Genomic DNA, 56387 nt, shown 5'->3' with positions numbered 1-56387 from the left:
CCCGAACAGAGCAGGACCGCCCTCATGTTTGAAAATTTTCAGCTTGCGGCAGAAATAGTTAATCGTCCTTTCGGGAAAAATAGCAATCGTTAAATATCATCTAAGCAGACTGCTCTTAAAAAATAACGGTGTCTGAGATGATAGAAGTTGAGATTATTTCTGGCAGAACCATTGATCAGGGCAAAACGGTCGAGGAAAAGCTTTCCGACGCGTATTTCAAGGCCGTCAGCTACTGCGAGATCAACGAGGAGGACTTCAGAAAGCTCGGTCTCAAGGATGGAGACAGGGTGAAGGTGAAGACCGAGTTCGGAGAGGTTGTGGTCTTCGCGAGAGTTGGAGAAGTGCCGAAGGGGGTTGTTTTCATCCCGATGGGTCCGTATGCGAATCAGGTCATCGCAGACGACACTGACGGCACTGGAATGCCGAGGTTCAAGGGAGTAAGGGGGACTGTAGAGAAAACGGACGAGAGTGTAAAGTCGGTAAAGGAGCTTTTAGGGGTGGAGTGAATGGCGTACGCAATCTGCACGTTTTGTGGAAACGTTTGCGATGACGTGGAGTTTGACGTGAACACGCAGAAGGGGAAGAAGCTCTGCGCCCTCGGGCTTGCTAAGTTCAGGGAGAAGGAGAGGATCAAGAGCCCGATGGTAGATGGAAAGGAAGTGAGCTACGAGGAGGCGATCGAAAAGGCCGTGGAAATTCTCGTTTCTGCGAAAAAGCCTCTGCTCTACGGGTGGGCCTCGACTGTGAACGAGGCGATAAGGTACGGGGTGCTGCTGACCGAGAAGGTCAGGGGCGTTTACGACCAGTGCGCGAGCGTCTGCCACGCTCCGGGAACGCTCGCGGTGATAGAGGAGGGAATCCCCGGCGGATCTCTCGGAGCCGTCAAGAACAGGGCGGACATGGTGATATTCTGGGGCAGCAACCCGCTTGAAGCTCACCCAAGACATCCGACGAGGTACAGCGTGATGGCCAAGGGATTCCTGATAAAGAACAGGAAGGACAGGAAAGTGGTTGTTGTTGATGTCAGGAAGACCAAGTCGGCGAGCATGGCGGACAAGTTCATCCAGATAAGGCCCGGCTACGACTACGCGATAATCTCAGCCCTTAGAGCGCTTGCCAAGGGAGAGGACATCGAGGCTGACGAGGTCGGAGGTGTTCCGAAGGAGGAGCTTGCGGAGCTTGCCGAGGAGATGAAGAGTGCGAAGTACGGAGTGATATTCTACGGTCTCGGAGTCACCCAGTCGAGGGGGAGGGACAGGAACGTTGAGAACGCTGTCAAGCTCATCCAGCTCCTGAACAGGTACACGAGGTGGATAATCTGGCCGATGAGAGGACACTACAACGTCGTCGGGGCAGGAGAGGTGCCGGCGTGGGAGGTTGGATACCAGTACGGGATCGACTTCAGCCGCGGGTATCCGAGGTTCTCCCCTGCAGAGTTCTCAGCGGTCGAGATGCTCCTCAGAAGGGACTGTGATGCGATGCTGGTGGTTTCAAGCGATCCCGCAGCCCACTTCCCGAGAAAGGCTGTTGAGCACATGAAGAAGATCCCCGTGATACAGATCGACCCGTTCCCCAACATGACAACCTTACTGTCCAACGTTGTGATTCCTTCGGCAGTTGCAGGCATAGAGGCCGAGGGCAACGTCTACAGGATGGACGGGATTGTGCTGAGAGTTAAGAAGCTTGTTGACTCGCAATACTGGAGCGACGAGAAGATCCTGCACGAGATGCTGAAAATTGTAGAAGAGAAGCTCGAAGGGTGATGAAAATGCTCTGGATTAAGAACGGAATTGTTATCGATCCCAAGAACGGGATTGACGGAGAGAAGATGGACATCTTCGTCAAAGATGGAAAGATCGTTGAGGAGAGCGAGGTTAACAAGAACGAGTGTCAGGTAATTGACGCTAACAACAAGCTCGTTCTTGCCGGCGGAGTTGACATGCACGCTCACATAGCTGGAAGCAAGATCAACACTGGCAGAACCATGAGGCCCGAGGAGATGAGGATTGTCAGACAGACTGCAGGCAAGCTCAGGGCCTCGATGGGCAGGGTTCTGCTCACATCCCCAGCAATCGGTTATGAGTACGCGAAGATCGGTTACACGACAGCCGTTGAGGCTGCAAGCCCGCCGATAGGCAGCCCCCACACCCACGAGGAGCTTGACGCCATCCCGGTTGTTGACAAGGCGGCCCTTCCTGTCTTCGGGAACTGGCACCCGGTCTTCAAGTTCACCGCCGAGAAGGACAGGGAGAAGCTGAAGGCGTTCATAGCATGGGCCCTCGAGAGGACGAAGGGATTCGGAGTCAAGGTCGTGAACCCGGGTGGGGTTGAGGCCTGGATGTACGGCGGAAACGTGAGGAGCTTGGATGACGAGGTGCCCAACTTTGGCGTTACGCCGAGGGAGATCATCACCGAGCTTGTGAAGGCGAACGAGGAGCTGAACCTCCCCCACTCGGTCCACCTCCACTGCAACAACCTGGGAGTTCCGGGCAACTACCAGACGACCATAGAGACTATGAAACTCGTCTCCGGGATGAAGAACGACGACAGGCAGGTTCTTCACGTAACGCACGTCCAGTTCAACGCATATGCGGGAAGCTCGTGGAGGGATGTGGCGAGCGGAGCTGAAGAAATTGCTAAGGTCGTGAACTCGATGGACAACGTCACCATAGACATGGGACAGCCGATCTTCGGCCACGCAACGGCAATGACAGGAGACGCTCCGTTCCAGTTCACGCTTCACAAGCTCACGGGAGCGAGGTGGAGCAACAAGGACAGCGAGATTGAGGGTGGAGCTGGCATAGTGCCGATAGTTTACCTGCCAAAGAACCCTGTGCACGCTTTACAGTGGGCAATCGGCCTCGAGCTTGGCCTGCTCGTAGACAGCGACAAGGTCGTGCTCTCCACAGATTATCCAAACGGAGGGCCCTACACCGAATATCCCTACATAATGGCGATGCTGATGAGCAAGAGGATGAGGGAGAAGGAGCTTGAGAGGGTCAGCCCGTACGTGCAGAAGGCGACGAGCCTCGCAGCAATTGACGTGGAGAAGACATTGTACGAGGTCGTGCAGATGACCAGAAGTCTGCCCGCGAGAGTCCTCGGGCTCGAGAACAAGGGCCACCTCGGTGTTGGGGCTGATGCCGACATAGCGATCTACAACATCAACCCGGCAGAGGTTGACCCGTCTGCCCAGTACGATGTGATAAACGCGGAGTTCAGAAGGCCCGTTTACACAATCAAGGGCGGAGAGGTAGTTGTCAGAGACGGTGCGATTGTGGCAGAGACGTGGGGCAGGACATACTGGGTTGACGCAAGGAAGAAGGTGGACATGCAGGCAATAGACGAGGATCTGAACAGCTTCTTCGAGTATTACAGCGTAGAGAGGAGGAACTACGGTGTTGATGACTACTGGATGAGGAGTCCCGAGAGGCTGGAGGTGAACTGAAATGCTCATCCTGAAGCCGAAGTTCGAGTTTGAGGTTAGCGTCGAGGCAGAGCTTACGCCAGATCTTGCCGAGAAGGGCCTCGAGGAGATCAGGAGCTTTAAGGTCTGGTACGGGAAGCTCGAGAAGAGCCTCGAGGAGCTTTTCGAGATAGAGATGCAGGGAGACGAGAAGAAGCTCGTGCTCGACGGAGACTTCTCAAAGGTCAAGTGGATAGGTGCAGGAATGAGCGAGGGAGAGATAGTCGTGAAGGGCAACGTCGGAGCAAACTGCGGTGCGTACATGAAGGGCGGAAGGATCGTGATCGAGGGGAACGCTGACGACTGGCTCGGAGCTGAGATGAAGGATGGAGAGATAGTGGTGAAGGGGAACGCGAAGAACCTGATAGGCTGCGCGTACTACGGAGACGTCACGGGAATGCAGGGTGGAGGGATAACAATTGAAGGAAATGCGGGCAACTACATTGGAGAGAAGATGGCCGGAGGAGTGATAGAGATAAAGGGCTCCGCAGGAGACTTCATCGGTACAGAGATGAAGGGCGGAGAGATCGTGATCCACGGAGACTGCGGATTCGTTGGCGGAGATATGAAAGGAGGCATAATAAAGATAGGGGGCAACTTCGACCTTCTGCCGACCTTCAGAAAGGCCGAGGACGGCTGGGTTGGAGACGTTCTCGTCAACGGAGAGGGGAAGATAGTCAAAATCTGATTTCCTCCACTATTTTTCTTGCCGCAACTACAGACAGGTGGCTTGTGAAGTTGGGCAGGTAGTTCTTCAGCTTTTCCGCGTCCACCTCGATTTCTGGCAGTGTGGCCTGATTCTCGCCCACCTCCACAACTCTTACGTTTCTGCCCTCAGCCCATGCTTTTATGCCCATCTGAATCCCCTTGGACTCTCCCTTGCCATAGAAAACCACGGCATTCCCATTCCTCTCTGGAGGCGTGTACTTCTCGAGGATCCTGAACAGCACACCATCATCCTTCTCCCTCACCCTGCAGGAGTTCAGCCTGAGCATGAACACAGGCTCGGGAGGGAGCTTGGCTGACAGAGGTGGGGAGATCGCATACACAAAGTCAGCGGAGCTGCTGAGACTGAGCAATGCTCCGAGGGAGTGTCCGACCGCATAAACCTTCCCGTACTCTTCCCTAAGCACCTCAATAGCTCCTTCAACGTCGGCGAGGACGTTCTCGTCCAGAGGGTTCGGGTTGTCGCCGTGGCCTCTAAGGTCGATGGCGAAGACATCAGCCCCCTTTTCCGCAAGTTCGTAAGAAAAGCCGAGCCACTCGGATTTTGAGGAAGAATATCCGTGGACAACGAGCACAGCCCTTTCTTTCCCAGCAGAAACGTGGAAGGCCGGAACCTCCAGACCGTCTTTACTCTCAAAAACCCTTCTGATAACCTCCATGAAAGAAAGTGGAAAACGAAAAAGAAAAAGGTTGTGTTTCACTCCGTTACAATCTGATAGCTCTTCAGCAACACCTCAGCGTTCAGCTTTCCGTGAACGTAGGTCTTTCCGGTCGACTTGTCGTTTATGACTATCTGGGCGGGAGCGAAGAGGTGCGGGTCTATCTTGTAGAAGTCGTAGTTGGCTGCCTTGAATATCTCGTAGAACGGCTTTCCGTAGTCCCTGCTGGTGTTGCTCGGCACGTTCTTCAGGATCTCGTCGTACTCTGTGACCGTGAGGTAAACGCTTCCGTAGTACATCATGCTGTCGTTCGTCGCACCCATCGCCTTCAGGTCGTCCTCAAGGATCGGAGCGATGGGGCACTTGCCCGCGCCATACAGAATCTTCTTGGGGTCGTAGCCAATCTCGGCCATCTTGTAAATGCCCGTCTCGACTATTCTGCCCGAGATCTGCACGCTTCCAACTATGCTGGCAGTTGGAGCGACGACGGCGTAAACGTTGGACGGCTCAACGTCACACTCCTTGGCGATGTACTCGATCACCTTCTCGTCGGGCAGCTTGCTCGCCTCGAGGGCTATGACAGCATAGTCGGCATCGTCCTCGTACTCGATCTGCTCGTACGTCTTCTTGGGCTTCAGCGCGAGTGCCCTCGCTGGCCCGCTGCCCATTGCGAAGTACTTGTCCACGCTTATTGCCCACCCAGCCTTCTGGCTGCCGAGGCAGGCTATTGCCGGGTGATCCGTGTACTCGGTTATGAACGCGAACGGAATGTCGTTGACGTGGTCCACGACGATGTCGACGCTCGCGAGACCACCCATGCAGATCTCGGTATACATTATTCCCGCGTTGTAGCTTCCGGGAACGTTTACACCGCAGTCAATTACCGTAGCTCCGTTCTCAAGCTTCTTGGACTCAATTCTCAGCTCCTCCTCAAAATCGAGCATGTCCTCAACAATGTCCAAGGCCATCTCGTTTATGCTTACCAAATTAACCACCTCCGAGAATTTTTGGAAAGTGAAGGGTTTAAAGGTTGTGTTTTTGTTCGACCTCCCTTATGAAGTTGTCCACCATGATCTCGCACAGCCTGTTGTGCTCCTCTATCTTGTCAGCGCTCTCGTCGATTATGCTCTCCGGAACGCCTTCAGTGGTCTTTACCCACTTCTCTATGAGCTCGAGGGTCATCTCGAGGTGGAACTGAATGCCAACCGCCTCTCCAGCCCTGAACCCCTGATTTCTCACCTCATCTCCGGTGAATATCAGCCTGGCACCGTCCGGCAGGTCGAAGGTGTCACCGTGCCACTGGAACACCTCTATCCTCTCCGGAAATCCATCGAAAAGCGGGTCATCATCGACCCTGTTTACGTAAAACCAGCCGATCTCCTTCTTGAACGGGTAGACCCTTTTCCCGAAAGCTCCTGCTATTAGCTGGGCCCCGAGGCATATTCCGAGAATCGGCTTTCTCTCGGCCTCCCTCCTGATGAGCTCCATCTCCCACTTCAGAAACGGATACTTCTCCGCCTCGTAAACACCCATTGGGCCGCCGAGGATAATGTACGCGTCTCCATCCTCCTTTCTCTCACCGTTCCACGCCTCAACGTACTCGTACTCAACGCCCTTCTGAGCGAAGAGTTCCTCGATGTACCCGAGCCCCTCAGCCCTGTGGTTCTTTATCGCGAGAATTTTCATGGTCTGATTTACCGGTGGCACAAATATAAAGATAGCCCCGAAAAACTTTACAGGTTCAGCTTATAGGGTTTGTTCAGTAATAGAGCTGCCAAAGTCCCATCTCCTCCATAAACGGGATCTAAAAGGAGTTAAGCTCCTACATTAGCGTAAAATCTTAAGATAACCATTATTCAGGCACCAACAAAAGTAATTTAATAACCAGTCCAAAAACAGAAATCCTGTGAAATTCTCCATCACGGCCGAGGATGGCATGGCGAGAAGAGGAGTCCTGAAGGTAAACGGGAAGAGGCTCGATACTCCCGCTTTCATACCTGTGGCAACGCTGGCAAGTGTGAGGGGACTGGACGGAAGGGATCTTAAGGAGATGGGAGTTCAGGCCGTGATCGCCAACACCTACCACCTCCACATGAAGCCGGGAGACGAGCTGATAAGGGAGTACGGGGGAATACACAGGTTCATGAGCTTTGACGGAATAGTGATGAGCGATTCAGGAGGATTTCAGGCCTTCTCTCTCGGCTTCGGAAAGGAGCATGGCGTGGGAAAGATCGCCAACAACATATTCCTCGAGGGGCTCAGAGAGGTGGAGTTCAGGGGGGAGAGATGGGCCTACGTTGATGATGATGGCGTTACGTTCAGAGACCCGCTCTACAGCCGGAAGGTTCGGCTCACGCCGGAAAGGAGCATGGAGATTCAGTCAAACCTCGGAAGCGACATAATCTTCGCCTTCGACGAGTGTACCTCTCCGCTCTCAGACTATGAATACACGAAGAAGGCAATGGAGAGAACCCACAGGTGGGCGCTGAGGTGCCTGGAGAGCTACGACAGAAGGCAGAAGATCTTCGGAATAGTACAGGGCGGGGAGTACAAGGATCTCAGAGTGGCATCGGCCAGATTCATCTCCTCCCTGCCATTTGATGGCTTCGGGATAGGAGGATCGCTGGGGAAGAGCAAGAGGGACATGCTGAACATCCTCGAGTGGGTCATTCCCGAGCTCGACCCTGAAAGGCCGAGGCACCTCCTCGGAATAGGCGGGATAGACGACATATTCGAGTCGGTTGAGAGGGGAATGGACACATTCGACTGCGTGACTCCAACGAGGTGGGCGAGGAGAGGTGTTGTGTTCATATCCCCCGAGAGCGGTGGGAGCAGGAGAAACAAGTTCAGGATCCACATCAAGAGGAGCGAGTTCAGGCTGGATCACGGGCCGATAGACCAGAGCTGCGACTGCTTCGTCTGCCAGACGTACTCAAAGGCCTACCTGAGGCACCTATTCAAGGCCAACGAGCTGACGTTCTTCAGACTCGCATCCTACCACAACGTCCCCTTCATGATGCGGCTGATGGAGCGGATAAGAGAGAGCATTGAGAGCGGAGCCTTTCAGGAGCTGAAGAGGAAGTGGTTAGGCCAGTAGTCTGCACAGCCTTCTGACCCTCTCAACATCCACCTCCCCTCGCTTCTTGAAGTAGCTGCCCACTATGAAGGCGTCGGCATATTTGGAGAACTCGAGGATGTTTCTGTCGTTAACACCGCTCCCAATGAGCACAGGCATGGAAAAGAGCTCTCTGAAAAGCCTCACGTCGTCAAGGCTCGGCGGGCTTCCGGTCGATGCACCTGTCACGATCACGGCATCTGCGAAGCTTCGCTCAATGTTCTCCGCATAGTCCTCCAAGCTCGCCAGATGGACAGCGTGCTTAACACCCACGTCCACGAAGACCATGGCCCTGAGGTCTATGGCCCGCATGAATCTCGCCAGTTCTCCAGCAACCGGCCTCGATACGCCCTCTGGCATGAGGGACGGGAATATGGCCTGATTCACCCTGATGAAGTCCGCCCTTACGGCCTTGGCTATAGCTGCGGCGGCAATGGCGTCGTTTCTGAGAACATTCACGCCGATTGGTAACGAGACTTCCCTCATTACCTCCTTAATCACGGCGGTCATGCACGCGACCGTCTCCTTGCCTGCCTCCATCAGAAAAGGCGCATCCCCAAAGTTCTCGACCAGTATGGCGGAAACTCCTCCCTCCTCAAGCCTGACCGCATTCCTGACTGCGTGCTCGATAACCTCGTCAAAGCTCGAATACAGCGGGCTTCCGGGAAGGGGTTTGAGGTGCAGAACGCCGATTATCATTCAACCAGCTTCTTGCCCTCCTCAGTTATCACGTACATCCCTTTCTCCGGAGAGTCGATCAGCCCCTTCTTCCTGAGCGGCGCGAGCCTGCAGGACACCTTCGACGTGGGAACTCCAATCTTCTCGGCAATCTCCTTCGACTTCGCGGGCCTTCCAAGCTCCGCAAGCGCCTTGAGAATTGCCCTGTTCATGTCCTCCGCCATATGGAACAGTATTCTTCAGAAGAATATAAAGGTTGTTTTGGTTTTCCAGACTTTAGAACCATTTCATAGAATCAACGGTGATGTCAATTTGTCAATAGAATATTTCTTAGCCCTTTTTGTTAACCATAATCAGAAACTGTACCACCTGCTATAATGTAAAGGTATTTATTATTCAGAATTATATTTTTGTGACTTTTACTCAAAATAATATATTAGCTAAATGATACCTGTTCTGTTCCGCTACATTTATAAAGTAGCAAACTAGATTTTTACCATGTCTTTAAAGAAATATCTTTCAATTAGTTTACCTACAACAATCATCTTGTTAATTATAGCAATTTTTGGAGGGTGGCCGACTGAAATTGGAGCTGTCTTGTTGCTACTGGCTCTTGTTCAGGGTTTGTTCTGGAACTTTATCAAATACACATAAAATTTTTCTTGGAAATTCTCCTGAGCCAAAATAAGAAGGAAGACTGCAAGAGGTTTTTGGATGAAAATACTGGAGATCTCAACATAACGGACTTTTCCCTGCACTCCATTGGTGTAATCCTTTTCAGATATGGTAAAGAAGTTCGTTGAGGACATTATGCTCAACACCAAGCTTATTTCACTGCCACTCGAGTTGTACGAGGATGTCATCAATGCAAGAAAAAGTCTGAATCTGGATTTTGATGATGCCTACCAGTACAGCGTGGCAAAACATTACGGATTGAAAATAGTAACAATGGACAGAGACTTCGAAAAGGTGAGAGATGTGGAGGTTCAATTCTTGTAGTGCTTCTCTCAACCGCACACATATCCCCGAGCGTTTCCAAAAACCCTTTATATACTTCTATCGTTCCTTCAGCTCATGAGCAAGGTTGTCCTCTGCTACTCCGGAGGTCTCGACACGACCGTCTGTATTCCCCTGCTCAAGGAGAGGTACGGATTCGAGGAGGTCATCACTGTCACGGTGGATATAGGCCAGCCCGAGGAGGAAGTGAGGAAGGCCGAGGAGAGGGGTAAGAAGTACGCGGACAAGCACTACACAGTCGATGCGAGAGATGAGTTCGTTCAGGCTCTTTTCCAGCTCATAAAGGCAAATGGAGATTATGAAGGATATGTGCTCGGAACCGCGCTGGCAAGGCCGATAATCGCGAGGAAGGTTGCCGAGATAGCGATAAAGGAGAATGCCGAGGCCGTGGCTCATGGAGCGACTGGAAAGGGTAACGACCAGCTAAGGTTCGACAACGTCTTTTACGAATACGACCTCAAGGTCATCGCCCCGATGAGGGAGCTCAACCTCACGAGAGAGTGGGAGATAGAGTACGCGCTCAAGAACGGGATAGACATCCCTGTGACCAAGGACAAGCCGTGGAGCATTGACGAGAACATATGGAGCAGGAGCGTGGAGGGAGGGAAGCTCGAGGATCCGTCCTACATCCCTCCGGAGGATATATACGAGTGGACGAAGGGTGGGGCTGAGGGAGAGGAGATAATAAAGATTGACTTCGAAAGGGGGATTCCCGTTGCGATAAATGACGAGAGGATGGACGGCTTCGAGCTCATAAGGGAGCTGAACAGGATAGGCGGTTTGCACAAGATAGGCAGGACGGACATGATGGAGGACAGGGTTCTCGGCCTGAAGGCGAGGGAGAACTACGAGCATCCTGCCGCCACGATACTCCTGACCGCTCACAGAGACCTTGAGAAGCTCGTCCTCAGCAGGAGGGAGCTGAAGTTCAAGAGGTTTGTGGAGGAGGAGTGGGCCGAGCTCGTCTACTACGGCCTGACGAACGACCCCCTATTCGACGCGCTCAACGCGTTCATCGACAAGACTCAGGAGAGGGTCACGGGCTGGGTGAAGCTGAAGCTCGGCGACGGCCATGTCATGCCAGTCGCGAGGTATTCAGAGTACGCACTCTACAGCGAGGAGCTCACATCTTTCGACTCCCTCGCAATAGACCAGTCAATGGCTGAGGGATTCTCGCTGTTCCACGGGCTTCAGGGAAGAATATACAGGAGAATCGTCAGGAAAAGGGATTAGATGTCTACAACGACGAACGCGTACCACTCCCCATCTCTTTTCTCAACCCGGAAGTTGTGAAGGGTTATCGCCTTGGGCTCGAGCTTCACCTTTTCTGGAGAGAGTCTGTCTCCCAGAATCCTGCCCCTTGCCACCAGCCTCTCTCCCTCCTCAACCTCCACCTCCACAGACCTGCCTGCAAAGTGCTCTGTGTCGAACAGGTAGAGCAGCTCGTTGAGCCACGCGAAGAGCAGGTAGTCAGGGCTGTCCTCCTCAACCACAAGCTCCCTTTCAACCTCCTCAGAGAGAAGCTCCTGAAACGTGAACGCCTCGTAGAATGCGAGAGATGCATCCCTCAAAAGCTCGGACAGGCTGCTGGCCTTAACCTCGAAGGCTATGTCTGCGGTGTGATCGAGAAACCTGTACATGTCAATGGGTGGACGGCAGGAAATTAAAAATGTTGGGAGGTTCACTGATCTTCGGTGGTGAAATGATATCCAGGCTCAGCTTCAGGGGCTGCAACTGCTACCTGATCGAGAGTGAGGGGAAGAGGTACCTCGTCGACACGGGCACTCCCGGAAACCTGAAGAGGGCGAGGGAGCAGATAGACAGCATAGACGGAATAATCATAACCCACGGTCACTACGACCACTGCGGGAGCGCTGTGGAGATAGCCGACCATTTCTCCTGTAAAATATACGCCCACAGGGACGAGCACCCGTACCTTGAGGGGAAAGCGGATTTCAAATTCGAGGGGTTCGTGGGGAACTTCATAAAGAGGCTTGAGAGGCTGAGGCCGATGGAGCACTTCAGGGCACATGACGTGGAGTCCCTCAACCTGAACATCGTGCACCTCCCCGGCCACACCCCGGGGAGCATAGGGATCGTCGTTGGCAAGGAGATGCTGTGCGGCGATCTGCTGAGGGTTGGCAGGAAGTACATTATGGCAGGCGAGACCGTTGTTAAGCCGTCGTCCCGAAACTTCAACTGGAATCAGGAGAAGTACATCGAGAGTTTGAAGAGGTTTGCCCAGCTCGATGTCGAGGTCATACACCCCGGCCACGGAGAGAGCGTGAGGATCGACAGGAGTCTCATCAACGAGATCATCAAGAGACTCGAGAGATGAGGTGGGAGGAGTTCAGGAGGAGGAGACTTCAGGAGTACGCGAGCGCGGAGATTGACCAGTGGATCAGGCAGATAACCGACACCATAAACTCCAGCGAGGACTTCGTCACGCTATCAAGCTGCGCTGGGAGGATTGCAGTTATGGACATGCCAGAGTTTGGAGACAAAAAGGGCTCAGTTTTCCTCGGAAAGTGGCACAGCCCTCCGCCATTTCAGGAGGTTGTGAGGGCAATCAGCGCCGGGAGGGGGGAGGTGTGGTTCATGATGAACCCTCCCATAATCCATGTGGCCTGCAGAGATCCCGAGATTGCCTTCAGGCTTCTTGACGTCTGCAAACGAGCAGGATTCAGGAGGGCAGGAGTGATCTCTGGCAAGAAAAACGTTGTGGAGATAGCGGGTCAGGAGAGGGTGGAGTTTCTGGTCGCGAGAAACGGGGAGATCATCGCCGATGAGAGGGTTCTGGTGGAGAATTTCAGGGAGAGCGTGGACAAGCTGAAGAAGAGCAGGGAAAGGTTTAGGAGGTTCGAAGATGAGTTCAGATCAGCCTTTCTATCTCGCTGATGTTCGCGTCAACCTCCACCGGCGTTCCTGAAACCCTCATGACCTCCTCGGGATCCTTCAGCAGGTTTCCTGTTGCTATGCAGACGACCGTATCGAAGTCGGAGTCCTCCTTGAGAAGGCCCGCGAGGCTCGACGCGCTTGCAGGCTCCACGCCTATGCCCTGCTTTGCGAGCATCTTCTGAGCACTGACGATCTCCTCATCGCTCACCTGAAGCACCTTCCCCTTTGAGGAGTAAACGGCTCTGAGAGCTTTTCTCGCGTTTACGGGTGCACCAATCCTTATGGCCGTGGCGATTGTCTCGGGGTTCTCGACCGGCTCGATGCTGTCCTTTCCCTCAACAAATGCCCTGTATATGGGGTTAGCACCCTCCGCCTGCACCCCGATCATTTTCGGGATCTCATCAATGTATCCCGCCTCCCTCAGCTCCAAGAACCCCTTGTAGATCGCGGAGATGTTCCCTGCATTCCCAACGGGCACGAAGACCGCATCAGGGGCATGACCGAGCTGATCGACTATCTCGAACGCAATCGTCTTCTGCCCCTCGAGCCTGAAAGGGTTGACTGAGTTCAGCAGATAAAGACCCTTCCTCTCACTGATCTCTCTCACGAGCTTCAGAGCCACATCAAAATTTCCCCTGATCGCTATAACCCTTGCCCCGTGCATCATCGCCTGCGCGAGCTTTCCGAGAGCAACCTTGCCGGAGGGGAGCAGGACATACGCCCTTAGCCCGGCTCTCGCAGAGTACATTGCCATGGACGCGGAGGTGTTCCCTGTCGACGCGCAGGCAACGCTCTTCATCCCAAGCTCCAGCGCCTTAGTCACGCCAACGGTCATCCCCCTGTCCTTGAACGACCCCGAGGGATTCAGACCCTCGTGCTTGACAAAAACTCTTGCATCGACATCAACATCAACGGGATACAGAGGTGTTCCACCCTCAAACAGGGTTACGGGTTCTATCCTGACGGGCAGCAGGCTTCGATACTTCCAGAGCGTGACGTTGTTTCCGTCGAGCCTGAAGTCCGCGTTGCTGACATCAAAAACGACCTCAAGGAGCCCACCACATTTGGGACAGGTGTAGATCAGCTCGTTCTCAAAATTCTCCCCACACTCGATGCACCGAAGAAGATACATAAAAAGTGGAAAAAAGAGAACTTTATAAAGCTACTCCTTTGACTTGGGCGGCCACTGCTTCTCCAGCCAGCCCTTGATCCTTCCGGAGTCCATCGGGCCAACCAGCACGGTCCAGCCCGTCTCGTCCTCTATCGCACCCTGAAGCCTCGCAGCAAGTCCGGGGATTATCAGGTACCTGTGGTTGACCTTCTCCTCCACGCCAGTCTCCTTGATCAGGTCCTTGACCTTCGCTGCGGTGAACTGTCCACCAGCAACGCTGACCTCAACTCCCAGACCCTCTGTGTCGAGGACGAGCAGCCATCCCTTGATGTTGTTGCTCGTCAGATCGCTCTCAACTGTATAGTAGGTGAGGGCGAAGTTTGTGGTGATGAACACCGGATCGTCCGGGCCGGGGTTGTTGATCTCCCTGAGGCCGGGCTCGACCTGAACCGGGGTTCTGGGGTCGGTGTAGATGTTGTACCTCAGGATAACGGAGGGCATGACAGTGTACTGCTCGAGGTTCCTGAAGATCATAACGTCGGCATACTTGACTATGAACGTTGCTGCTATGACCGTCTCCCAGTATCCCTTCGTCACCTCATCTCCGTCAATCAGCCACGCGGCTATGGGCGTGATCATTATCGGATAGGCCACATCCTTATCTTCGCCGAGGATTGCAGTCCTCCTGAGCTGCACGACCCTCTCAAACGTCGCTTTCAGCCCTTCACCAACAGGCTCTGTGACAGGGTCGAGGACTATGTCGCTCACCCCGCTCTCCTTGAATGTCTTGGCCATGCTCTTCAGCGTGTTGAGATCCTTGCTCCTCAGTGTTACGGGAACCTTGAACTCGAGCGCAAGTTCAAGGAACTCCCTCCAGTTGTCCTTTGTTGCAGCGTATATCAGCGGCCTCTGATCGGCAACCTCCTCGAGCGCAGCCCTCATGCACTCGGGATTGAGGGCCACGAGGATCATGGGCTTTCCATACTCTGCAACCTTCTTCACGGCCTTCCTGAACTTCTCCGGGTCGTTGGATGTGCATCTTACCGCAATTCCCTCGAGGGTTATGAAGTCACCGACGTAGAACTTCCTGTACTCGACGACCCTGCTGCACCTCTCGTCAATCTGGGCCTCATCCATCGTGTCCCAGACGTCGAAGAAGAAGGCGGTCGGGTTGAAGTAAGTGAGCTCGTGCCTGTGGAGGACGTCCTCTCCACCGATCTTGACCGCGTTGTCGCCAACACCTATGATTACCTCGGCGATCTCCGGTGAGGTGAGGGCGATCAGCTCTTTGAGCTTCTTCTCGAACTTCTTGTCCTTCTTGGCGTTCTCGACGAGCGGCGGGCAATCCGTTGGCTTCACGTTCCTGTCAATGATCTGGGCTGCAAAGCTCATGCACGTGTCGTAGCCACACTCACCGCAGTTCGTCTGCGGAAGGAACTTGTAAACCTCAAGCGGGCTCTTTACCTTCATCTCATCACACCTCCATCGTTATCCAGTCATCAACGTTGTCTATGCTGTCCTTTATCGTGCCGTAGAGCATGCCCATCCACTCCTTGAGCACGGCAACAGCTCCGGGGTGCATCATCATGAAGAGGTCCACTCCGGCAAGAGCAAGGGTCATTCCTGTCACAATCTCCCAGATCGGACCTCTCAGCTCCCTCGGACCCCACGGTGTGTCTCCCTCTATCGGCGAGTCGATCATCCATGCCTCTCTCGCACCCCAGGCATTGGTCGTACCGCTCGATATCGGGAAGTTGAGGTCCTGATCGCCCCTCAAGCCAGAGATCCTGATTCTCTCCATGTTGGTGAACGCGTAGTCAAGGCCGTAGCCAAGAGCTGCGGTTGTCGGATCCATGACGAGGCTGTTCCTGTCTATCCCAACCCTCTTGAGCAGATACCTGTTGAGGGTCTTCTGGTTGTTGATGTCCATCTGGGTCCAGCTCAGAATGACGTGGCCATACTTCTTCGCAGCGTTGCCGATCCTCTCCCAGTCCATGTCGAGGGTTGCGCTGGCGAGCATGACCCTCTCGCCCTCAGCAACCTCGGCAGCCTTCTCAAGAACCTCCGGATCCTTCTCCTTGTTTCCTGAACCTCCGATGATGAGCGGAACCTTGACAGCCTGCAGAACCTCCTCAACAACCTTCACCGCCTCACTCGCGGGAGTGTCTTCGAGCAGCGGGTCGGTGCTGATGAGGTGCAGCGTCACGAGATCTGCGCCAAAGTCCTTCACCGCCTTCCTCGCCCACTCTGCCGGGTCGTCAAGCACGTCCTCGTAGTGCTCTCTGACCGCTTTCGCGAGCATTGGCCTCCTGTCGAAGATGTCAATGGCGACCACGGGCATGTTCGGATTCTCGGCGTCGAAGAGGTAGAACGCAAGGCTCCTCTCTCCGCCGATGGTCACGGTCGTCTCTCTCGTGCCCCCGTCAGCCTTCGTGGCACCGAGGGTGACCTCCTCTATGACGCCCGGGTACTCGGCCTTGTACGGCTCGAACTTCGCCTCTATCAGCTTCTCGGGGATCTTGAACTTGGGCACTTCAAGCGGCTTTGCCTCAGGAACCGCTGGCTGAACTGCAGCGGGCTGCTGAATCGCTGGTGCTCCAAGCGGCATCTGGATTCCGAGAGCGGCAGATAGTCTCTGCAGATACGTCAGAGCCATGTTCGTGTGGTATATGAAGTTTCCAAACTCCTGAATGAGCTGCGTGTATCCTGCCAGAGCCGCAAGGGCCTGAATCAGGTTCGCGTCAACACCGCTACCGGGTTCAACCTCAATTTCGAGGTCTCCTTCGATTCTTACCCCTTCAAGCTCCTCCACATTGTACTTCTTCAGCGTCTCAAAAAATTCCTCAAGCGTGAACTTCTTTGCCATCTCCACACCTCCAAAAATTATTTAGTAACGGACTCAGCATGAAGCTCAACAATCATATCGGCAATTTTCTTGGCCTTCTGGTAGTACTCAGAGGTCTCGGGTAGGTTTATCACCGGCTCACCCCTGAGGTCGAGCTCAGCAATCGTTTCGTCGTAGGGCAGGAAGTCGAGGACCTTCATCCCTATCTCGTCTGCAAACCTCCGTATCACGTCTTCAGCCTCCTTGTTGGCTATCCTGTTCCCCACGAGGAAAATGTCCTTGAAGCCAAGATCCAGCTCCTCACTCAGCTCCTTTATCCTCTTTGCAGTTGCAAGCCCCTTCTTGGACATGTCAGTAACCACGATTATGTAGTCCGCGCTGTCTATGGTCTTCCTGCTGAAGTGCTCCAGTCCGGCCTCGCTGTCGATGATTATGTAGTCGTAGTGCCTCATCAACCTCCTGAGCACGCCCCTCAGAAGGTTGTTAGCATAACAGTAGCAACCCTCGCCCTCAGGCCTTCCCATGACTATCAGGTCGAAGGTGTCGCACTCGCATATCGCCTCTCCGTAGATCTTCCCCTCGAGCCACTGCTCCTTGTTGGTTGACCCCATCTCGTCCCTGCTTACCTGAAAAACCTCTCTGATGTCGCCGAGCGTCTTCTCCACCAGCTCGGCAACTCCAAGCGCATCTGGAAGATTGCTGTCAGGGTCTGCATCAACGGCAAGCACGCTGGTAGTTCTCTGAGAAATAAAATGGATTAAAAGGGCGGAAAGTATGGTCTTGCCCGTTCCTCCCTTGCCAGTCACTGCAACTACTGTCATGGCTACTCCTCAATTATCATCTCGCTTATTCTGATTTCCGCGCCCTTAAGGGTGATTTTAATAAATTTTGGCTCCTCCTGCTTCTTCTTCTCCTTCTCCGCCATTACTTTCCACCCTTCTTCTCCTCGCTCTTCACTATGACCTTGTCGATGTAGATCTTGGCGTCCTTGATTATCAGCTTTATTCCAGCAGTGGCTGGCTGGGCCGGAACCTGAATCTGCGGCATCTGGAACGCTGGAAGCTGTGGCATCTGCATCGGCATTGCCATCTGGGCTGGCTGCACCTGCTGGACTGCTGGCTGCTCTGCAGCAGCTGGTGCCTCCTCGACCGCAGCCTCCTCAGCGACGGCCTCTTCCTCGGCCTCCTCCTCTTCCTCAACCCATCCCTCGGTGATCTTCTTGCCGTCAACCGGCCTCACAACACCAGTAACGACGGGGTGGTTGACCTTCTTCAGGAACTCCTTGAGTTCTTCGATCGTCCTCGCCTCCTCCTCGGTTGCGATCTTGTCCCTGACGTCCTCGGGTATGTACTTCTCGACCCTCTGCTTGAGATCCTTTGGCATCCAGACGGTCCTGTACCAGCCACCGTCGGCCTGTATGAACTTCTTGCTCCTGAAGTAGCTTATACCGATGCCCAAGAAACCGATGACCTGCTTTCCTCCACCGGTCTGCCCGGCCATCGTCGAGAAGGTGAGCCCGTTAGGTGCCGGCTCGGGATATCCTCTGTGGACCCAGCCAATTCCGTCAACCTCTGGCATGTAGAAGCCGATGACCTCGAAGCATCCGCACGAGGTGTGCGGGTACTCGAAGAAGCTGTGGAGCTTTATCCTGTCGTACTCTCCACCGCTCTCCTCCTTGGCGAACTCGTTAACTCCGGAGTACTCTCCGCCAATCGGATCAATGACGTCGCCCTTCGGAATGGCCTTGTTCGGTCCCTCCGGGTCAACCCTCGCCGCAGCCCTGCCGTCGAACCAGCTTATGGCACCGCAGAGAGATGGCCTGTCAGGGCTGACGACGCAGACGTTCGTTGGAGCGAAGCTTTGGCAGAGCGTGCATGAGTAGAACTCGTCCACATCCTCGTCGTGCAGGCTCTCAACCCTCGCGTCTCTCTCATCGTAGATCGGCATCGCGACCTCGTTGAGCACCTTTTCGACGAGATCCTTGTCGGTTATGTAAACGGCCTCGATCTTCTCGATGAACGGAAGCTCGTTCTTGAAGAGCATCATCGTGGCCTTGGCGATCTGAATGAGACTCTTGAGGCCCTTCTTCACGGCACCCTTGCTGATCCTGATCCAGATGTCGTATCTCTGGTTCAGGTGCATGTAGCCCTCGATGTAGTTCTGGAAGTCGTGGTTCCTCCTCTCAATCACAGGCTCGAGGTCCTGCTCCACCTGGCTGCCGGCGATGTAGTAGATCATCGCGTACGGATAGGCCTTGCCCTCCTCCATCTCGTCGAGGTCCGGGCCGACGAGCGTGACCTTCATGTCCTCTACCTGATCCTCCGGCAGGGCAAGAACGAGCTCGAAGCCCGGCTGGGACGTGCCGCCAAGCTCTACGTACATGTCGCCCTTCCTGACCCTCTCTCCCTCGTACATCGGGGAGATGTCAAACGGAAACTCTGCCTCCTCACCAACGCTCTCCTTAATCTTAGCACCTTCCGGAATCTCAATCCTCTTCCTCTCAACCATCATAATCACCTCCTCTAAAGACCGTTCAAAACCTCCTCAAGCATCTGATAGTGCATCTCCTTATTTGCGGTAAGGTTCGTGAAGCTGAACTTCGCATGAGGCTGATAGAACTCGTCGAGGCTTATCGTCGTTATCTTCGAGAAGTGCTTCAGGGCAGAGAGCATTCTGGAGAGGTAGTAGGGCAGGAAGCCGAGGTAGAGCACGACGTCGTAGTTGCCCTTGCCATCAAAGCCCTGCCACTCCTCGTCGAGCATGAACTGGGTCACGTAGTGCAGCGGGAACACTATGGACTGGGGCTTCACACCCCTCTCAATGAGGGGCTTGCTCGATCCGCCAGTGGCGATTATTGGAATGCCCTTCTCGTAGAACTTCACCGCGTACTCTACAAGCTTCTCCTCCTTGAGCAGCTTTCCACCCGTGACGAGCACGGGGTGCTTGGCCTTCTTGACCAGATTTACAACCACGCTCGGCTTTACGGGCGTGGCGTCCCTGCTTACCTGAATGTCTGCAACCTGATACCTTCTTGCCACGGGATACTTCTCCTCCTTCTTAACCGCCATCAGTTACACCTCCGAAAAAATTTACTGTGGGGGCTTTTCGCCCGCATACTTCTCGTAAACCTCCTCAACGAGCGTCGGGTTGAATCCAGCATCAAAGCCCCTGATCGGTCCCTCAAGGATCTTCTTCTTGCTCCAGTCGATCTTCCAGCCGTACTCGCTCTCGAGTATGTGGAGCAGCTCGTCCTTCATCTTCAGCGGCAGATCGGCCTCGCTCCTGACGTAGAGGTACCAGTCGTCAGGCAGCGCACCAAGGTACTTCTGGCTGAGCTCCAGATAGTGGGTCAGCTTGATCTGCCTTCCGAGGCTCGTGTCGTTCGGCCTTATGGCGAGCCTCGCCAGCTGGACTATGGCCTCCTCCTTGGTCTCGACGGCAACCAGCAGTGAGTCCGGAGCGGGCTCGATGTTCACTTTGCTCTTGGTCTTGATGTCGTACACCCACCACTCCTCCGGCTTGTAGTACCTGCCGATGTACGCCCTCCTGTACTTGGTGCCGTGCGGTCCAACAACCACAGGCACTCCGAGCCTGTTGAACCCCGTTGCGATGCTCGCAGCCTTGTGGCTGTACGGTCCCCAGCTGAATCCGACCGCACCAACTCTGTTGAAGACGTAGTCGGCGATCTCGGCGTAGTTGCCCCTCAGCGGCCTCATGGCGAATATGCTGGCGATCTTTATCGCCGCACCGCTTATGTGGCTGTTGGAGACACAGCTACCCACGTTGACGAGGCCGCCTGCATCGAAGCTTCCCGAGTACTTCTCGTAGAGGGTCTGACCGTCCTCGTCCTTGGTCATGCCGATTTCCATCGCGTGACATCCGGAGGTGACGACGATGTACTTCCTCCTGAGGAACTCCTCGAGGATTACCTTCAGGTCGCTCGCGTAGTCCGGGTAGTTGGGGCATCCAACTGCCGCAATCACACCCGGAATCTGACCCATGACGATCGGCTGACCGACGTTCCTGATTTCGGTGTCCTGCACTGGGCCCCTTCCGACCCTCGTCTTGCCGGTCCTGTTGTAGAGCTGATCGAATCCGGCGGACATTATCACGTTTATGATCTTGATGTTCTTCGGACACGCCTGCTCACACTTGCCGCACGAGATGCACCTCTCCTGGAGGTCGGCGAGCTTGCTGAGGTCCTTGGTCTTCTGGGCGTGCGCCATTCCCTGGTCGATCCTCAGGTTGTGCGGGCAGGTGAACACACAGTTCATGCACTGCGTACACTTGTTGATCTCGTTCCACATGTCCTCCTCGGTGGCGAAGAACCTGTACTTCCTGTCTCCACCGTGCTTCTTGAACATCGCCTCTGCAACAAGCGGCGCGACCTGTCCGACCTTCTCAGGATCGGGCAGGAACACACCCGGAAGCTTCCCGCTGACAAGGGCATCAACAATCTTGTCAACCGGCCAGTCGCTGACGTCCGGCAGTCCCCTTACCGCAGCATCGCTCGTGGCTATGAGTGGAATGCCGACAGCCTTGCACGCCTCGAGCAGGTCCGCCCTGATGCACTGCTCATCGCTGACCATCACATCAGGCAGACCTGATCTTATAACCCTGAGCTCGTAGCTGAGCGGTCCGAAGATCTTGGTTTTAGCGTTCACCCTCGTCATGTCATGCGCGGTGCAGCAGAGGCCGGCGATCTCAAAGTCGTCAATCCTGCCCTGCTCCTCCAGATACTCCATTATCGGCCTGGAGTACATCACGTTGTGGCCAACAACAACGATGACGGGCTTGTTCTTGTCTATTATTCCAAAGCCCGTGTCCACAAGAGGCGTGTCCGGCTCAGCCTTGGGCAGGTTGAACGCGACAATCTGGGCGATGTCCGCGACCTCCATTCCGATGTGGTCCGCCATGCTGACGTGCAGGGCCTTGCTCTCGTAGTCGATGTAGCTCTCCTCGTTTCCGATGTGCACGGAGTGGAGAACCTTTACGATCTCCTTCTCAGCCCAGTCGAGGGCCTCTCTGAGGTCTCCGAGGGTTCTGGGCCTTATTCCAATTACCGTCCTTATGTTGGGCGCCTCAACATTCACGTCCGGGCCAAGATCAATCGGGGTATCCTCACCGTACTCCTCAATCAGGTGATCGAGGAGGTGCCTCGCATGAGCCGTGTGCGCGGAAGCACCAATACAGCACGCAATTGTGACGAGTCTGGCCTTCGCGGTCTTCAGGTCAATACCACACGCGCCCCTCTTGTTCATTGAAAGATCGCACGGCCCCATCGTACAGAGGTTGCAGTAGTCAGACATCGGGGCGTAGAACGGCTCAAACCTGTCGAGCAGCTTGTGGTCCCACTTCCTCAGCTCAAGTATTCCGGGCTTTGGCGTTGGCCCCATCGGCTCGTCCCATTCCTCTGCCTCGTCAATTACCTTCCCTATTTTTATGCTAACGTTCCGCATCTCGTCGATTGCGAACAAACCTTTTTTCAGTTCGAATGCCATACCATACCACCTCTTAAACCGAAAACCATATTTCCGTTATTTTTAACTCCAAAGTATATATTCGTTTCGGGCGTTTCTCGACCCTCCATTTGAATTAAACTCCGCTCTATACAACTATAAAACATTACCTATTTTTCGCAGCATTAATAATAAATTAAGAATCGTTTAACACTATCTGCATAATTTCTTCCGGTTTGGTAACACTACCTCCACTGACGGGCTCGATCGATGCCTCGAACCGCTTGAAGCTGTCGAAGTCTGTCAGGTAGGAGGTGTAGATGCTGTTGGGCATAAACGCTCCGCTGCTGGGGGCGACATCTGAGATCGCCACCTTCACGTTCACGCTCCTCCCGGCCCTCGTCACCCTCACAACATCGCCCTCTTTCAGCCCGTTGCTCTTGGCGAACTCCTCGGTGAAGTAGATGACCGCAGACTTCTCCACGTACTCGTCCGTGAACTTGCCCTTGTCCATCGCCTCAACCTGAAAGCTCGACCTCGCAACGACGACTTCGACGGTGATCTTCTTCAGAAACTTGGAAAACTGCAACGGCATTCACACCACCTCCAGAAGCTTCCTGAGGATCGTCTCGTCATTGACCTCGCTTTCAAACACAGGCTTCAGCTCCACCCTGACCCCGTCGCTTCTAACCATTGTACCACCAGCCTCAACGCCGGCTATCGCCGATGGAATCACGACCTTGGCCACCTCTCCCGTGAAGGTGACGCGCGGGTCGATGACGATGGTGTTGATCTTAGCGAGCTTCTTCGCATACTCAAACGGCAGCGAGTTCAGGGGGTCTGTGCCGATCACTATGGCAGTGTCTATCGACTCGCTCTCAAGGAGCCTGTAGAACGCATAGTCCTCGGAGGACTTCTGCTCCCTGAAGCTGTACTTGTTTATGCTCCCCGTCTTCTCGAACATTAGCTCGTTGAAGCCCCTCATGTTCGGGTGGCAGCCGGCCGGAATGAAGTACACGCTCGTCTTCTCGTTCATCTTCCTCACAAGCTCCTTGAACGGCTCGTAGTTTCCCTTCAGCCCGTACTTCAGCCCGAGCCCCCCGAATATTACGTTGAAGTCGGCCTTCTCCATCTCCTTCAGGACTCTCGGGATGTCGTTTGCGTAGATCTTCGGAGCCTTCCCCTCGAGCGCCTGACTGAAAGCTTCGATTATCTCAAGGTCGTCCTTGACCTCGAAGAACCTGGCGTTCTTCTTGGCGAGCTTCGCTGTGTGGGTCTTCCTGACGTCTATCACCACCAGGAACCTGTCCTCCTCGTATCCGCGCTGCCTCTTCCCCCCCCTCGGGTAGTAGGTGTAGCGGGACATGTGCCTCGAGAGGCTGTGGTAGGGATCAACGCCCCAGTAGACGATCACGTAGGCGTTGTTCTTCACCTCCTCAAGGGTCGTGCTGGGCAGCTCACCCCTGAGAACCATCTCCACGAAGTCTCCGAGGCAGAACGTCGAGTTGTCGTCAATGTAAGCTCCCTTCTTCTCAGCGAGCTCTATGGCGAGCTTCTGGGCCTCGAGGGTTGTCGTGTCGAGGCCGTAGATCGCGAGGTTCTCCGACTCCTTTATCAGCTCCTGAGCCCTCTCGATTGCCGAGTCAAAGTCCACCTCCCTGCCATCGACCTTGGGCTTGGCCCTCGAGGACTGGTGGTTCAGGAATATCCCGGCCCCCCTCCTGCATGCATGCAGTACGTGGGTTATCCTGTCCCCCTCAACCTTAACCTCTATGTCGTCACAAAGACACGAACATCCAGCACAGGTCACCGGCATGATCATCCCTCCAGAAAGCTTATAGCATCGCTTGGACAGTTCTCCCTGCAGGCGACGCAGAGAACCCTGTTCTTCCCGTACCTTCTGCACTTCTGCATGTTAATTACCTTCAGCACTCCATTCTCAAGCCTGTAAATCGGATCCTCAATTTTCGGCCCGTAGCCGCTCCCAGAACCATAGGGATCCTCCGCAGCGTGCACCGGACAGACGACGATGCAGTTCGCACAGCCGGAGCACTTCGACTCGTCCACTATCAGCCCCGTTTCGGTTGCCTCCTTCAGGGGCTCGAGGAGCTTGAGCAGCTCCTCCTTCTGCTTCTCGTACTTCGCCTCCTCAAAAAGCGGCGTGCACTCCTCGATCTGCCTCTCCCTGTTGACGACCTTGAAGGCAAAGGCCATGCACGTCTGCTCTCCGCACTTCTTGCAGTTGGTTTTCGGCAATAGCTTGTAAATCTCCATTGGCGTGATTGGCATTGTTAAAGATTGAACTAATTTATAGTTTAAGATTTCGCAATTGTGAGTTCGAGTCCAAAAGCTGTTTTTCCGGGAAAAGATTTTAATGGTTGAAACGCCATAAAATACCCCATGAAACCGCTCGTCAATTTTGAAGAGCTCACGCCAGCCATCAGATTTGCCGAAGATTTGAAGCCCGTGCTCTACCAGCCTGACCAGCTAAGGGAGAACTTTCCGGCCTACTACATGTACAGGGACTGCTCGCTCAGCGAGGAAGATGCAAGGAGAATCGCCGAGCTCGGACTGAGGTACGACTACACCGTCATACCTCCCGCGAGAATTGGAGAGGAGTTCATCAAGACATACGGTCACTATCACCCCATCCACAGGGAGATCAGCTACCCCGAGCTCTATCAGGTGATAGAGGGCAGGGCGGTCTTCCTCCTTCAGAAGAGGGGCGAGAGGGAGGATGAGCTTCTGGACTTCATAGCCGTCGAGGTCAAGGAGGGGGAGATGCTGCTCGTCCCCCCGGACTACGGCCACGTGATGGTGAACCCAAGCGATGAAAGGCTCGTGACGTCCAACTGGGTGTGCAGGAGCTTCCAGTCACTGTACGAGCCATACGCAAGGCTGAGGGGTGCTGGATACTACCTCACGGCAGGTGGATGGGTTGAGAACAGGAACTACAGGAAGCTGCCGGAGGTTAGAGAGGGGGGGAGCGCGGCCAGCGAGCTGTTCGATGTCGATGGGGAGATGTACCACCTGCTCGAAAAACCCGAACTCCTCGGGGTGCTAACAAACCCGGAAAAGCATAGGGAGGTGTTTGAGAAAGCCTTAGACGTCGATTAAACCCCTGACGGGAGCTATGGGCGGTAGCTCCCTCTTGTGCCTGCTTTTTTCCACCATTGAGATTACCTTCTCCACCTCTTCAGCGCTAACTCCCAGCCTCTCAACCATCTCCTCCTTCTCCATGCCGGCCTCGATGCCCTTCAGTATGGCGTCCAGCTTCTGGTAGCTGATTCCCATCTCGTCCTCGTCGGTCTGTCCCTTCCAGAGCCTCGCCGAGGGCTTCTTCGAGATTATCCTCTCCGGCACTCCGAGGTACTTGGCGAGCTCGAAGACCTCGGTCTTGTAGAGGTCGCCTATGGGCAGGAAGTCCACGCCCCCATCCCCGTACTTTGTGAAGTAGCCCACCTTGAGCTCGCTCTTGTTCCCTGTCCCTGCCACAAGCCTGTTGAGCCTGTTGGCGTAGTAGTAGTTGATTATCATCCTGACCCTCGGCTTCACGTTGGCGAACGCGAGGGAATCGCTTTCACCGAATGTTCTGGAGAAGCTCTCCAGAAGGGGGTTTATCTCCACGTACCTGTACTCGATGCCGAGAGTCTCGCAGACGAGCTTTGCATCCTCAACATCCTCCTCGGTCGTCACCCCGATCTCTGGCATGATTGTCGCGAAAACCCTGTCGCTGCCGAGGGCTCTCACGCTGAGGAAAGCTACGGTGGCGCTGTCAACACCTCCGCTCACACCAACAACCACACCGTCCGCGTTCGCAAGCTCGACCTTCTTCCTTATGAAGTCGCAAATCCTGTCGGCAACCCTCTCCCACATCATGATATCAGCCTCAGCAGCACGGCTTTCTGGGCGTGGAGCCTGTTCTCTGCCTGATCGAACACCACGGAGTGGCTGCCGTCTATGACGTCGTCCGTTATCTCCTCGCCCCTGTGCGCTGGAAGGCAGTGCATGACTATCACATCGTCCTTCGCACCCTCAACCAGCCTCGCGTTAACCTGAAACGGCCTGAAGGCCTTGAGCCTCTCCTCCCTTTCGGCCTCCTGACCCATGGACGTCCAGACGTCCGTGTATATCACGTCCGCCCCGCTCACGGCAGCCAGAGGGTCGTTCGTCAGCTCAACCCTAGCACCCCTTTCCAGCGCCCACTTCAGTATACTCTCACTCGGTTCAAAACCTTTTGGTGTCGCCACCAACATCTCAAACCCGAGGATTGCCGAGGCGAGAATCATCGAGTTGCAGACGTTGTTGCCATCCCCAACCCACGCGAGCTTTATGTCGAATCCTCCCTTTTTCTCCTTTATCGTCAGCAGGTCTGCAAGGGTCTGGCATGGGTGCTCCAGATTGCTGAGGCCGTTTATAACCGGAACGTCGCTGTGCCTGGCAAGCTCGGCAACAGTTTCATGGCTCCTGACCCTCGCCATTATTGCAGAAACGTATCTGGAAAGGACTCTGGCCGTGTCCGCTATTGTCTCCCCCCTCCCGAGCGGGAGGTCGTTCCAGCCGAGGTAAAGAGCGTGCCCCCCCATCTCGGTCATTGCCACCTCGAAGCTGACCCTCGTCCTCGTGGATGGAAGCTCGAAGACCATGGCGAGGCTCCTGTTCTTGAGGTAGTCCCTGAACACCCCCCTGCTCCTCTCATCCTTCAGCCTCTCGGCCAGCTCAATGATATCGAGAATCTCGTCCCTCGTGAGGTCAGATATCGAGATCAGGTGCTTTACCATGCCCAGTAACATGATAAAAAATTTAATAAAGTTTGCTTTTCCTCAGCGGTTCTCCCAGTCCTCAATCCATGCCGAGATGTTCTCGAGCGCGTAAACGAGCCTGTAGGATGGCCTCGAGATTATGTCGGAGTCGATCATGTACACGCTCCCGTTTTTGACCGCGCTCAGATCTGGGAACTCGCTCGTTATCCACTTGTAGAGCATGTCGCCCTCCCCACCCATTCCGGTTCCGCTGTTGACTATGATTATGTCCGGGTTCCTCGCGACCAGATCCTCGTAGCTGACTATTCCCCAGCCATCGATGTCGTCGAACGCGTTTACGCCTCCCGCAATCTCGATGAGGTTGTCGGTAAACGTGGAATTGCCGCTGACGTATATGGGGTCGTTCCACAGGATGTGTGCCACCGTCGGTCGCTCCTCATACCCCTCAGCTTTTTTCTTCACCTCGCCGATCTTCTCCTCCATCCACTCCACGAGCTTTGTAGCGTTCTGCTCCTCACCAACGGCCCTGCCTATCATCAGTATGTCCTTCATAACATCATCCAGATCCTTGGGATTCGTGGCAATCACGGGTATGCCGTAGCTCCTGAGAACCTCGATGACCTCCTCCCCGTTTCCAAAGCTTGCCACAACTAAGTCCGGATCGAGGGAGATGACCTTCTCCACGTCAACGGTCGAGAACCCTCCGACGCTCGTGAGCTTGCCCTGATTCTTCAGCTCAACAACCTCCGGAGGGTAGTTGCAGTAGTCGGTGACGCCAACAACCCTGTCCCCGGCACCTATCGCGAACAGGATCTCCGTGTTGCTCGGAGCCAGCGAGACTATCCTCTCAGGGGTTCCGTTTATGACCACCTCATGCCCGAAGTCGTCGGTCACCACCACCCTCTCCACGGCTGGCGTGGGCGTTGGTGTGGGTGTTGCGGTCGGGGTTTTTTCTGGAGTTGGGGTGAGCGTGGGCGTTGGCGCTGCTGCCTGCTCCTTCTCTGTAGCACATCCCGAGAGCGCGATCGCTGCAAGAAGAACCAGCATGATGATCAGCTTCTTCATCGCAACCACCCACCAACATCAGCACGGCACGGCTATATTAAGTTATTCATTTTATCTTATAACAAATCAAAAGAACTTTAAGTTGCGGAAGAGAGGGATGGCCATGAAGGACTGCAGGGAGTGCAAGAACTACTCGTGGTGCGTTGAGTGGGGATGCCTGAAGGAGGGAGGGTGCGAGTACTTCGAGCACGTCTACGAGCAGTACGTCTGATCACTGCACCTTGGGAACAACCACCACACTTCCATTGTACCTCACGACCTCCACGTCTATTCCGTAGACCTCCATGATGTTCTCCGGAGTTATAACCTCCCTAACACCACCCTGCACCACAATCCTCCCGTTTTTGACCATCACGACTCTATCCGCGAACATGGCAGCTAAGTTAACATCATGCATCGCAACAAGCGCCCCCTTACCGGAGTCCACGAGCTTCCTCACCACCCTCATGACCTCAACCTGACTCCTTATGTCCAGATGGGACGTGGGCTCGTCGAGGAGGAGGTAGTCGGTCTCCTGACAGAATATCCTTGCAAGAAGCACCTTCTGCTTCTCCCCGCCGCTCAGCTCGGAGAAGTTTCTCTGGGCGTAGCCCTCCATCCCAACCATCCTGAGGGCATGGATGGCCTTCTCGTAGTCTTTGCTTGAAGGAGAGAACTGGACGTGGGGAATCCTGCCGAAAAGGACAACATCTATGACCCTGAGGCTTGCGGACTCGCTCTCCTGAGGAAGGTATCCGAGGTGCCTCGCAACCTCCTTCCTGTCCATCGAGTGCACGGCCCTTCCGTCAACGTATATTGCGCCCCTGACAGGCCTGAGTATTCCGTAAATCGCCTTCATCAGCGTGCTCTTCCCGCTCCCGTTGGGGCCGAGCAGAACCACGAGCTCCCTCTTTCTGAGCGATAGAGCCACGCTCTCGAGCACCCTCCTGCTGCCGAGCACAACCCCGACATCCCTGACCTCAAGCGCCAAAGCCCGTCCCCCTCCTGAGCAGGTATATGAAGAACGGTGCTCCGAGCATCGAGGTTATTATCCCCACCGGCAGCTCACCCGGAACAGCTACTCTCGCCACGAGATCCACGAGAGGCATGAACCCCATGGCGAAGAGGACTGAGAACGGTATCAGAACCCTGTTGTCGAAGCCGAGAAGCATCCTCATGGTGTGGGGGATTATCAGACCCACGAAGCCTATGACTCCGCTGACGGAGACTGCAGAGGCTGTCAGAAGTGCGGAGATTGCAACTATCACCGCCCGGAACTTCGAGACATCAATTCCAACGCTCTCCGCATGCTCCTCTCCGAGGAGCAGGGCGTTGAGCCTCCATGCGAAGACGTAGAGCAGGGCTATGCCCAGAAATGCCGTGAAGAGCATGAGCCCCACCTTGACCCAGTTGGCCGTCCAGAAGCCACCCATTATCCAGAATATGACCTTGTGCATGCTCTCTCCAGCCATGTAGATGAGCAGAGAGGTCAGCCCGGTCAGGAACGTGGCGACCGCAATTCCGGCAAGCAGGAGAGAGCTCGTCGTGCTCCCACCAATCCTGTAAACCACGTAGACCGTCAGGATCGAGCTGGCGAACGCGAAAAGCATCAGGCTGAGTGACGAGGAGGCGAGACCCAGCACTATTGCGATGCTCGCCCCGGCACTTGCACCGCTCGAGACGCCTATGATGTAGGGGTCTGCGAGAGGATTCCTGAAGAGGGACTGCATCGCACATCCAGCTGATGAGAGTGAGGCACCGACGAGTGCTGCAAGGATCGTTCTCCTGAGCCTGTAGTCGAGAATCTTGCTCTGTATGTCGTGAAACGAGAGCAGAAACCCGGAAGATCCATAGCCGATGCTCAGGAGAAAAGAGAGGGCCAGCAGGATCACCAGTACCAGCAGCACCTTCGCCATCCTTCCCTGCGAGGTATGAACCATTTGATGTTCAGTAAAGTTCCCTGAATTTTTAAGGTTTCGGAAGAAATGGACACGCTTTTATAATGTTAAATAATTGATTTATCTGATGTTACCGCCGGTCGAGTACATAGCCAGAATAAAGCCGTTCAGCCTCCTCACAGACGAGGAGGTGGAGGAGCTCGTCAGCAAGATGCACGTCTCCCTCTACAAGACGGGGAAGACGGTGTTCAAGAGGAACAAGGTTCTCGACAGGATCTATCTGGTCAGGGACGGGGAGATAGGCCTGTTCGACGGAGACGATCTGGTCGAGGTGGTGGGGAAGAATGAGTTCACAGGGCTGATCTCCGCGATCAAAAAGGAGAAGACAGAGTTCGAGGCGAGGGCCATCACAGACACAATATGCTTCGAGTTCAAGGCAAAGGACGTTCAGGACTTCATGGAGAGGAACGAGGAGTTTGCGGAGTTTGTCAACAAGCTGCTCACAATGAGGTTCAGCGAGCTGTTCAGGGGTGAGGAGGACGAGCTCATAAACGTGTTCTCCAAGAAGGTTTCAGAGATTCTCAGCAAGAGGCCAGTCACATGCTCCCCGGACTCCACCATGGAGGAGGTCGTCAGGCTGATGTCTGACGAGAACGTCGGAAGTGTTGTTGTAACCAATCCAAGAGGAAACCCGATCGGGATAATAACCCACACAGACGTTGTCAGATCCCTCGCTAGGGGGCTTGACCTCTCCACGAAGGCGGAGAGTATCATGAGCCACCCGGTCAAGGCCGTTGACGTCTCCGCATCCCTGCTGGATGCGTACATAAAGTTCATTGAAAATGCCGTGAACCACCTCGCGGTTGCAGAAGACGGGAAACTGGTGGGCGTTGTCACGATCAAGGACCTCATAAGGAAGTTCGAGCCCCAGACGTCCCTCCTGAACTACCCCAAGCTCGTCAAGAAGGCCGAAAACCCGGAGAGAGTTAGAGAGCTGCTGCAGGAGGTCGTGAGCTCAATGAAGAACATGGCGCGCTCGGGGCTGAGCTACGAGGTGATATCCTCCATATACGTCCCCATTCTCGACCAGATCCTCAGGAAGCTCGTTGAGGGCGCAGATCTCGATGCAACGGTCGCGATCATAGGAAGCTTTGGAAGGAGAGAGGTGAGGGTGCCGATAAGGTACGACCTCGCTGTCATCGAGGGTGATGCCTCCGGGCTCGCTTACGACTTCGTATCGATCAGGAGGTACACTGACCTCGCGGAAAGCGTTGAGGGTCTCACCGCCCTTGCGGACTCAAGGTACATACACGGAGACGGGGCGAGGTATGTGAGCTTCAGGGAGGAACTCGAGGAGAGACTTGAGAGGCTAAAGGGGGATGTCGCAAAGCTGCTGAAGAGCCTGCTCTCGCAGCGCATCACAATCGAGAACTGCGACGAGGTTGTGTGCAGGGCGGCGAGGCTCTACGCCATCCTGCAGGGCGACTTCACGTCCAAGAGCACCGTGGAGAGGATAGGTGAGATGGATCTGAGCGAGGATGTTATCGAGAGCGCGGTTGAGGCGTACTCGGCCGTGAGGATGATAAGGCTGAGGAGGGAGCTGTTCGAGAAAAGCGATAAAGTGGATGAAGTCATCCTCAAGAAGTCGGTGGGCATATTCAGGCAGTTTCAGGAAGAGCTGTCGAGAAGGATGAAATCATGGTAGAGGGGCTCAGGGACGTTGAGTTCTGCGTCATAGACCTCGAAACCACGGGGCTGAACACCAAGAAGGACGAAATCATATCCTTTGCCTCGATTCCGGTAAGGGACATGACAATACACCTCGACGAGGCGTTCTACACCCTGATAAGGCCCGAGAAGTTCAGAGTGGACTCGATAAAGTACCACGGGATTACCGAGAGCGACCTGCGTGACGCACCCACATTCGCGGAGGTGGCGGACAGGATAGAGGAGGTGATCGATGATAGAGTCATAGTCGGCTATGCCGTGTGGGTGGACGTGGAGTTCCTCAAGAACGCGTTCAAGAAGAAGCTGAAGAAGAAGCTCAGGGTGGAGAGGTACGTGGATGTGGCAGAGGTCGAGGCGTGGCTGATAAAGAAGAGGGGCTCGGCTGTGACCTTCAGGCTCGATTTCGAGAGCCTGATGAAAATTTACCGCGTGGAGGGCTTTCAGAGGCACACGGCCCTTGGTGATGCGTTCTCAACAGCCTACGTGTTCCTCAAGCAGCTTTCGCAGCTTGAAGACTATAGCGTGAACGTCATCGACCTCGTGAGGATCGGGAGGAGGATGCTGTTCTGAGTCATATGAAGTTCCTCTCCACGTACCCCTGAAACCTCTTGACGGTCTTCAGCGCGTCCCTTATCAGCGTCCTCTCCATCGGGTTGACCTCGGAAGACTGGAACTCCTTCCTGTTCTGGGCCTGAAGCCATATTTTCCTCCTCATCAGGATGGTGTAGGCATGCTCCAGATCGTCTCCCATGTCCTCGGGAATGATTCTCTCCTCCACGAGAGTCCTTATCCTCTCGAGCGTGTTTGTCACGTGCATGATTCCGTTGGTTATCGCGAGCGCTCTGACCGGATACTCCACCGGTGCTATGGCGCCGGCCTTGTAGTTGAAGATCTCCTTCAGACTGCCGAAAATCGTCAGTGCTGGCTTGTATCTTAGCGACGCGATGATGACAAACCTGTTCTTCTCAAGCTTTGAGGCGAGGCACTCCTTCATCTCCTCGAGCAGGGATCTCTCCCCAAGGAGAAACCGCGAGTCGGAGATGAGCGAGAGGTTAACTATGTTCTTCTCCACGTTTGTTGACCACTCCCTGCAGGTCTCGCCCACCTGACTGACGTGGAAGTTGTACTTGTCAGACGTGTATCCGTGGTCGCATCCCGGGAACCCGAGGCTGTCGAGCGTTCTTTCAAGCCTTGAAAACCACGCGAGAACGTCATCGTCGCTGTAGACTGCGAGTGTGTCCCTGTCAGTCAGAAGGAACTGTTCGCTCCTCCCTCCACTTCCTGTGATGGCGTAGGCGTACCCATCTGCTGGCATGCCGATGAGCTTCGCTGCGGTTACAATCATCGCGTCAACAACGTGGGAGATCTCGGAGAAGAAGACGTATGGATCAACAATCTCCGGGTGATCCACGTAGCTCATAGCCTCTCTCTCAAGGTCGAGCTTGAAGCTGTCCATCGCGAGTGCTATGTCCTCGAGCCTCTTCGCCCCGTGAATTCTGGCCGTGTACTTTATGTACTTGGGCCCCAGCTCGAACGCCACATCCCTGAGGGTGATCACGCCTATGAGCTCCCCGTCCTCGAACACACCGAGGTGCTTTATCCCGTGCTGAACCATGAGGGAGAGGGCGTCGAAGATCGACGACTCTGAGCTCACGGCTATCAGCCTTGTTCCTGCAAACTCCCCAACGGGCTTCCCGAGGTCAATCTCCTCTCCAACAACCCTTCTCAGGTCGGATTCTGTGAAGAAAGCATAGGGGGCTCCGTTCCTCATTACAACGACGCTTGAGATCTTCTCCTCATCCATTATCTTCGCGGTCTCCCTTATGCTGAGAGAAGAGTCCACGGTCACGGGAGATCTCTTCACAAAGTCGCCAACTCGCTTGAAATTTGACATTGTTGTAAAATTCTGCAAGACAAAAATAAAAAAGTTTGGTCAAAAAATTTGGGGTTACTCTGGGATCTTCATCCTGTCCACGAACTCGATCGTCTCTGGCGGGTTGGCCTTCTCAGCTCCAGTCGCAAGGGAGACCACGACAGCGACGATCAGGTGCACGAGGAATCCAACGACTCCCCATGCGATCGTTCCGATCTTGCTGCCGGCTATGACGATCGGCGACATGCCCATGAGTCCGACTCCGGCGATGTACGGGAACGAGACCAGCAGTCCCGCGACCATTCCTGCCACAATTCCGTACCTGTTCAGCCCTTTCCAGAAGATACCGAGTATGATCGATGGTGTGAAGAGGCTCGATGCGAAGACGAACGCCCATCCGACGAGCAGTGCGACGTACTTGCTGAAGGTCGGATCCTGAATTGCCCTCGCTCCAGCAAGAGCCGAGATCACTGCGAGTATGACGAGCATCGCTCTTCCGATCCAGACCTCCCTCTCCTCAGAGACGTTGGGGTTTATGAACCTCTTGTAGATGTCCCTCGTTGCTCCGACGGTCATGACCATCATCAGACCGTTTGCTGTACTGAGAGCGGCTGCGAGACCTCCGACAGCAACGACGACAGCGACCCACCATGCCAGGCCCCACATGTCGGGCATTCCGATAACGACGATGTCCTTGTGGAACGCCAGCTCCTTGGGATCAAGGATGCCGTTGCCGTTGAGGTCGTTCACCTTCACGAGGCCGGTGGGCAGCCACTTCTGGATCCACCCTATCTGCTTGGCCTGCTCAATCGGCATGCCCCATGCCTGCGAGAACGCGTATCTTGCGAGGATAGCATACACAGGAGCGGTGAGGTAGAGCAGACCGATGAAGGTCAGTCCCCAGCCAACTCCGTATCTTGCCGTCCTAACGTCCTTGACGAGGTAGAACTGGGACAGCACGTGCGGAAGTCCGACAGTTCCGAGCATCAACGCTAAAGCACCTAAGAGCCAGTTGAGCAGGTTCGTACCTCCGGCAAACGCCGTCTTGAACGGCATCGTGAAGTGCGGAAGGCCGAACGCTGTCTCTCTCGCCTCAAGGCTCGCAAGGAGTCCACCATAGCCGATGTGTGGCCACGGCTTGAATATCCCCGCCTTGGCCGCTGCGAGCAGGAAGCCAATCCAGTAGGCCGTGATCAGCACCCAGTACTGGGTGACCTGAACCCAGACGACGCTTCTCCATCCGCCGGTTCCCGCGAACAGTATGACCAGCAGCGAACCGAGCATCGCTCCAACGACCGCGTGTATTCCAAGGAACCTTCCGATGATGACTCCTGTAGCGACGAGCTGTGCGACGAGGTACGTGAACGAAACGACGAAAAGCATCAGCACGGCTATGAGTCTCGCGACCGGCCAGTTTGCGGCTCTTGTCTCAATGAACTCTGGAACTGTGAACGTTCCCGACCTCCTGACGAACGGCGCTATGAGAACGGCTGCGATAACATAACCAAGAGTCCAACCGATGATATATGGCAGACCATCATATCCCAATATAGCAATAGCACCTGCCATCGAAACGAAAGACGCACCACTCATCCAGTTCGATGCAATCGAAGAACCTATTGGCAGCGCTCCTATATCTCTGCCGGCAACGTAGAACGCCTCAGTTGTCGCTGCCCTCATCACAAGGGCGACGACCACGTAGATTATGACCGATCCAAAGACAGCAACTGCCGAAGCTGCCCCGGTGTTGCCCGCTGCTGCCAGAGCGCCAACCACTATGAAGTATATCAGGAATATGGCCGGAATCGCTATTTTTGGCTCATCAAAAACTCCCATCCTCTACCACCTCACTTCCCGAGAATCTCCCTATCCCACTTGTCCATTATTATGGCGTAGATGAAGATCAGTGCAATTCCGAAAACCACTGCAACGAAGCCTGCCAAGAACCAGTGGAGTGGTATTCCTCCGAGTATTCTTATGTGCTGTGTGGTCGAAACCGGCACGTGCATCCAGAACGCTGGTATTGTCCATAGCAGCAGCATCACTATGGTCAGTCCCTTCATTTTGCTCCAGTACTCCTGGAACTTCTCTTCACTAACTCCGCTTCCCTCTACCATGTATCTCACCTGCCAAAACCTTCTCGATTGATAATCAAAAATCATGTATTATTTAAATATTTCGCAATCTGTCACCATTAATCATAAAAAAATTTAACGTTAATTAGAATTTGGTTTGTTGCGCAACTGTGCAACATGGAAACGGCAATTGACGAAAAACGCCATAAACTTGAAAAGAAAATTTGCCAACAAGAAAAGAAAAAATTTGGGGTTACTTGTTCTCCTCCTTCAGGAACCTCCTCAGGAGCTTTCCTGTGGCGGTTCTCGGCAGAGGCTCATCCCTGAACTCGATGATCCTCGGAAGCTTGTACTTGGCGATGTGCTGCTCCAGGAACTTCAGCATGTCCTTCTTGAGCTCCTCACTCGGCTCATAACCTTCTTTGAGCACAACGACCGCCTTGACGATCTGTCCCCTGATTCCCTCTGGATCGGGCACTCCGATGACCGCGCACTCCTTAACAGCCGGGTGCTGGCTGAGCGGCTGCTCGATCTCATCAGGACCGATTCTGTAGCCGGAGGACTTGATCAGGTCGTCGTCTCTCGAGACGAAGTAGATGTAGCCCTCCTCGTCCTTTCTGACGAAGTCGCCGAGCACGTTCCAGCCGTTCTTCACGCTCTCCTTCTGCTTCTCGGCCAGCGGTCTGGTGGGGTGGTTCCAGTACCTTATGCCGGTCGGCCCCTTTATGTAGAGGTTTCCGACCTCTCCCGGCTTGCACTCCTCTCCGGTCTCGGGGTCGATTATTCTCGCCACGTAGCCCGGCACAGGCCAGCCGATGCTTCCCGCCCTCGGCTCTGGTGCTACGGTGTTGCTTATGCAGATGTGAACCATCTCCGTAGCCCCAAGAGACTCGTAGATCGGCATGCCGAACTTCTCGAGCCACCTCTTCGCGGTCTCAGCACCGAGTGCCTCACCACCGCCTGTGCAGAGCCTGAGGCTCGAGAGGTCGTAGTTCTTCATGTACTCGTCAAGCTGCGGGTTGGCGAGGATCATTCTGTACGCCGTTGGCAGGGAGCTGAACACGGTTATGCCGTGCTCCTCGACATACTTGAAGAAGTTCTCCACGCTGAAGCCGGGCCAGATGCTCGTCGCGGCTCCGTGGAAGTACGGGATGAGACAGCCGTTTCCGTAACCCATGGCGAAGCTTACCGGCGCCGGGCCGCCGACAACATCATCCTCGGTGAGCTTCCACACATACTTCCCTACAAGGTAGACGGCAGAGAGGATGTTCTCGACGAAGTGCACACAGCCCTTGGGCAGGCCGGTCGTTCCGGAGGTGAAGAGTATGGCTGCCGGGGTTCCGATCTCGAGAGGCACGGGGTCGAACTTGGCGCTCTCCTTGTATACCTCGTTGAAGGACACGAACGGATCCTCAAGGCCTTCCCTCTCAGTCACAATCACTTTCTGCACGGTGTTGAACTCCGGAACGGACTCCTCAACCGCCTTGAAAGTCTTGTCATCTCCTGTTACGAAGATGGCCTTTATCTCGGCGTTGTTGGCCACGTGCACGATCTCCTTCTTGGCCCACATTGGGTTAAGGGGCACGGGAATGGCTCCGGCCTTCATTATACCGAAGTTCACCGCAACAGCTTCAGGCATGTTCCTCATCCTGAAGCCAACCCTGTCGTACTTCTCTATGCCGATGCTCTTCAGGAAGTTGGCGATCTTGTTGCTCAGTCTGTACAGGTCTCTGTACGTCACCCTCCTGTCTTCAAAGTAGATTGCGACCTTCCTTCCCCTTCCCTCCTTTATGTTCCTGTCCAGAATCTCCTCGGCAAGGTTTATCTCCTTCCTGTCTCCGATGTAGGCCTTCACCTCATCGGGGATAACTATGTCAGGCCAGCTCTCCTTCGGTACAACATAGTCCAGAATTCCCATTTCACATCTACCTCCGTAACGCTTTTTAACCTCAATTTGCAACTTCCTAATTTATCGTTATAAATAGATTACGAAATGATTCGAAGGGAAATGCCAAAGCATCAGGAACTGTAGAACCTGAGCCTGTAGACGTTCCCACCGGGCTGATAAACCGCGACGTTGCCCGGCATCGGGTTCAGGTTCACCTTCTTCTGGAACTCTGTCTGGCTCTGCCACGTGGAGGAGTTCACCACGAAAACCCCTCTGTAAAAGGCCGTGCCGTAGGTGTGAACGTGGCCCGAGTGGATTATGTCGGGTATGTCGTCTATGACGAGGTAGTCCTCCTTCTCCGGCGCAATCGGGCTTCTCTCACCGTAAAGGGGGGCGAGGTGCCTTCGCTTGAGCAGCTCGAGCATCGCATTCTGCGGAGCTTCGTAGCTCAGCCTCGGAATTCTCGAGATTATGTCGTCTAGGCTCCTGCCGTGGTACATTAGAACCTTCACACCCTCAACGTCCACCCACACCGGGTTGCCAACGTGGATGACGTTGCTGGAGAACAGGCTCGAGAACTCCTTTGGAAGTGCTGGCTGCGGCTCGGCCTGCCTGACAGCGTCGTGGTTTCCGGGGGATAGTATGATCTTCACGTCCTTCCTTATCTTGTCGAACTGCTCCGCAGCGAACTCATACTGCCCGTATATGTCCAGAATCTCCAGCTCTTTGTCCTGATCTGGGTAAATTCCGACCCCGTCCACAACATCTCCTGCGACGAAGATGTACTTGACGGTCTCCGCAAGGGAATCCATCCTCTCGTTCCCGCTCTCGCAGTTTATCCACCTCACAAACCGCTCCCACTCCTCCTTGAGGAAGGTGTCGCTCCCGAAGTGGATGTCGGAGATGAAGACCATGCTGAAGTCCCTCTTCGCCTTCGACTTCCCGTTCATGGGAACCTCGGGGAAGACTATCCTGTCGGCGATTATGCTCCTCCCCCTCAGCCTGCCCACAACTCCAACAACCTCATCGCCGAAGAGCTCCATTGCCTGCTCCTTCACCTTCCCCTCGGCATACACCCTGACCCTGCCTGTCTTGTCCTCAACCTCAAAAACGGCCTTCTCCTCGCTGAGCTCCCTCACGTTGTCGGCAAAGCCAATAACCTCGACGGTCTCAGCCCTTATTTTCGTAAGAGAGGAGATGGGTATGGCCTTGACCCTGTTCCTCAGTATGCCGGCGATCTTCTCAAAGCGGGAGTTGAAGTACGCGACGAAGTCCTCGACCGTCCCCCTGCATGTTGACTTCCCCGTAACATCCTTCAGAACCCTTATCTCCGCTCTCCCACCAGTTTCCACCCTTGGCTCAACCTTCGACGGCTTTTCAGCCTCTTCGCTTCTTATCCTCCTCTCGAGCTCCTTCAGGACCTGAGAGACCTCGTCGGGAGTTATTATGAACGAGCCGTTGCACCGCCTGCACACCTCCTCAACGACCCTGTCCACGTTCAGGTTGCTTGAGAGGATGAGCCTGACGGCATCGGGATGAACGTTGTACCCGTTCAGGGCGAACTTGGCCACAACAGTCTTCTGGTCGATATTTTTAATAACCATGAAATTCCCCCCGTGTCATGCAATCTAAGCTGATGGGATTAATTAAGGATGTGGTCACCACTCTTATAATTGTCGGGATTATTGCTGGTGGGGGTTATGCGCTAACTGGAACATGGCCGTTTATGGTCGCGGTGCAGAGCGGGAGCATGGAGCCAAATCTCCACGTTGGAGACGTGGTTTTCCTCGTGAGCCCTGAAAAGAAGGAGATCATAACGTACGTGGAGGGAAAGCTGAAGGACTACAAGATGTTCGGCGACTACGGGGACGTGATAGTCTACAGGCCAAACGGAGACAGCTCAAAAACGCCGATAATACACCGGGCGATTATGTATGTCAAAAAAGGGGATAAGATAGGCAACTACGTCGCGGAGAACGACGGCTACATAACCAAGGGCGACCACAACCTGATGATAGACCAGCCGTTCCTGTCTAAGCCTGTCAAGAAGGATTGGATAATAGGGGTGGCGGTCTTCAGGATACCCTACATAGGATACTTCAGGCTGTTATTTGGATAGCCTCTTAATCCTCGCATCCACAACCACGTGCAGGACGTTGGGTGCGTAGTTCTTGACCTTCCTCATTCCAATCTCGATAACTCTCGCACCCATCCTTTCCGCCGCTCTTCTCACCCTCTCCACAGGCCTCTCCAGCACCCTAACCGGAACCGCCTCGTGGTAGTGCACCCATCCCTCATCCCTTAATGCGGAGATCGCGTTCTGCAGGAACTGCTCAGCATAAATGTGGCCCATGATGACCCTGTCGGCAAAGCTCTCCGGGATCACGTGCATAGAGTCTCCAAGAATCGGAACAACATTCCTCACCCCATTCAGCCTCACGTTCTCGAGCAGGAAAAAGTAGGAGTCAGGGTTTATTTCAACCGCATACACCCTCCTCGCTCGCGAATGCTTGGCCACCGGGATCGTGAAGTATCCGATTCCCGCGAACATGTCGAGCACGACCTCTCCGTCCCCGACGAGCCTCGCAACCCTCATCTTCTCGTACTGGTTCCCCTGGCTGTACATCACCTTCGTCAGGTCGAACCTGAAAACGCAGCCGTTCTCCCTGTGCTCAACCATGCTCTCGTCCCCAAAAAGCGGTTCCATTTCGGGCTTCCTGAGCATCCCGTGCCTCCCGCGGTCGAGCCACAGGGCTTTCAGCCCGTAATGCCTGACGACCTCCTCGGCAATCCTGTCTCTGTACCCCATGAGCTCCCCGGGCAGCTTCATCACTCCAACCCTTCCAAAGAGCTTCAGGTCGGCGTACCTCGGATAATGGCCGGCAATGCTCTCCACAATCTCCCTAAAGTTCCTCCTCTCCCTGAAAACCGGGTTTGCGTCTTCAACAACCTCTGCACCCTCAATCTCGAGGTCGAAGCCGTCAACAACAGGGATTATCACGTAGCCGTCCTCGAACCTTATCCTCCTCGACCTGTCCTTCAGCCCGAGCCTCTCCACCTTCCTACGCACTTCCTCGGCGATCTCCTTCCTGACCCTGAGGGCCTTCATCTCCTCACCAGACTCTCGTGGACGACTATGTACCTCTCTCCAGCCTTAGCAACAAACACCCTGTCCCCTGCCCTGAACCTGAAGTCTGGCTTAGCAACAGTCACAGGCTCGTAGCTGTACGGGTCGAGAATCTCCACCGTGCTCTCGTCCATGCTCAGCACGTAGCTCTCAAGGAGGTCGCTGCCCCTCGCAACAACCCGCGGGTTCCTGAGGTTCACGGGCTTTCCGGTCATGACGTCGTAACCCTTCCTCTTCTCAACGCTTGTCACTATTACGTCCGCACCCCCATCCTCGACTATGTCCCCCACAAAGTACTCGGGCAGCCTGACGAGGTACGTGAACCTGTAAAAGTCCCTCCCGTCCTCCCTTCCGGCTATCTTGCTGCTCTCCTTCATCTCGGCCCCAAACGCTCTCGCGATGTTTCTCGCTATCTTCTGTGCGAGCCTCTTGTCGCCTATGTAAACGTCCACTCCCTCTCTCCTCTCCTCGATCTTGGAGATGAACGCTCTTGGATTAGAATGCTCCCTCTCAACACTGCCGGCAATCATCTCCGAGATTGTCTCGAGCTCCTCGTCCTTAAGGCTGCGGTTGCTGGCCCTTATCTGAATTATCGCCTCGTAGTACCCACCAGCCTGCCTGCTGCACCTCTCACACGCTATCTTCCTCACCCTCACCTCGAAGAACGTCTCGTAGCTGTACGGATGGTCCCTCAGCATCCCGCTGAGCCTGAAAACGTACCTGCCAATCTCCTCACCAACAGGCTCGAAATCGATCTCGTCAACATGCAGCTCCTCATGAACCCTCACGCCTTTGGAGAGGTGGTACTCCACAGCCTCCTCCAAGCTTGTGGCCCTCCACCTGTCGAGCCTGTACTCCCCGCACCTCGAGCACCTCGTAACCTCGACAACCGGAGGGACGTCTACCGGAATTATGCGTGCAGACAGACACCTTCCGCACACCGGGTACTCGCTTTCCCTGCCGCACGAGGCACACTTCATTGCAACCCAGAAGATTCACGGGCGGATATTTATCTCTTTTCTCCCCCGGTTGAAATGACTAAAGTTTTAATTACTCCCTCAAAGACTTCCGGATATGAAGATCATCGCTTTCGTTGGGCTCCCGCTCAGCGGCAAGACCACCGCCTCTAAGATAGCGGAGGAGATGGGGATCCCTGTTGTAGTGATGGGAGATGTCGTCAGGGAGGAGGTCAGGAGGAGAGGGCTCGAGCTCACAGACGAAAATGCTGGCAGAGTTGCGAGTGAGCTGAGAGAAAAGGAGGGAATGGACGCGATTGCGAAGAGATGCGTTCCACTGATAAGGGAGAAGCTCGGGGAGAAAGGGATAGTGGTCGTTGACGGTATCAGGGGGATAGCAGAGGTTGAGAGGTTCAGGGAGGAGTTCGGCGACGACTTCGTGCTCATAAACGTTGAGGCGCCAATTGAGGTGAGGTTCGAGAGGGCGCTCAGGAGAAAGAGGGATGATGACGTCAAAACACTCGAGGACCTCAGGAGAAGGGATGAGAGGGAGCTGTCGTGGAACATGGGGGAGGCGATACGGCTGGCCGACATCACCATAGAGAACGTGGGCGACATCGAGGAGTTCAGGGAGAAGGTGAGGGAGATAATAAGGCACTTCGTGCCGAGGGTCGAGGTTGAAGTCGAGACGGATGTGCATCCAACCGAAGACGTCGAGAAGGTAAAAAAAACGGTTCTGAACCTCTTTCCTGATGCATCAATAGAGGTCGAGGAGAGCAAGCTGTTAGCGAGAACCACGAACCTCTCAAGGTTCAGGGAGCTTCTGAGGATGCAGAGGATACTCGACACGGCGAGGAGCGAGATGATCTCCGGGAGAAGGGGAAAGTCGGTGGTTGTGTACCTGAACAAGCAGACCGCTTACGTCTCAAGGATAAACTTCGCCGATGAGGATGCGATCCTCTCCCCGCTCAAGGTCACGTTCAGGCTGTACGACGTTGACTTCGAGAGGTTTCTCGACTACCTCACACCGGAGACGAGGGACGGCAGGCCCGTGAAAGAGGTAGATAGGCTTTGAACCCGATACTCAGGATACTCGAAAAGACGGACGGGAGTGTGACCACGATAATAGAGGCGCTCACGGGTGAGAGGGCCGAGATCAGAACCATAGAGCAGAGGGTGATTGAGGCAGATAGGCATCAAGCGAGCGTCCTCGGGATTTCCGAGGGTGAGGAGGTCAACTACCGGGTTGTGGAGATCGTGTCCGGCGGAAAGCTTTTCGCGATCGCCACGTCGGTGACGCCGCTCAAAAGGCTTGACGAGAGGTTCAGAGAGGATCTTATGAGAGCGGACATGCCCATAGGCAAGATAATCAGAAAGCACAGGCTCGAGGTGAGGAGGGAGATACTCTGGAGCAGGATCGAGAATCGCGAAAGGCTCGGAAAATGTCTGGTGAGGAACTACAACATAATTCACAGGGGGGAGGTTTTAATAAACATAACCGAGGTCTTCCCGGTTGAGGTTTACGAGCAGTTCAGGTGGTGATGTCCGTGAATTTTAAAGAAATGGTCAGGAACTGGCTGATGGATGAGGGGTTCTTCAAGAAGGAGGTGGAGGACGAGAACGCTGACTTCCACTTCATAATAGAGGTTTCTCCCGGGTCAGGTCAGGTTATAGACGTCATAGCTCCGAAGGGGAGGGATCTGCTTCTTGTTGCGAGCGGGATAAAGCTGAGTGATGAACACTACGCCAAGGTCATGGGGCTCTCGGAGAAGGAGAGGGAGAAGCTGATGTGGGAGATCCGCTTCGACCTCCTCTTTCTGGCAACAGAGTTCCAGATCGTGCCGGATGCCATGAACCCGCAGCTGTTCCAGTTCACGAGGAAGCTGTACCCGGAGGATCTGACCAGACAGGTGCTCATGGACGCGATTTCTGAAGTTCACAAGTGCAAGCTCTACGTGGTCTGGAAGATGAGGCAGAAATTCGACAGGATGAGTGGCGGAGAGGAGGTAATGTACAGGTAGGCCGGAAAACTTTTTATTGACGCTCTCCAAGCTTTTCTCCGATGAAGGTTCTCATGCTGATAGTGGATGGGATGGCAGACAGGAGTGTGGGCGGAAGAACGCCCCTCGATTCTGCCAGAACCCCAAACCTCGATTTTCTGGCGAGGAAGGGCATAAACGGAATAATGGACACAATTGCTCCCGGAATCAGACCGGGAAGCGACACAGCCCACCTCTCGATCCTCGGTTACGATCCGTTCAGGTACTACACAGGCAGAGGGCCGATAGAGGCGTGCGGGGCTGGAATAGAGGTCAGGCCGGGAGACATAGCGTTCAGGGTCAACTTCGGAACGGTTGAGGGGACGGGAAGTGTGTTCGACAAGGTCGTGGTCGACAGGAGGGCAGGGAGGATTCAGGACAAGCAGGTTCTGGTGGATGCGGTGAACAGGGAGGTCAAGATAGAGGGGGTGGAGTTCGTTCTCGGAAACGCAAGCGGTCACAGGGCTGCGCTCGTGTTCAGGGGAGAGAACCTCTCGGACAGGATAACCGACAGCGATCCGAAGAAGATTGGGGAGAAGGTGAAAAGAGTCAAGGCGCTGGACAGCGAGGCAGAGTTCACTGCGAGGGTGGTGAACGAGTTCATAGAGAAGAGTCACGAGGTTCTCGATTCACATCCCTTCAACGAGGAGAGGGCCAAGAAAGGTCTCCTGAAGGCCAACGTCCTCCTGCTCAGGGGTGTCGGGAAAGCCGTGCACGTTCCGAGCTTCGAGGAGAGGTACGGCATGAGAATGGCTGTCATCGCTGGCACAACGCTGATAAAGGGAATCGGGAGGCTTCTGAAGGCAGACGTAATAGAGAACGAGAGGTTCACGGGCAGTAAGGACACCGATCTGGAGCTGAAGGTCAAGACGGCCATCAGCAGCCTCGAAACCCACGACTTCGTGCTGCTCCACATAAAGGCCCCGGACGAGTTCGGGCACGACGGAGATTTTGAGAGAAAGAGGGAGTTCATCGAGAAGATAGACTCGGCCATAAAGCCCTTGACCGAGCTTGACTTTTCAGAGGTGTGCCTCGCACTTCTTGCGGACCACACCACCCCCGTCACGGTGAAGGATCACACCGCAGACCCTGTTCCGGTGACGATCGTGTGCGAGGGCGTGAGGAGCGATGATGTGGAGCGTTACAGCGAGTTTCAGGCGTACAAGGGCGGCCTGTGCAGGATAAGGGGGCAGGATCTGATGAACATAATCCTCGACCTGATAGGTAAATCTAAAAAGTATGGGGCGTAGCATAAGATGATGCTCGAGAGCCTCGTAATACCAGAGGGCACGAAGTTCGACGAGACGATGATCGTCCACGAAGGGGACGTGATCGTGGGAAACAACTCCACCGTCGGATTCGGAATCAGGGCGAGGAAGGTCATCATCGGCGACAGGGCAACGGTTGAGGGAGACGTTATAGGCCAGGAGGTGAGGATAGACTCCTGGGCCAAGATAAAGGGGAACGTCACCTGCTTCGGAGACACATACATAGGCGAGTTCGCGTCCATAAGCGGGAAGCTTACAGTCCATGGAGACCTCGAGATTGGGAGAAATGTCAGGATAGATAAGGGGTTTGAGGCCACGGGCCTGATAACAATCCAGAACCCCCTGCCCGTGATAATGTTCCTGTTCATCTACATCATGGAGCTCCTCAGGCTTGGCAGGCTCGACGAGCTTGAGGAGTTGTTCAGTGAGGAGTTCGAGAACCCTCTCGTGATTCCGGACGACTCCAAGGTGTCCATAGAGAGAATTCAGACGTCCAAGAACGCGGTGATAAAGAACAGCAGAGTGCTGGGCAACCTGAGGGCGAGGGACGTGCTTGTTGAGGGCACCGAGCTCTACGGGAGCGTGAGGGGAAGGGATGTGGTCATAAACTCCAGCAAGATTCACGGTGCAGTTGAGGGCAGGAGGGTGTACATCGTCAGCGGTAGCAGCGTTTTCGGGAGCATAAACGCTGAAGAGGTGCACATGGAGAACGGGTGCGTGGTGGAGGGCAGCATAGTCGGAAGGAAGGGTGTTTGGATAAGGGACAGGGTCGAGTTCGAGCTCGAGGGTGAGCAGGAAGATGATGGAGTGGGAGAAGAAGAGATTCAGAAAGATGTTCCCGAACATATACCGGGAGATTGAGGGAGACATACTCCCCTCAGTCCTCGACCACCTTGAGAGGTGCAGGAGCGTAGAGGAAGCTCACGAGATCATAGACTACTTCCTCAAGAAGGGTGAGATCACTGAGGAGCATGCCGAGTTTCTCAAGAGCAGCAAAATCGTGCTCGAGAGCGTTATCGGCTCGAGGGGGCATGGGGAGTACACCAAGAGGGGGTTGAGATGATAGAGATAGGTCTGGCCGGGAAGCCCAACGCCGGAAAGTCGACGTTTTTCAAGGCCGCCACAATGGCTGATGCGGAGATTGCCAATTACCCCTTCACGACCATCGAGCCAAACGTCGGAGTGGCGCACGTGAGGGTTGACTGCGTCTGCAAGGAGCTGAACGTCTATCCATGCGGCAACTGCGTTGACGGTGTGAGGTTCATTCCCGTCAAGCTGATAGACATAGCTGGGCTCGTTCCGGATGCTCATAAAGGCAGAGGCCTCGGAAACGAGTTCCTCGATGATTTGAGGCAGGCAGATGCGATAATCCACGTTGTTGATGCCTCGGGCTCCACAGACGAGGAGGGGAACGAGATCGGAGTGGGACAGCGTGATCCACTCGATGACGTCAGGTTCCTCGAGAACGAGCTTGTGATGTGGCTGTTCGGCATCCTGAAGAAGAACTGGGACAAGATTGTCAGAAGGATACAGATGGAGAAGAGGGATCCGGCCAGATACATAGCCGAGCAGCTCGCGGGCCTCGGGTTTGACGAAGTGATGGTGAGGGAGTCTCTGAGAGACGCTGGAAAGCAGTACAGCGAGTTTGATGATGATGCGCTGAAGGAGTTCGCTGAAAGGCTCATGGAGAGGAGGTTCAGGATCCTGATAGCCGGAAACAAGGCGGACAAGGCGCCTGAAGAGAACCTGAAGAAGCTCAAGGAGATCGGAGCGATTACATGCTCGGCAATCTTCGAGCTAACGCTCAGAACCGCGAGCAAGAACGGGTTCATAAAATATTTGCCAGGAGACGAGGACTTCGAGATAGTGAAGGAGCTGAACGAGAAGCAGAGAAAGGCGCTGGAGATGATCAAGGAGTTCATGAAGAAGAACGGCGGAACGGGGATTCAGGAGGCCATAAACAGGATAGTGTTCGAGAAGCTCGGGTACATCGTCGTCTATCCTGTCGAGGACGAGAACAAGTTCACCGACAGCAAAGGGAACGTCCTGCCTGACGCGATGCTCGTAAAGAAGGGAACGACGGCGAGGGAGCTCGCATACAAAATACACACGGAGATCGGTGAGAAGTACATCTACGCGATTGACGCGAGGAAGAAGATAAGGATCTCTGAAGATTACGAGCTGAAAAACAACGACGTGATAAAGATAGTTTCGAGCGCTTAGCACACGACATTTTTATTCCGCGCTCGACCACATCCATCCATGTGGAGCCTCAGATTCGACTACCTGAACAGGGTCTACGATGTCGCCATATTCCTGATGAGCATCGTCGTCATCGTGCTCATTGGGATAAAGATGTTCACAATCGTTATCCAGCTGCCGGAGGCGATATTCAACTACACGGCCTACAGCTTTGACACCCTCATCACCGAGATCCTGACGTTTTTCGTGCTGATAGAGCTTGCCAAGGCGTTTACAGAGTACCTCGAGTTCAAGAGGGTCAGGCTACACATAATGGCGGAGCTCGCGTCAATATTCGTTCTAAGAGAGCTGCTAATAACGCTCTACAAGCAGAACTTCACGTGGGAAACCCTGTTCGGCTTCGCGGCCCTCATACTGGCCCTCGGAATCGTCAGAACAGTGGCGGTGAGGTACAACCCGAGGAGAGAGCACAGATAGAAAAGCTTTTAAAGGATTGCCCAATCCAGCAAAAAAATCATGATATTTTTATAGATTAATCATGGAAAAATTTTTAACCGTCATGCTAAAGTATGGATATGCTTGGAGTTGAGGGTAAGCTTATCACGGAAATAAAGCCAGAGGAGATCAACAGGTTCTGGACGAAGCACTACGACGACGGCGTACCAGAGAACGTGGAGATCCCAGAGATCCCGCTCTACGAGCTTCTCGACAGGACTGCAAAAAGGCTGCCGGACAAGATAGCCATAGACTTTCTCGGCAAGAGGTTGAAGTATGGGAAGCTGAAGGAGCTCTCTGACAGGGTGGCGGGATTCCTGAAGAGCCTCGGAGTCGGAAAGGGGTCGAGGGTAGTCATAGACATGCCAAACACGCCCCACTACGTCATAGCCTACTACGGAATACTCAAGACTGGCGCAACAGTGGTTCAGGCCAACCCGCTCTACACTGAAAGAGAATTGAGGCACATAGCGGAGAACAGCGAGGCGAGGATATTCTTTGCAGTAGAGAACGCGTTTCCGAAGGTGTACCAGCTCAAGAAGGAGGGGCTTGTAGACAGGATCATCGTATGCAGGATTGAGGACTACCTCCCGTTCCCCCTGAACTTCCTGTACAAGTTCAAGAAGGAGAAGGTCGAGATTCCCGAGGAGGACGGGATACTGTTCTGGAACGACTTTTTGAAGGCCGAGCCGATATCAAGCCCCGAGAAGGTCAACCCGAAGGAGGATGTGGCGGTGTTCCAGTACACCGGCGGAACCACAGGACTGCCAAAGGCCGCGATGCTCACCCACTACAACCTCGTTGCCAACACCTACCAGATAATCCCGTGGCTTCCCGGATTCAGCGAGAAGGACGTTGTGAGCGGAATTCTGCCATACTTCCACGTTTACGGCATGACGACGAGCATGAACATGCCAATCGCTGTGGGAGCAAAGATGGTCATGCTTCCAGACCCGAGAGACATCAAGAGGATCCTGAACGCTATCGAGAAGCACCGCATAACCCTATTCTTCGGCGTCCCAACACTCTTTAATGCAATAAACACGCACCCCGACACGCCTAAGAAGGATCTGACGAGCATAAGGGCATGCATCTCAGGCTCAGCCCCTCTCCCGCTCGAGGTGAAGAGGGAGTTCGAGAGGATAACGGGCGGAAAGCTCGTCGAGGGCTACGGTTTGAGCGAGTCCTCTCCCGTCACCCACGTCAATCCGATATACGGGGAGAACAGGGAGGGAAGCATCGGACTGCCGATACCGAACACGTATGCTGTGGTCATAGACGAGGAGGGCAAGATCCTCCCGGTTGGAGAAGTGGGAGAGCTTGCAATTTACGGCCCGCAGGTGATGAAGGGGTACTACAAGATGGAGGAGGAGACGAAGAAGACACTCGTGAACGGGTGGCTTCTCACAGGAGACATGGCGAAGATGGATGAGGATGGGTACTTCTACATAGTGGACAGGAAGAAGGATGTGATAATTGCGGGTGGGTACAACATCTATCCGAGGGAGGTTGAGGAGGTTCTGTATGAGCATCCTGCTGTGCTGGAGTGCGCGGTGATTGGTGTCCCTGACAAGTACAGAGGGGAGACGGTCAAGGCGTTCATCGTGCTGAAGGAGGAGTATAAAGGCAAGGTGGACGAGAAGGAGATCGAGAAGTTCTGCAGGGAGAGGCTTGCTGCCTACAAGGTGCCGAGGCTGATAGAGTTTGTGGATGAGCTGCCCAAATCTGCTGTGGGGAAGATACTGAGGAGGGTGCTGAGGGAGAAGGAGGTCGGGAAGTAACCCTTCAAAACTTTTTCACCATCTTTTTTCTGTTTTTCAGAGATTAGGGATAACTGATATAGCCACCCAATTTTGAAGAATAAAGTCATGAACGAATATGATGCGATAGTCATAGGCACAGGCTCGGCGATGATCATCGCGGGCAGGATTCTGTCAGAGAACCCCGAGGCGAGGGTTGCGGTTGTTGACAAGGACGATGCCGGCGGCATATGCCTCACGAGAGGCTGTATCCCGTCCAAGCTCGTTATATCTCCAGCAGAGATTCTCTACGATCTGGAGAAGATGAGGGACTTCATAGACGCTAAAGTAAGGGGAGTGAACTTCGGGAGGGTCATGAGGAGGATGCGGGAGAAAGTGGACAGGGAGTCGAGGATGATAGAGGAGTCTCTCAGGAGGAGCGAGAACATCAACTACTTCAAGGATGTTGCAGAATTCGTGGACAGGTACACCCTGAAGGTTAGAGGCAAAGAAATTAAGTCGGACAGGATATTCATCGGCTCCGGTTCGAGGCCGCTGGTTCCGGGCATAAAGGGGCTCAGAGAGGCAGGCTACCTGACGAGCGACACGATCCTCAGGCTCGAGGAGATGCCGGAGAGCATGGTGATAATTGGCGGAGGATACATAGCCGTCGAGTACGGAAACTTCTTCGCAAGGGCAGGGTGTGACGTCAGGATAGTCGAGATGATGCCCAGAATCCTCAGCAACGAGGAGCCAGAGGTGTCGGAAGTCGTGCAGAGAGAGCTTGAAAGGCACGCGGAGATCTACACCTCCCACAGAGTCGTGGAGGTTCGGAGAGATGGGGAGGTCAGGAGGGTCGTGGCTCAGGGAGAGAGCGGAAAGGTCGAGGTGGAGGGAGAGGTCGTTCTCGTTGCTGTCGGAAGGGAGCCGAACTCGGACGTCCTGAGGCCGGAGAGAGGAGGGGTGGAGACGGACGAGAGAGGGTGGATCAAGGTCAACAGCCACCTCGAGACCAGCGTGAAGGGGGTTTACGCAATAGGTGATGCCAACGGAAAGCACATGTTCAGACACGTGGCCAACAGAGAAGCGGTTATAGCCTACGAGAACGCCTTCAGGAACGCGGGAATAGAGATGGACTACTCAGCTATGCCCCATGCTATTTTCACCCAGCCGGAGGTTGGCAGCGTCGGGCTGAGAGAAGATGAAGCGGTTGAGAGGTTCGGGAAGGGCAACGTGCTGATTGGATACGAGGAGCTCAGGTCAACGGGCAAGGGGCTGGCGATGAATGCCGACGGGTTTGCGAAGGTGATCGTGCACAGGGACGGAAGGATTCTCGGAGCACACATAGTCGGAAAGTCGGCATCCATTCTCGTTCAGGAGGTTGCGACGCTCATGGCAATTGGAGCGAGCTATCACGCGGCACTCCACGCACTCCACATCCACCCCGCGCTGAGCGAGGTTGTGAGCTGGGCGTTCGGGAACCTGATGAGCGTCGAGGAGTACCGCAAATTCATTTCCCGTAACACCTGACGCCATAGGCAAAGCACATGACCGGGTCGCAGGCGAAGAGGTGGCCCGAGTAAACGAGAGCCCTGTACCTGCACCCTCCCTTGCACTCCTCCAGAAACTCGCAGTCGCATGCAAGCTCCTCGAGCCTCCAGATGAACCTCCTTTTCATCTCCTCCCAGCATCGCCCCAGACCATCAGAGACCACATTCCCCACAGACTCCTCGAAGAACCCGCACTTAACAACACTCCCATCCGGATTTACCTCGCAGTAGTGGGCTCCGCAGGCAAATTTGCCATCGCTCACGTGCCCGAGATCTCCAAAGCCGTACCTGCCGAGGACCTCCGCAACCTCATCCATTGATGGAATGATGTCCTTTTCCGCTGTCGGAACGTCCACAGTCCACCTCCTCACCCCAATGTCCTCAAGTATCTTTTCAAGCCTGTCAAACTCCTGCAGGTTGTACCTCGTGACCATCGTCGAGACCGAGACGTCCAGATTCTCAGCGAGCATCTCTATGCTCTTCACCACCCTTTCCCATCCAGCCCCCCTCAGCTTTCTGTGCCCCTCCAGACCGTCAAGGCTCACCTGAACCTCATCTACGAGCTCCGAAAGCCTGCTGGCCTTCTCCCTGTCAACAAGATAGCCGTTTGTCAGGAGGACTACCCTGAAGGGCCTTTTTCTCGCGTGCTCGAGAAACTCCCAGATGTGCGGGTGAAGGAGCGGCTCTCCTCCCGAGACAATCAGCTTCAGTCCTCCAATCCCGTGGAACTGATCCACGGCAGAAGAGAACGTGTGAAAGTCCATGAAAGCGTCCCTCTGCCTCACGTAGCAGTGCCGGCACCTGAGGTTGCACCTTAGGGTTACGCTCAGAAGCATGTACCTCAGCGACGGCTCCTCCTGCTCCACAAAAGAGTTCTCCTTCCTGTCATTTTTCAGCTCAACAAGTCCCTCAGAAAGAAGAAGATCGAGAAGATCGTTATCAACCTCAATCCCGCTGCCGTCACAGCTCAATAAAAAATTGAAGGCCTCATCGTCGAACTCGTAGAGCTCGTCTGTAGATGCGTTGTAGGCGTAGAGCCCCTCTCCAAACTTCCTAAGCAGAACTCTTTCTGCAAGCCTGAGATACCGCAAGATCTACCTCCTCGAGGGTCAGCTTTCCGGTCTCAACGAGGTACTTCAGCACCTTGAACGCCGCACACTCAAGGGTATCTCCGGGCTTGTAGAAGTCGCACGCGGAGCAGATGACCTTCTTGTACTCGCTCTCAGCATGAGACGCTGCACTTGCAGATGCCATTCTTCCTCCTCTCCACCTTCCTGATTCTCATGTGCATCACCCTGTCACAGTTGGATTTTATCATATAAAAACCTTTTTTATGAATTTCACCGCGAGTATTGACACGCATTAACATTTGGGAGAAAAAAGATAACACGACGTGCTCAGATCACGAGGCCGGTGTCGAAGAGCTCGGAGAGGTCGAGCTCGAATCCCACCACGGGCATGGTGATCTCAAACCTCTCCAGCACCTCCGGGTGGAGCTCCCCGAAGACCCCAACCCTCTTCCCGTTCACCACTATGTCAGCTCTCCTGCCCTTCACGAAGGCTCCGTCATCGCTCTCCTTCACTTCCCACTTCAGGTCGAGCTCGCGCATAACCGCCTGAACCACGCTCCTTATCTCCGCAAAGTTCGCCCTTGAGTGCGTGATGCATGCCGCGAGCTTGAGCCTGTTCTTCATGCCCACAACAACGTCGCCAACCTCGAAGATCCTCTGGGGCATCGCCTCGTGCCTGTTGTACTTGAGTAGCTCAACGAGCTTGGGCATTATGTGGGTTCTCAGGATCGTGTGCTCCTCGGTTAGGGGGTGCATCACAGGCACGTAGTCCTTCCACTCCTCAGCTTTCCTGTTCATGTACTCGTACATCACCCTCTCGTTCGTCAGGGTGAAGGTTATGACCTCCGTGAATCCCAGACCGATCATTATCTCCTTTACCACATCCCTCAGGTAGTTCCACTCATGCTCCCTGCCAATCCCCGGCGTTGACGGGTAGTTCACCGGAATCCTCTCGTAGCCGTAGCCTATCGCTATGTCCTCAATCACATCCCATGGATGCATGATGTCGGCCCTGTAGGGCGGAACGAGAACCTCCACCTCATCCTGACCGATCTCGAAGCCGTACCTCATCCTGCCGAGGGCGAGCTTGATCTCCTCGTCGCTCAGCCTGAAGCCGAGGAGCGAGAAGATCTCCTTCTTCTTCACCACCATCCTCTCGGGAGACATGTCGGGGGTGATCTCGGTCCTGTCAGGGTAGATCACCTCGACGCCCTCCACAACACCCCCTCTGTCGGCAAACATGGCGGCGAGTATCTTCAACGCCTTGTCCACGTTCTCATCAAACCCGGTTACGTCTATGAAGAGAGAGGATGTGCCTTCCTTGACCCTCGTCTTCTCGGCGTTGATTATCGGCGGGAATGAGATCACCTCATCCCTCGCGTCAATTATCATCGGATAGCTGTCCTTACCCTCGAGGATGTGGGCGTACTCCACACCCTTTGGGTGCTTCTCGAGTATTTCGGCAACGCTCATCTCCTCTTTGAAATCCAGAGGCACAAAGGAGAATGAGGAGTCAACGGCCGTGTATCTAAGCGGGAAATTGACCTTCTCAAGGTCGTGAATTCCTATGGCCATTTTTCTTCTATTCCTTCCGATCGTCCAGTGAAGATCCTCCTGAATCTGGATGATTGACCTGAGGAGCTCCTCATCAACGTTTATGTTTCTCACAACGCAGCCAACAATTCTCGGCCTGACGTCCAAAACGGCTTTTTCAACGTAGATCTTCCAGTTGCCCTCCTTAACCTTATAGTCGATGTAGCCAAACTCGATGTCCATGAACCCCTTCAGAGCCCTCGCGACACCCTCCACGCTGTAGAGGTCGGGGCGGTTCGGGAAGAACTCAACATCAACGTGATCGTCCTCAACCCTCTCAATGTCGCACCCGAGCATGGGGAGTTTCTCAAGGATTCTCTCCCTGCTCTCGCCGACCATCCTCTCGAGCTCGTCCCAGTAGAGCGTGACAACTGGCATCACTCGGACTTAAATCTTCAGAATATAAAGTTTAACAAAAGTCCGGTTTGATTTCCGGCTCAAGAATTGACAACATTTAAAAATTTGCGGGAGAAAGGGCATGCGATGGACGACGTCAGAGAGGTCGTGAGGCTCGTATCGGAGAGGCTCGCGGGCAAGGAGGTTACAACTGAAGAGGAGATCAGGAGGACCGCTCTGAGGGCAATGCTCCAGCACTTTGGGGCCAAACATGTCGGCAACGTTGATGAGGTCGTTTCGGCGGTTGTGGAGAGTTTGTGTGACGAGCCAGTCTCACTCCACAGCCTTCACTACTCTGAAGAGCTGAAGATAGAAGACCTCACGTTCAGGCACATTCACACCTGCAAGCCCACCAAGGAGCAGGTGGAGGACGCATACGACGAGCTCGTAACCTCAAGAAGGCTTCTGAGCTCGATCCCCATCATGAAGGAGGTCACCGACAGGTTCTTCTCAGGGTATGACGTGGAGGAGGGGCTCATAAGGGTGTACAGCAAGGGCAGGAACAGGTACGGCGTTTACTATTCAACCATAGACGACGTTGGAGAGGATATAGACGTGCACGTCAGGGTGGCTGGGGAGTTTGACGGAGAGTACGTGGTTGTCGTGCCGACCGAGGAGGAGATAACCCACTTCCTGAGGTTCTTCGCCAGGCATTCAGAGAAGGTCAAGAACGCCGGGTTCAAGATCTGGGTTGTCAACACTGAAGAGAAAACGATAGACCCGTTCATAGGGTACCCCAAGGACTTCCTGCTGCTCAAGGGGTTCAAGAACCCGAAAATAGCAACGCAGATCAACTCGCTCTGGAGGGTGCACGTGGAGAATCTGGACTGAAAGCCGACAAAAATCGAAAAGATTATACCACTTTATTAATAGTGGACGATTATGAAGTTCGGAATCGAGTTTGTTCCAAACATGAAGTACTACGAGCTCGAATACTACGTGAAGCTCGCGGAAGACAGCGGTTTTGAGTACACGTGGATAACAGACCACTACAACAACAGAAACGTTTACTCGATGCTGACCATCCTTGCCCTGAAGACCAGCAAAATAAAGCTCGGCCCCGGTGTCACGAACCCGTACCACATCTCCCCAGCCCTGACCGCGTCTGCAATAGCCACGATAAACGAGCTGAGCAACGGAAGGGCTGTCCTCGGAATCGGAGCAGGTGACAAGGTCACGTTCGACAGGATCGGCATAAGCTGGACCAAGCCCCTCAGGAGGATGAGGGAGGCTGTAGAGATCATAAGGGCTCTCCACAGAGGGAAGTCCGTAAGCTACGACGGAGAGATCTTCAAGTTCAACGGAGCGAGGCTGGACTTCAAGGCCGGCAACATCCCGATCTACATAGGCGCTCAGGGTCCGAAGATGCTCCAGCTCGCTGCTGAGCTCGGAGACGGAGTGCTGATAAACGCCTCCCACCCGAGAGACTTTGAGGCCGCTAAGGAGAACATTGACGCTGGACTGAACAAGGCAGGAAAGAGCAGGGACGAGTTCGACGTTGTCGCCTACGCATCGATGAGCGTTGACAAGGACGCGACCAAGGCGAGGAACGCCTCGAAGATAGTCGTCGCATTCATCGTCGCCGGCTCTCCAGATGTGATCTTCGAGAGGCACGGAATAAGCATGGACGACGTCAACAAGGTCAGAGAGGCTCTGAACAACGCGTTCACCAAGGGAGACTGGCCAGGCGTGAGCAAGGCTGTTACGGACGAGATGATCGACTGCTTCTCAATCAGCGGCTCACCGGACGAGGTCATCGAGAGGATCAAGGAGCTCTCCAAGTCGGGAGTCACGCAGGTCGTCGCCGGGTCGCCAATAGGTCCGGACAAGAAGAAGTCAATCCAGCTCATCGGAAAGGAGATTATCCCGGCTTTCAAGGAGTAAACCCGGCAATTTTTTTAACACTTTTTTGAGACCTCAATCCAATGTTCGAAATGCTCAGAGTGGAGGCAAAGAGAGCAGTCAGGATTCTCGAGAAGCACGAGTTTGCCCGGGTTTACACGCACTACGACGTTGACGGAATCTCATCCGGAGCGATAATCGCCACCGCTCTCCTCAGAAGGGGAATTCAGTTTCACCTGTCATTTCTCAGCGGTTTGAATGACGGTGTTGAGGTTGAGGACGAGCTTGTCATATTCGCCGACATGGGCAGCGGGTACCCGGACGTGATCTCGAGCATTGATGCCAACGTTATTGTTGTGGACCACCACTTCCCGGTTGGCAGGATAGAGGCGAGAAGGGAGTTCGCGCACATAAACCCCCATCTGGCCGGAATAGACGGCTCGTACGAGCTCTCGGCAAGCGGCACAGCATTTATATTCGCCAACGAGGTTGGAGACAACTCAGACCTCTCGTCCCTCGCGCTTCTCGGGATGATTGGCGATAAGCAGAAGATATCCGGGGGGAATGCGGAGATCGTAAAGAAAGGGGTCGAGAGCGGGCACATTGACGAGAAAGAGGGGCTCCGGATGATATCGGGCAGTGTGAGAGACGTGCTCAGGCTGAGCCTCGAGCCCTACCTCGACTTCTACTCAAAGGAAGAGGAGCTCGAGGAGTTTCTGGAGAGGGTCAGAATTAACGGAGACAGGGAGTTTGACGAGCTCTCAAGGGAGGAGGAGAGGAGGCTCGCGAACGCCATAGTTCTGAGGGTTCTGAACATGAACTCCTACCCCGGAGTCGTCGAGGACTTCACCGGAAAGAAGTTCTTCC

The 56387-nt window shown here is 54.5% G+C and carries 58 protein-coding genes (2 of these 58 running past the window's edge); 26 read left to right on the top strand and 32 right to left on the bottom strand.

Translation table 11 applies throughout. The features are described 5' to 3' along the window. On the bottom strand, positions 1-26 hold the beginning of the coding sequence (locus GAH_RS05745) for a bifunctional L-myo-inositol-1-phosphate cytidylyltransferase/CDP-L-myo-inositol myo-inositolphosphotransferase (RefSeq protein ID WP_048095258.1). 1234 nt of this gene lie to the left of the window's left edge; the window shows 26 of its 1260 coding nt (coding positions 1-26); the start codon lies at positions 24-26; its stop codon lies beyond the left edge, outside the window. 111 nt (positions 27-137) lie between these two features. Here GAH_RS05745 and GAH_RS05740 point away from each other — a divergent pair, with 111 nt between their 5' ends. From GAH_RS05740 to GAH_RS05725, 4 genes are read left to right on the top strand one after another with little or no spacing between them, the layout of a single operon-like run. Next, entirely contained in the window at positions 138-506 is a 369-nt protein-coding gene (locus GAH_RS05740) for a molybdopterin dinucleotide binding domain-containing protein (RefSeq protein ID WP_048096782.1), read from the top strand. Then, positions 507-1763: a formylmethanofuran dehydrogenase subunit B gene (locus GAH_RS05735; protein ID WP_048095256.1), complete on the top strand. Its 1257-nt coding sequence runs from the start codon at positions 507-509 to the stop codon at positions 1761-1763. Between the two features lie 5 nt (positions 1764-1768). Then, the gene (locus GAH_RS05730) at positions 1769-3448 is read left to right on the top strand and encodes a formylmethanofuran dehydrogenase subunit A (protein ID WP_084632413.1); all 1680 of its coding nucleotides are present in this window, start codon (positions 1769-1771) and stop codon (positions 3446-3448) included. 1 nt (position 3449) lies between these two features. Further along, the gene (locus GAH_RS05725) at positions 3450-4154 is read left to right on the top strand and encodes a formylmethanofuran dehydrogenase subunit C (protein ID WP_048095252.1); all 705 of its coding nucleotides are present in this window, start codon (positions 3450-3452) and stop codon (positions 4152-4154) included. Here the strand turns inward: GAH_RS05725 and GAH_RS10350 are convergent. The 3 genes from GAH_RS10350 to GAH_RS05710 are packed head-to-tail and all read right to left on the bottom strand — an operon-like array spanning position 4144 to position 6537. After that, entirely contained in the window at positions 4144-4851 is a 708-nt protein-coding gene (locus tag GAH_RS10350) for an alpha/beta hydrolase (protein WP_052747778.1), read from the bottom strand. The two genes, GAH_RS05725 and GAH_RS10350, sit on opposite strands and share 11 nt — an antisense overlap. Before the next feature lie 38 nt (positions 4852-4889). Next, on the bottom strand, positions 4890-5837 hold the full coding sequence (gene mch / locus GAH_RS05715) for a methenyltetrahydromethanopterin cyclohydrolase (protein ID WP_048096780.1): 948 nt from the start codon (positions 5835-5837) through the stop codon (positions 4890-4892). 37 nt (positions 5838-5874) lie between these two features. After that, positions 5875-6537: a type 1 glutamine amidotransferase gene (locus tag GAH_RS05710; RefSeq protein ID WP_048095250.1), complete on the bottom strand. Its 663-nt coding sequence runs from the start codon at positions 6535-6537 to the stop codon at positions 5875-5877. A 220-nt stretch (positions 6538-6757) separates the two neighbouring features. On the opposite strand from GAH_RS05710, the gene tgt reads away from it, so the two are divergent. Beyond that, positions 6758-7948: a tRNA guanosine(34) transglycosylase Tgt gene (tgt, locus tag GAH_RS05705; RefSeq protein WP_245603981.1), complete on the top strand. Its 1191-nt coding sequence runs from the start codon at positions 6758-6760 to the stop codon at positions 7946-7948. On the opposite strand, the gene GAH_RS05700 is transcribed toward tgt, so the two are convergent. Both GAH_RS05700 and GAH_RS05695 read right to left on the bottom strand, forming a co-directional pair. Continuing rightward, positions 7937-8665 carry a BtpA/SgcQ family protein gene (locus tag GAH_RS05700; RefSeq protein ID WP_048095249.1) on the bottom strand — a complete coding sequence of 243 codons (729 nt, stop codon included), beginning with the start codon at positions 8663-8665 and terminating at the stop codon, positions 7937-7939. The genes tgt and GAH_RS05700 overlap by 12 nt on opposite strands. Then, entirely contained in the window at positions 8662-8868 is a 207-nt protein-coding gene (locus GAH_RS05695; RefSeq protein WP_048095247.1) for an ArsR family transcriptional regulator, read from the bottom strand. Before GAH_RS05695 ends, GAH_RS05700 begins: the two co-directional genes overlap by 4 nt. A gap of 559 nt (positions 8869-9427) precedes the next feature. On the opposite strand from GAH_RS05695, the gene GAH_RS10880 reads away from it, so the two are divergent. Further along, complete coding sequence (locus tag GAH_RS10880) at positions 9428-9643, top strand: type II toxin-antitoxin system VapC family toxin (protein WP_218915460.1); 216 nt, start codon at positions 9428-9430, stop codon at positions 9641-9643. A gap of 75 nt (positions 9644-9718) precedes the next feature. Then, complete coding sequence (locus GAH_RS05685; protein WP_048095246.1) at positions 9719-10894, top strand: argininosuccinate synthase; 1176 nt, start codon at positions 9719-9721, stop codon at positions 10892-10894. Here GAH_RS05685 and GAH_RS05680 read toward each other — a convergent pair. Further along, the gene (locus GAH_RS05680) at positions 10891-11301 is read right to left on the bottom strand and encodes an archease (protein ID WP_048095245.1); all 411 of its coding nucleotides are present in this window, start codon (positions 11299-11301) and stop codon (positions 10891-10893) included. The two genes, GAH_RS05685 and GAH_RS05680, sit on opposite strands and share 4 nt — an antisense overlap. 62 nt (positions 11302-11363) lie before the next feature. Between GAH_RS05680 and GAH_RS05675 the strand changes: the two genes are divergently transcribed. Both GAH_RS05675 and GAH_RS05670 read left to right on the top strand, forming a co-directional pair. After that, complete coding sequence (locus tag GAH_RS05675) at positions 11364-11999, top strand: MBL fold metallo-hydrolase (protein ID WP_048095244.1); 636 nt, start codon at positions 11364-11366, stop codon at positions 11997-11999. Then, complete coding sequence (locus GAH_RS05670) at positions 11996-12559, top strand: tRNA-wybutosine modification methyltransferase TYW3 (protein WP_048095243.1); 564 nt, start codon at positions 11996-11998, stop codon at positions 12557-12559. Before GAH_RS05675 ends, GAH_RS05670 begins: the two co-directional genes overlap by 4 nt. On the opposite strand, the gene thrC is transcribed toward GAH_RS05670, so the two are convergent. From thrC to GAH_RS05620, 10 genes are all read right to left on the bottom strand, one after another. Continuing rightward, positions 12534-13691 (bottom strand): threonine synthase, encoded by a 1158-nt coding sequence (gene thrC / locus GAH_RS05665; protein WP_048095242.1) that lies wholly within the window; start codon positions 13689-13691, stop codon positions 12534-12536. The two genes, GAH_RS05670 and thrC, sit on opposite strands and share 26 nt — an antisense overlap. Before the next feature lie 30 nt (positions 13692-13721). Continuing rightward, a complete protein-coding gene (gene acsC, locus GAH_RS05660) occupies positions 13722-15140 on the bottom strand; it encodes an acetyl-CoA decarbonylase/synthase complex subunit gamma (protein WP_048095241.1) in 1419 nt (472 codons plus the stop codon). Positions 15141-15144: 4 nt separating this feature from the next. After that, complete coding sequence (gene cdhD / locus GAH_RS05655; protein WP_048095239.1) at positions 15145-16536, bottom strand: CO dehydrogenase/acetyl-CoA synthase subunit delta; 1392 nt, start codon at positions 16534-16536, stop codon at positions 15145-15147. Between the two features lie 17 nt (positions 16537-16553). After that, on the bottom strand, positions 16554-17336 hold the full coding sequence (locus tag GAH_RS05650; RefSeq protein WP_048095237.1) for an ATP-binding protein: 783 nt from the start codon (positions 17334-17336) through the stop codon (positions 16554-16556). 103 nt (positions 17337-17439) lie between these two features. Beyond that, a complete protein-coding gene (gene cdhC, locus GAH_RS05645; protein ID WP_048096778.1) occupies positions 17440-19023 on the bottom strand; it encodes a CO dehydrogenase/CO-methylating acetyl-CoA synthase complex subunit beta in 1584 nt (527 codons plus the stop codon). Positions 19024-19037: 14 nt separating this feature from the next. Beyond that, positions 19038-19583, bottom strand: coding sequence for a CO dehydrogenase/acetyl-CoA synthase complex subunit epsilon (gene cdhB / locus GAH_RS05640; RefSeq protein ID WP_048095236.1), 546 nt, complete (start codon positions 19581-19583; stop codon positions 19038-19040). Between the two features lie 21 nt (positions 19584-19604). Beyond that, entirely contained in the window at positions 19605-22016 is a 2412-nt protein-coding gene (cdhA, locus tag GAH_RS05635) for a CO dehydrogenase/acetyl-CoA synthase complex subunit alpha (RefSeq protein WP_048095234.1), read from the bottom strand. A gap of 154 nt (positions 22017-22170) precedes the next feature. Further along, on the bottom strand, positions 22171-22569 hold the full coding sequence (locus GAH_RS05630) for a hypothetical protein (RefSeq protein WP_048095233.1): 399 nt from the start codon (positions 22567-22569) through the stop codon (positions 22171-22173). Beyond that, positions 22570-23790: a formylmethanofuran dehydrogenase subunit B gene (locus GAH_RS05625; protein WP_048096777.1), complete on the bottom strand. Its 1221-nt coding sequence runs from the start codon at positions 23788-23790 to the stop codon at positions 22570-22572. A 2-nt stretch (positions 23791-23792) separates the two neighbouring features. Continuing rightward, positions 23793-24263 (bottom strand): (Fe-S)-binding protein, encoded by a 471-nt coding sequence (locus tag GAH_RS05620; RefSeq protein WP_048095231.1) that lies wholly within the window; start codon positions 24261-24263, stop codon positions 23793-23795. A gap of 111 nt (positions 24264-24374) precedes the next feature. Between GAH_RS05620 and GAH_RS05615 the strand changes: the two genes are divergently transcribed. Further along, positions 24375-25091 (top strand): glucose-6-phosphate isomerase family protein, encoded by a 717-nt coding sequence (locus tag GAH_RS05615; RefSeq protein WP_048095229.1) that lies wholly within the window; start codon positions 24375-24377, stop codon positions 25089-25091. Here the strand turns inward: GAH_RS05615 and GAH_RS05610 are convergent. From GAH_RS05610 to GAH_RS05590, 5 genes are all read right to left on the bottom strand, one after another. Continuing rightward, a complete protein-coding gene (locus tag GAH_RS05610; protein WP_048095228.1) occupies positions 25077-25853 on the bottom strand; it encodes an NAD+ synthase in 777 nt (258 codons plus the stop codon). The two genes, GAH_RS05615 and GAH_RS05610, sit on opposite strands and share 15 nt — an antisense overlap. Then, positions 25850-26755, bottom strand: a complete 906-nt coding sequence (gene argF, locus GAH_RS05605) for an ornithine carbamoyltransferase (protein WP_048095226.1) — start codon at positions 26753-26755, stop codon at positions 25850-25852. Before argF ends, GAH_RS05610 begins: the two co-directional genes overlap by 4 nt. Before the next feature lie 42 nt (positions 26756-26797). Next, on the bottom strand, positions 26798-27802 hold the full coding sequence (locus tag GAH_RS05600; protein ID WP_048096776.1) for an ABC transporter substrate-binding protein: 1005 nt from the start codon (positions 27800-27802) through the stop codon (positions 26798-26800). Positions 27803-28013: 211 nt separating this feature from the next. Beyond that, complete coding sequence (locus GAH_RS05595) at positions 28014-28772, bottom strand: ABC transporter ATP-binding protein (RefSeq protein WP_048095224.1); 759 nt, start codon at positions 28770-28772, stop codon at positions 28014-28016. Further along, complete coding sequence (locus tag GAH_RS05590; protein WP_048095223.1) at positions 28762-29721, bottom strand: FecCD family ABC transporter permease; 960 nt, start codon at positions 29719-29721, stop codon at positions 28762-28764. The genes GAH_RS05595 and GAH_RS05590 overlap by 11 nt, the downstream gene beginning before the upstream one ends. Before the next feature lie 85 nt (positions 29722-29806). On the opposite strand from GAH_RS05590, the gene GAH_RS05585 reads away from it, so the two are divergent. Both GAH_RS05585 and GAH_RS05580 read left to right on the top strand, forming a co-directional pair. Next, positions 29807-31384, top strand: coding sequence for a CBS domain-containing protein (locus GAH_RS05585; RefSeq protein ID WP_048095222.1), 1578 nt, complete (start codon positions 29807-29809; stop codon positions 31382-31384). Next, positions 31378-31977: a 3'-5' exonuclease gene (locus GAH_RS05580; protein ID WP_048095219.1), complete on the top strand. Its 600-nt coding sequence runs from the start codon at positions 31378-31380 to the stop codon at positions 31975-31977. Before GAH_RS05585 ends, GAH_RS05580 begins: the two co-directional genes overlap by 7 nt. 1 nt (position 31978) lies before the next feature. On the opposite strand, the gene GAH_RS05575 is transcribed toward GAH_RS05580, so the two are convergent. The 5 genes from GAH_RS05575 to GAH_RS05555 all read right to left on the bottom strand — a co-directional run bounded on the left by GAH_RS05575 (position 31979) and on the right by GAH_RS05555 (position 38847). Next, positions 31979-33301 carry a CBS domain-containing protein gene (locus tag GAH_RS05575; RefSeq protein ID WP_048095217.1) on the bottom strand — a complete coding sequence of 441 codons (1323 nt, stop codon included), beginning with the start codon at positions 33299-33301 and terminating at the stop codon, positions 31979-31981. A gap of 54 nt (positions 33302-33355) precedes the next feature. Then, the gene (locus GAH_RS05570; RefSeq protein ID WP_052747777.1) at positions 33356-35116 is read right to left on the bottom strand and encodes a VC_2705 family sodium/solute symporter; all 1761 of its coding nucleotides are present in this window, start codon (positions 35114-35116) and stop codon (positions 33356-33358) included. A gap of 11 nt (positions 35117-35127) precedes the next feature. Next, entirely contained in the window at positions 35128-35397 is a 270-nt protein-coding gene (locus tag GAH_RS05565) for a sodium/substrate symporter small subunit (RefSeq protein WP_169745343.1), read from the bottom strand. 211 nt (positions 35398-35608) lie between these two features. Continuing rightward, the gene (locus GAH_RS05560) at positions 35609-37273 is read right to left on the bottom strand and encodes an acyl-CoA synthetase (protein WP_048095213.1); all 1665 of its coding nucleotides are present in this window, start codon (positions 37271-37273) and stop codon (positions 35609-35611) included. A gap of 101 nt (positions 37274-37374) precedes the next feature. Then, positions 37375-38847, bottom strand: coding sequence for a DNA-directed DNA polymerase II small subunit (locus GAH_RS05555; protein WP_048095212.1), 1473 nt, complete (start codon positions 38845-38847; stop codon positions 37375-37377). Positions 38848-38864: 17 nt separating this feature from the next. Here GAH_RS05555 and GAH_RS05550 point away from each other — a divergent pair, with 17 nt between their 5' ends. Then, positions 38865-39362 carry a signal peptidase I gene (locus GAH_RS05550; RefSeq protein WP_048095211.1) on the top strand — a complete coding sequence of 166 codons (498 nt, stop codon included), beginning with the start codon at positions 38865-38867 and terminating at the stop codon, positions 39360-39362. Here GAH_RS05550 and GAH_RS05545 read toward each other — a convergent pair. Both GAH_RS05545 and GAH_RS05540 read right to left on the bottom strand, forming a co-directional pair. Continuing rightward, positions 39351-40352 carry a class I SAM-dependent methyltransferase gene (locus tag GAH_RS05545; protein WP_048095210.1) on the bottom strand — a complete coding sequence of 334 codons (1002 nt, stop codon included), beginning with the start codon at positions 40350-40352 and terminating at the stop codon, positions 39351-39353. The two genes, GAH_RS05550 and GAH_RS05545, sit on opposite strands and share 12 nt — an antisense overlap. Beyond that, positions 40349-41350, bottom strand: coding sequence for a 60S ribosomal export protein NMD3 (locus GAH_RS05540; RefSeq protein ID WP_048095209.1), 1002 nt, complete (start codon positions 41348-41350; stop codon positions 40349-40351). The genes GAH_RS05545 and GAH_RS05540 overlap by 4 nt, the downstream gene beginning before the upstream one ends. A gap of 94 nt (positions 41351-41444) precedes the next feature. Here GAH_RS05540 and GAH_RS05535 point away from each other — a divergent pair, with 94 nt between their 5' ends. From GAH_RS05535 to GAH_RS05490, 10 genes are all read left to right on the top strand, one after another. Then, complete coding sequence (locus tag GAH_RS05535; RefSeq protein WP_048095208.1) at positions 41445-42401, top strand: AAA family ATPase; 957 nt, start codon at positions 41445-41447, stop codon at positions 42399-42401. Continuing rightward, positions 42398-42868, top strand: a complete 471-nt coding sequence (locus GAH_RS05530) for a chorismate pyruvate-lyase family protein (RefSeq protein ID WP_048095207.1) — start codon at positions 42398-42400, stop codon at positions 42866-42868. The genes GAH_RS05535 and GAH_RS05530 overlap by 4 nt, the downstream gene beginning before the upstream one ends. Positions 42869-42873: 5 nt before the next feature. Further along, positions 42874-43347 (top strand): DUF2299 domain-containing protein, encoded by a 474-nt coding sequence (locus tag GAH_RS05525; RefSeq protein ID WP_169745342.1) that lies wholly within the window; start codon positions 42874-42876, stop codon positions 43345-43347. Between the two features lie 41 nt (positions 43348-43388). After that, a complete protein-coding gene (locus GAH_RS05520) occupies positions 43389-44615 on the top strand; it encodes a 2,3-bisphosphoglycerate-independent phosphoglycerate mutase (RefSeq protein ID WP_048095203.1) in 1227 nt (408 codons plus the stop codon). A 6-nt stretch (positions 44616-44621) separates the two neighbouring features. Beyond that, positions 44622-45494 (top strand): polymer-forming cytoskeletal protein, encoded by an 873-nt coding sequence (locus GAH_RS05515; protein ID WP_245603979.1) that lies wholly within the window; start codon positions 44622-44624, stop codon positions 45492-45494. Then, positions 45466-45696, top strand: coding sequence for a DUF2095 family protein (locus GAH_RS05510; protein ID WP_245603978.1), 231 nt, complete (start codon positions 45466-45468; stop codon positions 45694-45696). Before GAH_RS05515 ends, GAH_RS05510 begins: the two co-directional genes overlap by 29 nt. Then, positions 45693-46856, top strand: coding sequence for a redox-regulated ATPase YchF (locus GAH_RS05505; RefSeq protein WP_048095201.1), 1164 nt, complete (start codon positions 45693-45695; stop codon positions 46854-46856). The genes GAH_RS05510 and GAH_RS05505 overlap by 4 nt, the downstream gene beginning before the upstream one ends. Positions 46857-46895: 39 nt before the next feature. Then, positions 46896-47312 (top strand): phosphate-starvation-inducible PsiE family protein, encoded by a 417-nt coding sequence (locus GAH_RS05500; RefSeq protein WP_048095200.1) that lies wholly within the window; start codon positions 46896-46898, stop codon positions 47310-47312. Positions 47313-47410: 98 nt separating this feature from the next. Continuing rightward, positions 47411-49111 carry an AMP-binding protein gene (locus GAH_RS05495; protein WP_048095199.1) on the top strand — a complete coding sequence of 567 codons (1701 nt, stop codon included), beginning with the start codon at positions 47411-47413 and terminating at the stop codon, positions 49109-49111. An 87-nt stretch (positions 49112-49198) separates the two neighbouring features. Then, positions 49199-50599, top strand: coding sequence for a dihydrolipoyl dehydrogenase (locus tag GAH_RS05490; RefSeq protein WP_048095197.1), 1401 nt, complete (start codon positions 49199-49201; stop codon positions 50597-50599). Here the strand turns inward: GAH_RS05490 and GAH_RS05485 are convergent. The 3 genes from GAH_RS05485 to pheT all read right to left on the bottom strand — a co-directional run bounded on the left by GAH_RS05485 (position 50580) and on the right by pheT (position 53660). Beyond that, entirely contained in the window at positions 50580-51710 is a 1131-nt protein-coding gene (locus GAH_RS05485; protein WP_048095195.1) for a radical SAM/SPASM domain-containing protein, read from the bottom strand. The genes GAH_RS05490 and GAH_RS05485 overlap by 20 nt on opposite strands. Further along, the gene (locus GAH_RS10700; RefSeq protein WP_156967402.1) at positions 51673-51873 is read right to left on the bottom strand and encodes a hypothetical protein; all 201 of its coding nucleotides are present in this window, start codon (positions 51871-51873) and stop codon (positions 51673-51675) included. Before GAH_RS10700 ends, GAH_RS05485 begins: the two co-directional genes overlap by 38 nt. Before the next feature lie 143 nt (positions 51874-52016). After that, positions 52017-53660: a phenylalanine--tRNA ligase subunit beta gene (pheT, locus tag GAH_RS05480; protein ID WP_048095194.1), complete on the bottom strand. Its 1644-nt coding sequence runs from the start codon at positions 53658-53660 to the stop codon at positions 52017-52019. A gap of 105 nt (positions 53661-53765) precedes the next feature. On the opposite strand from pheT, the gene GAH_RS05475 reads away from it, so the two are divergent. The 3 genes in view from GAH_RS05475 to GAH_RS05465 are tightly spaced (at most 51 nt apart) and all read left to right on the top strand, a layout consistent with a single transcriptional unit that may run on beyond the window. Then, positions 53766-54509 (top strand): DUF6834 family protein, encoded by a 744-nt coding sequence (locus GAH_RS05475; protein WP_048095192.1) that lies wholly within the window; start codon positions 53766-53768, stop codon positions 54507-54509. 51 nt (positions 54510-54560) lie between these two features. Next, entirely contained in the window at positions 54561-55562 is a 1002-nt protein-coding gene (mer, locus tag GAH_RS05470; RefSeq protein WP_048095190.1) for a 5,10-methylenetetrahydromethanopterin reductase, read from the top strand. Positions 55563-55603: 41 nt separating this feature from the next. Further along, positions 55604-56387 carry the 5' portion of a single-stranded-DNA-specific exonuclease RecJ gene (locus tag GAH_RS05465; RefSeq protein ID WP_048095189.1) on the top strand. 524 nt of this gene lie beyond the right edge of the window, so the window shows 784 of its 1308 coding nt (coding positions 1-784); the start codon lies at positions 55604-55606; the stop codon falls past the right edge of the window.

This window comes from Geoglobus ahangari, assembly GCF_001006045.1.
Classification (GTDB): Archaea; Halobacteriota; Archaeoglobi; order Archaeoglobales; family Archaeoglobaceae; genus Geoglobus; species Geoglobus ahangari.
The sequence above is the reverse complement of the archived record's forward strand: the minus strand, read 5'-3'. Positions and strand labels throughout refer to the sequence as shown.

Bases quoted from the DNA above. Each gene is read 5' to 3' on its own strand.
- GAH_RS05505 (WP_048095201.1), top strand. From the start codon at position 45,693: ATGATAGAGATAGGTCTGGCCGGGAAGCCCAACGCCGGAAAGTCGACG.
- GAH_RS05675 (WP_048095244.1), top strand. From the start codon at position 11,364: ATGATATCCAGGCTCAGCTTCAGGGGCTGCAACTGCTACCTGATCGAG.
- GAH_RS05520 (WP_048095203.1), top strand. From the start codon at position 43,389: ATGAAGGTTCTCATGCTGATAGTGGATGGGATGGCAGACAGGAGTGTG.
- GAH_RS05500 (WP_048095200.1), top strand. From the start codon at position 46,896: ATGTGGAGCCTCAGATTCGACTACCTGAACAGGGTCTACGATGTCGCC.
- GAH_RS05685 (WP_048095246.1), top strand. From the start codon at position 9,719: ATGAGCAAGGTTGTCCTCTGCTACTCCGGAGGTCTCGACACGACCGTC.
- GAH_RS05560 (WP_048095213.1), bottom strand. From the start codon at position 37,273: ATGGGAATTCTGGACTATGTTGTACCGAAGGAGAGCTGGCCTGACATA.
- GAH_RS05625 (WP_048096777.1), bottom strand. From the start codon at position 23,790: ATGCCGGTGACCTGTGCTGGATGTTCGTGTCTTTGTGACGACATAGAG.
- cdhD (WP_048095239.1), bottom strand. From the start codon at position 16,536: ATGGCAAAGAAGTTCACGCTTGAGGAATTTTTTGAGACGCTGAAGAAG.
- GAH_RS05730 (WP_084632413.1), top strand. From the start codon at position 1,769: ATGCTCTGGATTAAGAACGGAATTGTTATCGATCCCAAGAACGGGATT.
- GAH_RS10350 (WP_052747778.1), bottom strand. From the start codon at position 4,851: ATGGAGGTTATCAGAAGGGTTTTTGAGAGTAAAGACGGTCTGGAGGTT.
- GAH_RS05565 (WP_169745343.1), bottom strand. From the start codon at position 35,397: ATGGTAGAGGGAAGCGGAGTTAGTGAAGAGAAGTTCCAGGAGTACTGG.
- GAH_RS05695 (WP_048095247.1), bottom strand. From the start codon at position 8,868: ATGGCGGAGGACATGAACAGGGCAATTCTCAAGGCGCTTGCGGAGCTT.
- GAH_RS10700 (WP_156967402.1), bottom strand. From the start codon at position 51,873: ATGGCATCTGCAAGTGCAGCGTCTCATGCTGAGAGCGAGTACAAGAAG.
- GAH_RS05585 (WP_048095222.1), top strand. From the start codon at position 29,807: ATGTTACCGCCGGTCGAGTACATAGCCAGAATAAAGCCGTTCAGCCTC.
- GAH_RS05550 (WP_048095211.1), top strand. From the start codon at position 38,865: ATGCAATCTAAGCTGATGGGATTAATTAAGGATGTGGTCACCACTCTT.
- GAH_RS05540 (WP_048095209.1), bottom strand. From the start codon at position 41,350: ATGAAGTGTGCCTCGTGCGGCAGGGAAAGCGAGTACCCGGTGTGCGGA.
- GAH_RS05725 (WP_048095252.1), top strand. From the start codon at position 3,450: ATGCTCATCCTGAAGCCGAAGTTCGAGTTTGAGGTTAGCGTCGAGGCA.
- GAH_RS10880 (WP_218915460.1), top strand. From the start codon at position 9,428: ATGGTAAAGAAGTTCGTTGAGGACATTATGCTCAACACCAAGCTTATT.
- GAH_RS05535 (WP_048095208.1), top strand. From the start codon at position 41,445: ATGAAGATCATCGCTTTCGTTGGGCTCCCGCTCAGCGGCAAGACCACC.
- GAH_RS05650 (WP_048095237.1), bottom strand. From the start codon at position 17,336: ATGACAGTAGTTGCAGTGACTGGCAAGGGAGGAACGGGCAAGACCATA.
- GAH_RS05495 (WP_048095199.1), top strand. From the start codon at position 47,411: ATGCTTGGAGTTGAGGGTAAGCTTATCACGGAAATAAAGCCAGAGGAG.
- GAH_RS05580 (WP_048095219.1), top strand. From the start codon at position 31,378: ATGGTAGAGGGGCTCAGGGACGTTGAGTTCTGCGTCATAGACCTCGAA.
- GAH_RS05590 (WP_048095223.1), bottom strand. From the start codon at position 29,721: ATGGTTCATACCTCGCAGGGAAGGATGGCGAAGGTGCTGCTGGTACTG.
- GAH_RS05515 (WP_245603979.1), top strand. From the start codon at position 44,622: ATGATGCTCGAGAGCCTCGTAATACCAGAGGGCACGAAGTTCGACGAG.
- GAH_RS05670 (WP_048095243.1), top strand. From the start codon at position 11,996: ATGAGGTGGGAGGAGTTCAGGAGGAGGAGACTTCAGGAGTACGCGAGC.
- acsC (WP_048095241.1), bottom strand. From the start codon at position 15,140: ATGAAGGTAAAGAGCCCGCTTGAGGTTTACAAGTTCCTTCCGCAGACG.
- GAH_RS05680 (WP_048095245.1), bottom strand. From the start codon at position 11,301: ATGTACAGGTTTCTCGATCACACCGCAGACATAGCCTTCGAGGTTAAG.
- argF (WP_048095226.1), bottom strand. From the start codon at position 26,755: ATGGTAAAGCACCTGATCTCGATATCTGACCTCACGAGGGACGAGATT.
- cdhC (WP_048096778.1), bottom strand. From the start codon at position 19,023: ATGGTTGAGAGGAAGAGGATTGAGATTCCGGAAGGTGCTAAGATTAAG.
- GAH_RS05545 (WP_048095210.1), bottom strand. From the start codon at position 40,352: ATGAAGGCCCTCAGGGTCAGGAAGGAGATCGCCGAGGAAGTGCGTAGG.
- GAH_RS05735 (WP_048095256.1), top strand. From the start codon at position 507: ATGGCGTACGCAATCTGCACGTTTTGTGGAAACGTTTGCGATGACGTG.
- thrC (WP_048095242.1), bottom strand. From the start codon at position 13,691: ATGTATCTTCTTCGGTGCATCGAGTGTGGGGAGAATTTTGAGAACGAG.
- GAH_RS05575 (WP_048095217.1), bottom strand. From the start codon at position 33,301: ATGTCAAATTTCAAGCGAGTTGGCGACTTTGTGAAGAGATCTCCCGTG.
- GAH_RS05620 (WP_048095231.1), bottom strand. From the start codon at position 24,263: ATGCCAATCACGCCAATGGAGATTTACAAGCTATTGCCGAAAACCAAC.
- GAH_RS05615 (WP_048095229.1), top strand. From the start codon at position 24,375: ATGAAACCGCTCGTCAATTTTGAAGAGCTCACGCCAGCCATCAGATTT.
- pheT (WP_048095194.1), bottom strand. From the start codon at position 53,660: ATGCCAGTTGTCACGCTCTACTGGGACGAGCTCGAGAGGATGGTCGGC.
- GAH_RS05510 (WP_245603978.1), top strand. From the start codon at position 45,466: ATGTTCCCGAACATATACCGGGAGATTGAGGGAGACATACTCCCCTCA.
- GAH_RS05570 (WP_052747777.1), bottom strand. From the start codon at position 35,116: ATGGGAGTTTTTGATGAGCCAAAAATAGCGATTCCGGCCATATTCCTG.
- GAH_RS05600 (WP_048096776.1), bottom strand. From the start codon at position 27,802: ATGAAGAAGCTGATCATCATGCTGGTTCTTCTTGCAGCGATCGCGCTC.
- GAH_RS05710 (WP_048095250.1), bottom strand. From the start codon at position 6,537: ATGAAAATTCTCGCGATAAAGAACCACAGGGCTGAGGGGCTCGGGTAC.
- GAH_RS05740 (WP_048096782.1), top strand. From the start codon at position 138: ATGATAGAAGTTGAGATTATTTCTGGCAGAACCATTGATCAGGGCAAA.
- cdhB (WP_048095236.1), bottom strand. From the start codon at position 19,583: ATGGCGGTTAAGAAGGAGGAGAAGTATCCCGTGGCAAGAAGGTATCAG.
- GAH_RS05700 (WP_048095249.1), bottom strand. From the start codon at position 8,665: ATGATAATCGGCGTTCTGCACCTCAAACCCCTTCCCGGAAGCCCGCTG.
- GAH_RS05630 (WP_048095233.1), bottom strand. From the start codon at position 22,569: ATGCCGTTGCAGTTTTCCAAGTTTCTGAAGAAGATCACCGTCGAAGTC.
- GAH_RS05490 (WP_048095197.1), top strand. From the start codon at position 49,199: ATGAACGAATATGATGCGATAGTCATAGGCACAGGCTCGGCGATGATC.
- cdhA (WP_048095234.1), bottom strand. From the start codon at position 22,016: ATGGCATTCGAACTGAAAAAAGGTTTGTTCGCAATCGACGAGATGCGG.
- GAH_RS05475 (WP_048095192.1), top strand. From the start codon at position 53,766: ATGGACGACGTCAGAGAGGTCGTGAGGCTCGTATCGGAGAGGCTCGCG.
- GAH_RS05555 (WP_048095212.1), bottom strand. From the start codon at position 38,847: ATGGTTATTAAAAATATCGACCAGAAGACTGTTGTGGCCAAGTTCGCC.
- mer (WP_048095190.1), top strand. From the start codon at position 54,561: ATGAAGTTCGGAATCGAGTTTGTTCCAAACATGAAGTACTACGAGCTC.
- GAH_RS05610 (WP_048095228.1), bottom strand. From the start codon at position 25,853: ATGATGTGGGAGAGGGTTGCCGACAGGATTTGCGACTTCATAAGGAAG.